This is a genomic window from Kingella oralis (assembly GCF_014054985.1).
In the GTDB taxonomy this organism is placed as follows: Bacteria; Pseudomonadota; Gammaproteobacteria; order Burkholderiales; family Neisseriaceae; genus Kingella_B; species Kingella_B oralis.
Genome location: NZ_CP059569.1, coordinates 1121511 through 1171330, shown reverse-complemented (window position 1 = coordinate 1171330; position 49820 = coordinate 1121511). Strand labels below are relative to the sequence as shown.

Genomic DNA, 49820 nt, shown 5'->3' with positions numbered 1-49820 from the left:
GCTAGGGTGTTAAAAAGCAGTTCGGCGGCTTGGGCGGTGGGCTCGGCGAGCACTTGGGCGGCTTGTTGTTTGGCTTGGATGCTTTGGGCGAAATGGTCGGCAACGCGTTGGGTTAGGGCGGTCATGGGGTTCTCCTGTTGGGTTAGGCGGTGATGTTTTGTATCCATTGGGGCGGTTGGTTGCCTTCGATGAGCAGGGCATCTAGGCGGCACGCGCCGTGGTGGGGGTGTTGTTGTAGATAAAGCTCGGCGGTGGTTTGCAGTTTGCGCAGTTTGCTGGGGGTGATGCTGTATGCGGCGCCGCCGTAGCGGTTGTTTTTGCGGTATTTTACTTCAATAAACAAGAGTAGGCAGCCTGAAAGCATAATCAGGTCTATTTCGCCGTGTGGGCAATGCCAGTTGCGGGCGATGAGTTGGCAGCCTTGTTGTTGCAAATAGGCTAGGGCTTGGTCTTCGGCGGCTTTACCTTGGGGATGGTTGAGTTTCATTTTCAGGCTGCCTATTGTGGACTTTGCTTGCGGGCGAGTTGCTCGGCGGCGGTTAGGGCGATTTTGTTGCGAACGTATAACAGCTCGGCGTGCTCGGGGGCGGTGGCGGGGTAGCGTTGTGTTTGCGCTAGGGCGAGATAGTCGGCGGCGGTGGGCATTTGGGCGGTGCCTGCAAAGGCGGGCGGATTGGGCAGGGCGTAGGCGTTGCCGATGCCGATGATTTGGCTGGCGGGGATGTTTTCAGGCTGCCTTATATCGCTGGGCTTGGCGACTTGGTAGTCGCTTAATCGTTGGTGGGTTTGGGTGTTGAAAAAGGCGTAGAACACTTCGCCCATGCGGGCATCGGTGGCGGCGAGTACGCAGGGATGGTTGGGGATTTGGTAGGCGACGGCATCTTGGCAGGGGATGCCGATGAGCGGGGTGCGGTAGGCGGTGGCGATACCTTGGGCGATGCCGATGCCGATGCGAAGCCCTGTGAACGCGCCTGCGCCTTGGGCATAGACGATGGCGGATAGGTCGGCAGCCTGAATTTGGGCTTGGGCAAGCAGGGCTTGGATTTGCGGCAGGATGTGTTGGGATTGGTGGTTGCCTGCTTCGGCGTGGTAGAGCTGGGTTTCGCCGTGGGCGTGCAGGGCGAGAGAGAGATATTGGGTGCTGGTGTCTATGGCTAGGATGGGCATGGTGGTTGGTTGTTTTGGGATGGATTGAGGCAGCCTGAAATCTTTGCAAAGGCTTTGAGGCAGCCTGAAAACTAAAATGGGGCGGATGATTTGTTGCTAAAGGTTGTATTCAACAGGGTTGCATGGGTTGGCAAGATGTCGGCGAGCCGCTGATGCTCCATTGGTTGCGGGTTTGGCAAAGGTTTCGGTTTACATGGCGAAGTGGCGTTGTGAAGCGGAAAGGGTTGTGCCGAAGCGCACTTTGTTTGTTTTCAGGCTGCCTATGGGGTGGGTTGGCTGATAGAGGCAGCCTGAAATGCTGTTTGGGAGTTGGGGGTTGGCTGCGCGGTGTTGGATTGTGCTGTTTCAGGCTGCCTTATTGTAGGCGTGGTATTTAGCCATCCAAACTTCTGCCAACCATAAAAAACACGCATCCCATCCCTGCAAATATAAAAATCAAATTCATCATATCGGCAATAAACGCTATTTTGGCATTTTTATCGCCTTTTTGAGTTAAGGCTTTTATCTCATCAAGTATCTCCACCATGGATACTTCCCCCCAACCCATAAATTCTTTTTCCGCCTTGGCGGCAAAATGATCACAAACTTTTCTGCACGTCCAAGCCAAAACAAAACATAAAAATAACAGCGATAACATTGGCGTTCCCTTTGCAAAATAGCGCAAGCATTGCGCTGCCTAATCCTTCACATAAACCACGTCCACATCGTAATCATCTTCGTTCCAATCATCATCGTCTTCGCTGGCGAATTTCTCCGCCCATTCTTGCTCGTGGCTGAGCGCGGAATCCATGCCGCTTTCAAGGCGCAGCACGGAAAGCAAGTGATACATATCATCGGGCATCGGCGCTTCAAACGACAGTGTTTCGTTCGTTTTGGGGTGAACAAAGCTCAGGCGATAAGCGTGCAAGGCTTGGCGGGCAAGGGCTTTGACTTCGGCTTTCACTTCGGGCGAGCAAGGATGGCGCGGGTTGCCGTACACAGGGTCGCCCGCTAGCGGATGGCGCGCTTCGCGCAGATGCACGCGGATTTGGTGGGTGCGCCCCGTTTCCAAGCTGCATTCAATGTAGCTATGCGCTTGATAACGCTCCAAAACTTTAACGTGAGTAATCGCTTCTTTGCCGCCAAATTTCACCACCGCCATTTTCAGACGATTATGCGGATCGCGCCCGATTTGGGTTTCAATCTTGCCATCAAACGGCACAATGCCATCGGCGATGGCGCGGTAAATGCGTTTCACGCTGCGGCTTTGCAACTGTTGCACCAGATGGTTTTGCGCGGGCAGCGTTTTGGCAACCACCATCAAGCCGCTGGTGTCTTTATCCAAGCGGTGCACGATGCCTGCGCGCGGCACTTGCGACAACTCGGACGCATGGGCGAGCAAGCCGTTGAGCAGCGTGCCCGTCCAGTTGCCTGCGGCGGGGTGCACCACCAAGCCTGCAGGTTTGTTGAGCACCAGCACGCTGTCGTCTTCGTACACAATATCCAGCGGCATGGCTTCGGGCGTGTAGGCTTGCGTTTCTTGGCTGGGCTGAATATTCACCGCCAACTGCTCGCCGCCGATGAGCTTGGTTTTGGGCGAGGCGGGCTGCCCGTTGCACAGCACTTCGCCGTCTTTTATCCAACCGGCGATGCGGCTGCGCGAATAATCGGGCAGCATTTTGGCGAGCGCGGCATCAAGGCGCAGCCCCGCCAAATCGATGGGAACGCTTAGGCGCAAGGTTTCGGCGGGTTGGCAGGCGGGGGAAAAGTCGTTGTCTTCGTCTAAATCGGTGTCTGGAATGGGATGGTTCATGGTGTTTTGCGGGCTTAAAAATGGCGCGCAGTATAGCACACGCAGGGTGGTTAAATTTTGTTAAAATCGCGTGGCTGTCGGCAGCCTGAAAAGGCGTGCGGCGCAAATCCGTGCGCGCTTCGCCGCCCCGCTTCGCTTTTCAGGCTGCCTTAATGCGCGGGCTTCGCTGCCTGCCGCGCCAATCTATCTGTTTACAAAGGAAAAAGTATGATTACTCCCCAGCAAGCCCTTGCCCGTTTGATTGACAACAACGAGCTGTTTTACGACGAGATGACCGATTTGATGCGCCAAATTATGCGCGGCGAGGTGTTGCCCGAGCAAATCGCCGCTATTTTGACGGGGCTGCGGATTAAGGTGGAAACGGTATCCGAAATCGCTGCCGCCGCCAGCGTGATGCGCGAGTTTTCCAGCAAGGTTGCCACGCCGCACGCCGGCGAATTGGTGGACATTGTGGGCACAGGCGGCGATGGCGCGAAAACGTTTAACATTTCCACCACCGCCATGTTTGTGGCGGCGGCGGCGGGCGCGAAAGTGGCGAAACACGGCGGGCGTTCGGTGTCGTCGTCCAGCGGCGCGGCGGATGTGCTGGAAGCGATGGGCGCGAATTTGCAGCAATCGCCCGAGCAAGTGGCGCAATCTATCGCCCAATGCGGCATTGGTTTTATGTTTGCGCCCAACCACCATGCGGCGATGCGCTATGTTGCGCCCGTGCGCAAGGCGTTGGGCTTTCGCACCATTTTCAATATCTTAGGCCCGCTCACCAACCCCGCAAGCGCGGCGAACCAGCTTTTGGGTGTGTTTCACATTGATTTGTGCGGCATTTTGTCGCGCGTGTTGCAGCAGCTGGGTTCGCGGCACGTTTTGGTGGTGCACGGCAGCGACGGCTTGGATGAAATCACCGTTTCAGGCTGCACCCGCATCGCCGAGCTGAAAGACGGCGCGGTGCGCGAATACGACATCCATCCCGAGGAATTCGGTTTGCCTGTTTACGCCGATTTGAGCAGCCTGAAAGTGGAAAACGCGGCGGATTCGCTGGCGATGATGAACGCGGTGTTGCGCGGCGAAGCGCGGGGGGCGGCGCGGGATATTGTGCTGCTGAACGCGGCGGCGTGTTTGTATGCCGGCAATGTGGCGGGCAGTTTGGCAGAGGGCTTGGCGCGCGCGCGCGAGGCGTTGGACAGCGGCAAAGCGGCAGAGAAACAGGCGGAGTTTGTGGCGCAGAGCCAAGCGGGGTAGTGGGGCGTTTTATGCTGGCTGGATGGTTTTCAGGCTGCCTTATTTGGTTGGGGATGAGGCAGCCTGAAAACCAAAATGAAGTGGCGACGGCTCGTCGCTAAATGCTTGGTTCAACAGGACTTGACTGATGGGAAAGATGTCGGCGAGCTGCCGACGTTCTATCGCTTGCAGGCTTTGCAAAGATTTCAGGCTGCCTATTCATTGCAAATGAGTCAGCCTGAAAATTATTTTGCTTACGGATTGGCTTGGGGTCTTTGGTTTGAAATGAGGCGCGTGGGCTTGAATGCTTATCGGCAGCCTGAAACGGAAAAATGCTTTTCAGGCTGCCTATTCTCTGGGGATAAGGCAGCCTGAAAACTAAAATGGAGCGGCAACGGCTCATCGCCAAATGTTTTGTTCAACAGGGCTTGACTGATTGGAAAAATGTCGGCGAGCCACCGACATTCTATCGCTTGCAGGTTTTGCAAAGATTTCAGGCTGCCTATTCATTACAAATGAGGCAGCCTGAAATCTATTTCGCGCTTATTTCAAAAAGTTTTGCATCACGATGCGAGCGATGTCGTCCAAACCAAAGCCGTTGGCATCGGCGGCGTTGCCGTTGGGCGTGATGGCGTTGATGATGTTGGGCAGATATTGCGCCAACAGGTTGCTTGCGCTGCTGGCATCCAAGCCCACTTTGGCGGCGGCTTCGGTTAGATTGCTGCCCAGCGCGTTTTGGATTTGCGATGCGTCCACGCTGGCGTTGCTGCCTGTGCCAATCCAGCTTTGCAGCGCGTCGCCCAAGCCGCCTTGTTGCAATTTGCCCAGCAGCTCGCCCACGTTGCCGCCGTTTTGTTGCACAAGCTGGCTAACCAGTTGCACGGCTTGATTTTGCTCGCCGTTGCCGCTGATGGCAGAAGTGGCGGCGTTGATAACGTTGTCTAGCAAACTCATGATTTTTCCTTAAATGTGTGGTTGAACAAGAGGCGCGATTGTAGCGGGTTGGGGGATTTTGTCTAGGGACATCGGCATCAATGGGCAGCCTGAAAAGCCCAATCTTGTTTTCAGGCTGCCTAAACAGAATTTGCCCATGCCAAAAATTCATTCGCCAAGCCTTTCGGATTGGCGTGTTTTGTCCAGCTGTTGGGCACGGCGTAGTATTCCAGCTTGTGAATAATCGCGGGGATGTCGCGCCCAAACGCGCCCGCAATCGTGCCATCGGCAAACAGTTGCCGCATGGTGTTTATCACCGTTTCTATAAATTCCGCGCAAAAGGCGGCGCCCAACGCTGCTTCGTGGTCGACATCGCTAAAATGATAGGGCGAGGCGGCGAACCATTGCGCCAGCGCGGCATCGTTTTCGCCGCCAAGGGTAACGCTGGCAGGGGCTTCGTCTTGCAGCCAAAAGGCGAAATTCCACCGCGCTTCGCTTGCGCCGGATGCGCGGGCGATTTGCCGGCGATAGTGCGTTTCGGTGTTGTAGCTGAACAGGATGCAAGGGTAGCGTTCGTCATCCTCCTCGCAGTAGAACCACAGCGATAGGGCGTAGATATCGCCGCGTTGGGCGGCGGGAATAGCGGCGATGGCTTGGCGCAGTCGGGCTGCGAAATCGGCGGCGTAGCGGGTTTGCGGGTTGGGCATGGTTTTCTCTGCGGTTTGACAATGGAAAGGCAGCCTGAAAAGCGGAAATGGGCTTTTCAGGCTGCCTGTTTAGCGGTTACTCGGTGGCGTTTTCAATTTTCTCGCCCACATGGGAGATGCCGCGCCCGACTGCGTTGCCGCCTTTTTTCACGGCGGATTGCGTTTTGTCCCAGCCGTGTTCAATGCCGTTGCCGACTTTTTCTACGGTGTTGGCGGTGTCGCTTTTTACGCCGTGCCAAGTGCCGGAACAGGCTGCCAGCAGGGTGGCGGTGAGGGTGAGTGCGAATGCTTTTTTCATAGTAGTTCCTTTCATTGGGATGGTTAAAACGCACGGCGAACCATGCGGTGGGGATTATAGCGGGAAACGGGGTGTTTGCCGAATGGGGGTGTTTTGGCTTCGTTGGTTTTGATTTCATTGAAGCCTTCGGTTTTCAGGCTGCCTGAACGCGGGTGCAACCGCCAAGGCAGCCTGAAAACTTTGCCTCGCGCTCCTACGGCTTGCTGGCAAGCCGTGCGCTGGCAAGGTAAACCGCTATTTCACTTTATCCTTCCACGCGCCATAGCCTTGCGCGTCCATTTGCTCCAACGGCACAAACCGCAGCGATGCGCCGTTGATGCAATAGCGCAAGCCGCCTTTGTCTTTCGGGCCGTCGTTGAACACGTGTCCCAGATGGGAATCGGCGTGGCTGCTGCGCACTTCGGTGCGTATCATGTTGAAAGACGTGTCTTCGCGCTCGGTTACGGCTTCGCGGGCGATGGGGCGGGTGAAGCTGGGCCAGCCGCAGCCTGATTGAAATTTGTCGGTGGAGGCAAACAGCGGCGTGCCGTCCACGATGTCCACGTAGATGCCTTTGGCAAACAGGTTGTCGTATTCGTGGCTGAATGCGCGCTCGGTGCCGGCTTGTTGGGTAACGCGGTATTGTTCGGCGGTGAGTTTTTGGCGCAGCTCGGCATCACTGGGCTTTTTCAGGCTGCCTGAAACGGCTTCTTTGCCTTCCAGCGGTTTGTCTGCCAATGAAACGTCAATGTGGCAGTAGCCGTTGGGGTTTTTGAGCAGATAATCCTGATGGTATTCTTCGGCGGGATAGAAGTTTTTGAGCGGCTGGTTTTCCACCACAACGGGCGCGGTGTATTTTTTCTGCTCGCGCGCGATGGCGGCGGCGGCGATTTTTTGCTCGGCGGGGTCGGTGGTGTAGATGCCTGTGCGGTATTGTTCGCCTCGGTCGTTGCCTTGTTTGTTCAGGCTGGTGGGGTCGATGACGCGGAAGTAATAGCGCAGGATGTCGTCTAAGCTGAGCTGGTCGGCATCGTAGCTCACTTTCACGGTTTCGGCGTGCCCTGTGTGGCGGTGGGATACGTCTTCGTAGCTGGGGTTGGCGGTTTTGCCGTTGGCATAGCCTGATACGGCATCGGTTACGCCCGGGATGCGTTGGAAATAGGCTTCCAAGCCCCAGAAGCAGCCGCCTGCCAGATAAATAGTTTTGATGTTCATCGGTTTTCCTTTCTGCGCGGAATCGGGTTTGTAGAATTTTTCGGTATAGGCGGAGAGTTCGGCTTGCGGGTTTGCCAGCAGGGCGAGGGCTTGGGCTTCGTTCAGGCTGCCTTTGACAACGCGCTGCACGTCGCCGTTTTCGCCCAGCAACACCCAAGAGGGATACACGCGCACGCCCAGCTCTTGCGCGATGGTGCCGCCCGCATCGGTGCGCACGGGGAGTTTTTTGTATTCCAAGCCGCGATACCATTGGGCGAAATCGGCGGCGGATTTTTCGTGCAGATAATCGGGCGAGGCGATGGCGACGAGGTTGGCGGCGGCAAAGCGTTTGTCTTGCGCCCATGCTTCGGTTTGCGCCAGCTCGCTCAGGCAGAGCGGGCACCAGCTCGCCCAGAATTTTACCAGCGTGGGGCGTTTGGGCAGCGGCGGGGCGGCTTTGCCTTGGTCGTCGGGCAGTTTGCCGATGCGCTCGGTCAAACTTTCGGCGTGCGCGGCGGCGGAATGCGGCATCAGCACAGCTTGCCCCGCCCAAAACACGGCGGCTGCGGCGGCGGGGAGCAGTAAAAATCGAGCGATGCGGTTCATGGCGATTTCTCCTGTGTAGTTGTTAGTAACGCGGGCAATCTTAACACAGGGAAACGGGGGCGCGAGGCGTGATTAGCGCGGCTTATTTGCGGGATAGGCAAACGCGGCGGGCGATGGTTGAGGCAGCCTGAAAGGGCTATAATGCGCGGTTGATTGTAGTGGCGGGCGATGTGGGGTAGATGAATTGATGTGATAAGGCAGCCTGAAAATGGGAAAAACCGTTTTCAGGCTGCCTTGTTATATGGCGATTATTCCAGCGTAACGCCGTCTTCCTGCATTTTTGCCAGCAGCGCGGCGAGTTTTTTCTGCGGGTCTAGCAGCGGGTCAAGAATATGCGCCGCCATGTTGTCGGTAGATTGCTGGATTGCCGCTTCGTTCGCACCGACTGCGCCGTGGAAAATAAACGGCGGCAAAAATTTGGTTTGGATGAGATTGGCGGTTTGTTGCAGCGGTTTCAAAAATTCGCTCATGGAATAGCTGTTGTAGCCGCCCGCCTGATACGAATCCGCCGGCCCTCCTGTGGAAATGGACGACACCCATTCTTTGCCCGCCAACGCTTTGCCCTGCGGGCCGTATGCCCAGTTGTAGGTCAGCACGTCGTCAAACCATTGTTTCATCAGAGGAGGCACGGAATACCAGAAAAACGGATGCTGGAACACCAAGCGGTCGTGCGCCAACAGCGTGGCTTGCTCGGCGGCAACGTCAATTTTGCCATCTGGATACAGGCTGTACACACGGCGCACGGTTACATCGGGCAGCCCTTCCAGCCGCTCTGCCCACAGGCGGTTTACGGTGGATTGTTCCAATTTGGGGTGGAAAACATTGACCAAAGTTTTCATGGCAGCGTCCTTTCTGCTGCGGTTAAAGATTTGGTTATTATAGACCTCGCATGGCAAATAGGCAGCCTGAAAATGGTTTTTCCCGTTTTCAGGCTGCCTTTTGCATAGCCATTATTCCACTTGAATGCCACACCCCGCTTTCGGCTTGTTGCCCAAGATGTTAATCACCTTGCGCGCGGGTTTTTCAGGCTGCCCGTCGTCTTCGTCGCGCGGGGCGGTAAAAGACACGGTTTCGCTGTCAAACGCCAAATCGCCGCCGTGTTTCAGCGCCTGCCCGCGCTGCAAACCCGCAAAGTCAAACAGTTCGGTGTCCGCCAGATGCGAGGGCACAACGTTTTGCAGCGCGGAAAACATGCTTTCAATGCGTCCTGGGAAGCGTTTGTCCCAATCTTTCAGCATATCGCCGATAACTTGGCGCTGCAGATTGGGCTGCGAGCCGCACAGGTTGCAGGGGATGATGGGGAACTGTTTTAACTCGGCGTATTTAATCAAATCTTTCTCTTTCACATATGCCAGCGGGCGGATAACGATGTGCTCGCCGTTGTCGGAAACTAGCTTGGGCGGCATGGCTTTGAGCTTGCCGCCGTAAAACATGTTTAAAAATAAGGTGGCGATGATGTCGTCGCGGTGGTGGCCGAGCGCGATTTTGGTGCAGCCCAGCTCTTTGGCCGTGCGGTAAAGAATGCCGCGGCGCAGGCGGCTGCACAGCGAGCAGGTGGTTTTGCCTTCGTCGAGCACGCGCTTAACAGTGGAATAGGTGTCTTCTTCCACGATTTTGTAGGGCACGCCGATGCTTTCTAGGTAGGTGGGCAGCACTTCTTCGGGGAAGCCGGGTTGCTTTTGGTCTAGGTTTACAGCAACCAGCTCAAACTCAATTGGCGCGGATGCTTGCAGTTGGCGCAGGATGTCCAACAGCGCGTAGCTATCCTTGCCGCCCGACAGGCACACCATAATCTTGTCGCCGTTTTCAATCATGTTGAAATCGTTAATCGCATCGCCCACGGCGTGGCGCAGGCGTTTTTGCAGCTTGTTGTTTTCTAATTCGTGTTTGGGTTTTTTAGACATGGTTGCGTGTTCCGAAAAATGAAAAGGCGCGATTATAGCGGGTTATAGTGTTTTCAGGCTGCCTCACCTATCTTTTCCAGCGCGTGAGGCAGCCTGAAAACCGCTTGCGGTGTTAAAATCGCCGCATCAATCTTGCCAACAAAGGACACGCCATGAAATACCGCATCGCCCCCAGCATTCTTTCCGCCGATTTTGCCCGCTTGGGCGAAGAAGTGCGCAATGTCATCGCCGCAGGCGCAGACATGATTCATTTTGACGTGATGGACAACCACTATGTGCCCAACCTCACCTTCGGGCCGATGATTTGCGCTGCGTTGCGTCCGCACACCAGCGCGCCGATAGATGTTCACCTGATGATTGAACCCGTGGACGACATGATTGGCGCGTTCATCAAAGCCGGCGCCGACATCATCACGTTCCACCCCGAAGCCAGCCGCCATGTGGACCGCAGCCTGTCGCTGATTAAAGACGCGGGCAAACAGGCGGGCTTGGTGTTAAACCCTGCCACGTCGATTGCGGTGTTGGAAAACGTGTTGGACAAGCTGGACATGGTGTTGCTGATGTCGGTGAACCCCGGTTTCGGCGGGCAAAAATTCATCCCGCACACGCTGGAAAAATTGCGCCAAACCCGCGCCCTGCTGGATGCCTACGAGCAGCAAAGCGGGCGGCGCATCCGCATAGAAGTGGACGGCGGCATCAAAGTGGACAACATCGCCGCCGCTGCCGCCGCAGGCGCGGATACTTTTGTGGCCGGCTCGGCGATTTTTGATGCGGATGATTATGCGGGCGTGATTGCCGCGATGCGGGCGGAGTTGGCGAAGGTATAGGGATGAGTTAAGGCATTAAGACAGCCTGAAAACGGTTGTGAATATGTTTTCAGGCTGCCTTTTCATGTTTACATTAGGCAGCCTGAAAACACTAAAAACAAAAACACCGTTATCCCAATCAACAAGGATAACGGTGTTTTGATTATTCTGATTTCAGGCTGCCGTTTAGCCTACCCAGCTTGCCACTTTGGCAATGCCCGCTTCGCTAAACAAATATTTCGCCAAGAAGAACCAGCCCGCCGAGCCCACCAGCGCGATGCCCATGTTCATCCCCATGCTTTCGGAAAAGCGGTCAATCGCTTCCAACACCACCACGGTAAACAAATACAAAATGCCCCAAGTGGTTAAAAGCTGTGCGTCCAAATCGGGCATCCCACTCCATTCCATTGTTGCTTTGATGACCATCGCCAACACGGTAAAGCCCAATGCTTCGCCCAATGAATTGACATCGCGGCTGGCAGACCAAATGCACCAAAAACCTAAAATAAACGCAATCAGCAAAAATGAACCGTACATGATGGTTTCCTTTTTTATATTTATTCAGAAATCGTTTGAATCAAAGTTTCAGGCTGCCGTTAAAGCATCGGCAAGCTGTTGAGCTTCGTTGAATTGGATGGTGCCTTCATAGATGGCACGTCCTGTAATCGCGCCTGCGATGCCTTCGTGTTGCACCGCGCAGAGTGCGCGAACGTCGTCCAGATTGGTTAAGCCGCCCGAGGCGATGATGGGAATATTGACCGCGCGGGCAAGATTGACGGTGGCTTCAATGTTTACGCCGCTCATCATGCCGTCTCTGCCGATGTCGGTGTAGATAATGCTGTTTACGCCGTCGTGTTCAAATTGCTGGCTCAAATCGGCGACGCGGTGTTCGGTTACGGTTGCCCAGCCATCAATGGCAACCATGCCGTCTTTGGCATCCAGCCCTACGATGATGTGCCCTGCAAATCCGCGGCAGGCTTCGCGCACAAATAGGGGATTTTTTACGGCGGCTGTGCCGATGATGACATCGGTCAAACCCAGATTGAGGTATTTTTCAATGGTGGCTAAATCGCGGATGCCGCCGCCCAGTTGCACGGGAATATGGGCGGATACGGCGGCGAGGATTTCGGCGATGGCGGGGAAATTTTTGGGCTCGCCCGCAAATGCGCCGTTTAAATCCACCAAATGCAAACGGCGCGCGCCTTGTTCCAGCCAGTGTTGCGCCATTTTGGCGGGGCTGTCTGAAAAGACGGTGGCTTGTTCCATTAAGCCTTGTTTGAGGCGTACGCATTGCCCGTTTTTGAGGTCAATGGCGGGGATAAGTTGCATGATTGGGTTAAGCTATGTAATTTATTTTGTATTTTAGCAAATTTACATAGTTGAGTGTTAAGTCTTTGTGGGTTTAGGGTTGCCAGTGTAGGAAATTTTGCAACAGTTGCAGCCCTGCTTCGTGGCTTTTTTCGGTGTGGAACTGGGTGGCGAACACGTTGTCTTTGCCCGCGATGCAGGCGAAATTTTGCGGGTAGGAGCTGGTGGCAAGGGTGATTTCGGGCTGCGTGGGGGCGAAATAATAGCTGTGGACAAAGTAAAAACGTTCATCTTGCGGGATATGGGCAAACAGGGGGTGGGCTTGGGTTTGGTGGACGTTGTTCCAGCCCATGTGGGGGACTTTGAGGCGGTTGCCGTGGGCATCGGTTTGCTGGGCATCAAAGCGTTTGACGCAGCCTGAAAACCAGCCCAAGCCTTGGGTGTCGCCTTCTTCGCTGTGTTCAAACAGGAGCTGCGCGCCCACGCAGATGCCGAAAAAGGGTTTGTTTTTCAGCGCATCGCGGATGGCTTCGGCAAGGTTGCTTTGGTGGAGGGCGGTCATGCAATCGGGCATTGCGCCTTGGCCGGGGAAGATGACGCGGTCGGCGGCGTAGATGTCTTGGGCGCGGGAAGTGAGTTGGATTTGGGTGGCGATGCCTGCGCGCGTTGCGGCGGCGTGGACAGATTTTTGCACGGAGTGGAGGTTGCCCATGCCGTAGTCGATGATGACGGTTTTCATGTGGATGTTCTTTGAAAGGGGTTAGGCGTTTTCAGGCTGCCTTTTTTTGGGAGGTGGGGTTGGGGCAGCCTGAAAACAGGATGGCAAGCGTTCGGGTGGGGCGTGCGGCTTTGCCGTGTACCGTTTGGCGATGTTTAATAAGATGGTGCGCGGTAGAGTCGCACATCCTGCTTATGCTGATGGGGCAGCCTGAAAACGGCATAACCGGCATTCCCTTGCATTGGGGTAAACATAAGACTAAGGCAGCCTGAAAATGCAATCTCGTTTTCAGGCTGCCTTGGCGCTTAGCTGTCGCGCAGTTCGCGGCGCAAGATTTTGCCCACGTTGGATTTGGGCAGTTCGTCGCGGAACTCTATGTCGCGGGGGACTTTGTAGCCGGTGAGCTGGGTGCGGCAGTAGGCGATGAGTTCGTCGGCGGTGAGGCTGCTGTCTTTTTTTACGATAAACAGCTTTAACGCTTCGCCTGTTTTGTCGCTTTTCACGCCCACGCAAGCGGCTTCCAGCACTTTGGGATGGGCGACCACAATGTCTTCAATCTCGTTGGGGTAAACGTTAAAGCCTGAAACCACAATCAGGTCTTTTTTTCTGTCCACAATTTTCAGCCAGCCCGCTTCGTTCATCACGGCGATGTCGCCCGTTTCCAGCCAGCCGTTTTGGTCTATGGCTTTGGCGGTTTCATCGGGGCGGTTCCAATAGCCGCGCATCACTTGCGGGCCGCGTATCCAAAGCTCGCCTGCTTCGCCGATGGGCACTTCGCCGCCGTGTCCATCGCGCAGTTGCACCTCGGTGCTGGGCAGCGGCAAGCCAATGCCGCCCGAGTATTCGGTGGCGTTAAGCGGGTTCACGCACACACCGGGGCTGGCTTCGGTTAGGCCGTAGGCATCCACAATGGGGATGTGCACCAGCTTAAACCATTGTTCGGCAACGGCTTGTTGGGTTGCCATGCCGCCGCCGAGGGCGAGTTTCCATGTGGAAAAATCTACGGTTTTAAATTCGGGGTTGTTCATCAAGCCGCGATACAGCGTATTTAAGCCGATGAACACGGTTACGAGGTGTTTTTTCAATTCTTTGATAAAGCCGTCTAAATCGCGCGGGTTGGCGATGAGAATGCTTTTTGCACCCGCCTTGAAAAACAGCAGCAAGTTCACGGTGAGCGCGAAGATGTGGTAAAGGGGCAGGGCGGCAATCACCACTTCTTTGCCTTCCACCAGCTTGGCTTTTATCCATTCGCCACCTTGCATCATGTTGGCGCAAATGTTGCCATGTGTGAGCATTGCGCCTTTGGCAACGCCTGTGGTGCCGCCCGTGTATTGCAAAAAAGCAAGGTCGTCGCGGGTGAGGGCAACGGGGGTGAACGGGTGCGCCGCGCCTTGCTTTAAGGCAGCCTGAAACGAGGTTGTGTCTGTTAATTGATAGCTGGGCACGGCTTTTTTGACGTGACGCAGCACAAAGTTCATCAACGTGCCTTTGATTGCGCCAAACATTTCGCCCACGCTGGCGATGATGATGTTTTTGATTTGCGTACGCGGCAACACGAGTTCCAGCGTGTTGGCAAAGTTTTCCAGCACGATGATGGTGCCGGCGCCGCTGTCGTTAAGCTGGTGTTCCAGCTCGCGCGGAGTGTAAAGCGGGTTGGTGTTTACCACCACCAAGCCTGCTTTCAAAATGCCAAACACGGCAATGGGGTATTGCAGCAAATTGGGCATCATCACGGCAACGCGCTCGCTGCGCGGCAGTTTGAGCACGTTTTGCAGATAGGAGGCAAAGTGGTCGGATAGCTCGCCGATTTGGCGGTAGCTGAGTTCTTTGCCCATACTGTAAAAGGCGGTTTGGTCGCCGAACTTGGCAACGCTTTGCTGCACTACGTCTATCATCGAGGTGTAGTGCGCGGGGTCGATTTCGGCGTTTACGCCTGCTTCGTAGCTGTTGAGCCAGATTTTTTCCATGTTGGGGGTCCTTGTGTAGGGGGTTAGGCAGCCTGCAAAGTGGGGCGAACCAGATTAAAGGTGGTTTTTGCCAACAATGTGGCAAAGGATTGTGGATTAAAACTGTTGCCTTTATACAAAACGGCATAGCGTTCCGCCTCTTCTACCCATTGATACGGGGCGATTTGAAAGCCGTTGCGCAGATAAAAATCCAAACGCTTTTGGCGTTGCAGCGCATCGGCAGCGGCGGCATCGGGGGCGCGAATGTCTAACACGATGGTATCGCTGGGATATTGCTGTTCCAGCGCGACTATGATGCGCGAACCATAGCCTTGCGAACGGCATTGCGCATCAACCGCAAAATAAAGCACAAACAACAAGCCTTCGCCGCGAATTAGGTAAACAAAGCCAATGGGTTGGTTGCCCTTATCGGCAATGGCATCAAAGCGAATAGCGGCGCGCAAGGAAAATAGCCGCAAGCTCCAAAAGGGGAAGCGATCTTCGGCGGCAAAGGCTTGTTGGTAAAGCTGTTGGGCGTATTGGCGCAGATGCGGCTGTTTGAACAGCGGGATGGGGATAAATTGCATACGGTTAAGTTGGGCGGATAAGGCAGCCTGAAAATAATGTTTAGCTCTGCCAAAACGCGCTTCGCTCGTTTTCAGGCTGCCTATGGCACAATAATCGGTTTATCGGTTTCGGTGATAATGCCGCCGCCAAGGCAGATGTCGCCATCGTATAGCACGGCGGATTGCCCGGGGGTAACCGCCCATTGCGGCGCGTCAAACACCAGCTCGGCGGTGTGGTCATCCAAATAGCGCAGTTCGCACGGCGCATCTGCCATGCGGTAGCGGGTTTTGCAGGTGTAGCGTCCTGCGGCGGGTTTTTCGGGCAGCGTCCACGATAGTTGGTTCATTTTCAGGCTGCCTGAATAGAGCAGGGGGTCGTCATGCCCTTGCACCACGATTAACTCGTTGCGGGCGAGGTTTTTGCCCGCCACAAACCACGGTTCGCCCGCGCCGCCAATGCCCAAGCCTTTGCGCTGCCCGATGGTGTAAAAGGTTAAGCCGATGTGTTCGCCAACTATTTTGCCATCGGGCGTTACCATGTTGCCGTTGTGGGTGGGTAGGTATTTTTGCAGAAATTCGCGAAATGGGCGCTCGCCAATAAAGCAAATGCCTGTGCTGTCTTTTTTGGCGGCAGTAGGCAGCCTGAAATCGCTGGCAAGGCGGCGCACTTCGGTTTTTTGCATACCGCCCAGCGGGAATAGGGCGCGTTCAAGCTGAAAGGGTTGCAAGCGGTAGAGGAAATAGCTTTGGTCTTTGCTGCCGTCCGCGCCTTTGAGCAGATAATGCACGCCATTGCGCACTTCTTTGCGGGCGTAATGCCCTGTGGCGATAGCTTCTGCGCCTTGCGCGATGGCGTGGTCTAAAAAGCATTTGAATTTGATTTCGGCGTTGCACAGCACATCGGGGTTGGGCGTTCTGCCCGCTTCGTATTCTTGCAGAAAATAGGCGAACACTTTGTCTTTGTATTGCGCCGCGAAATTGACGATGTCTATGTCTATGCCGATGATGTCGGCGACCGCCATCGCGTCGAGCGAGTCTTCCTTGATGCTGCAATATTGGTCGTTGTTGTCGTCTTCCCAGTTTTGCATGAAGATGCCGCGCACGTTGTGTCCTTGTTGGTGCAACAGCGCGGCGGTTACGGAGCTGTCCACCCCGCCCGATAAGCCGACGATGATGTTTTGGGATTGCATGATGAGTGTCCTTATGAAGCGGGCTATTTTAGCATGATGGCGATATTTCCAGGCTGCCTACGCGGGGGCGGATAGGCAGCATGAAAATGGGTGGGCGGGCAATGATATGCCGATGGTAAAGCCTAAGGCAGCCTGAAAACGGTTTGGCACCGCGCCAACTCGTTATCCCGTTTTCAGGCTGCCTTTGGGCTTATTTGATGATGGTGCCCACGCGGCTCATCTCGCCCGTGTTCAACCAAATCATAAACGCTTTGCCCACAATCAATTTGTCGTCCACAAAGCCCCAATAGCGGCTGTCTGCGCTGTTGTCGCGGTTGTCGCCCATGGCAAAATATTTGCCCGCAGGCACTTTGCATTTAAAGCCGCTGCCGTCTTCCGCGTATTCGCAATTTTGCTGCAAGCCGCTTTCAAAGCCCGTTTGCGCGAACATGGCTTGGTAATGATTCCATGTGGGCGCATCCACCGAAGGCGCGCCGTCCACTTTCAGCACATCAAACGTTTTGCCCTCAAAGGTGGACTGAAAACGCTCGGCTTGGCGCGGGATATTGCTGTTGCCATCATCGGGATAAGTGTAGCCGCCTTGTGGCACATCCACGCTGGCTTTGCCATTTACCGTTAAAATTTTGTCTTTATATTCAACCGTATCGCCGCCCACCGCCACAATGCGCTTGATGTAATTGTTTTGTGGCTCAACGGGATAGTTAAACACCACCACATCGCCGCGCTGGATGCTGCCTGTGGGAACGGCCACCGTGTTGAGCACAGGCACGCGAATGCCGTAGCTAAACTTGTTCACCAAAATAAAATCGCCTTTCACCAGCCCCGAACGCATGGAGCTAGACGGAATTTGAAACGGCTCAACAATAAACGTGCGCACCACAAACACCACCGCGATAATGGGGAAAAAGCCCGCCATGTAGTCGCGCAGATGGTTGTTATCAGGCTTGATTTTGTCTTTATGGCTGAGTTTTTGCCACAACCAAATCGCGCCTGTGAACGCGGTAAACAGCAGCAGCACGGCGGTGAAACTCCACGCCAAGCCTGCGGAGAGTATGCCGAATACGCCTATCATCATCAGCAAATAGCCCCATTGCAGGGTGTTGCTCCAATCGCCTGTTGCCAAGCGGTTTTTGTTGCTGGTTGCCAGCATGATGATGCCGACGATAAAGAGCGCGATGGCGCCGTAGAGAATGAAGTTGGTGTTCACTTGGGGGGATTCCTTTGTTGCGGGTGGTTTAGATTGGGTGGTTTTAGGCAGCCTGAAAATGGGTTGGGCGGCTATTTTTGCTTTTCAGGCAGCCTGAAAACTGCGTTTTATATGTTTCCGTAAACAGCCATCCAAAGCCACAGTAAAACGGTGAGAAGCAGGATGGTTTTCCAAGAATGGTCGCGTTTGCCGATTAGGGTTTTGACAAAAAACACCAGTGAAAAAACAGCGGCAAGAATGGTCCAAAAAATAACGACCATGCCGACCATCTGCATGATTTGCGACATGGGCTTGGGCGTGCGTGCCAAAGTATTCAAGCCGAAAACGGCGAGCCATGTGCCGACTAGGATGCCGATATTTTGCGCTTTTTCTGTTGCGGTGAGCTTGTTGCTTATGGTGGGTTTCCTTGCGGTGTGGGTGGGTTGGCGAATGGTTTTTCAGGCAGCCTGAAAACCTTATTTCTCCCCAATCTCCAAAATCGCCAAAAACGCGCTCTGCGGAATTTCCACATTGCCCACCTGTTTCATGCGTTTCTTACCTGCCTTTTGTTTTTCCAGCAGTTTTTTCTTACGCGTAATATCGCCGCCGTAACATTTGGCCAATACGTTTTTGCGCAGCGCCTTCACGTTTTCGCGGGCGATGATTTGCCCGCCGATGGCAGCCTGCACGGCAATATCGAACATTTGGCGCGGGATGAGTTCGCGCATTTTCGCTGCCAGTTCGCGGCCGCGCTGCACGGAGGTTTGGCGGTGCACAATCAGGCTCAGCGCGTCCACTTTGTCGCCGTTCACCATAATGTCCAGTTTCACGAGGTCGGACGGCATAAACTCTTTAAATTCATAGTCCAAAGAAGCGTAGCCGCGCGAGGTGGATTTGAGTTTATCGAAGAAATCCATCACCACTTCGTTCATCGGCAAATCGTAGGTGAGCATCACCTGCCGCCCGAGGTACTGCATATTGCGCTGCACGCCGCGTTTTTGGTTGCACAGGGTCATCACGTTGCCCACATAGTCCTGCGGCACGAGGATGGTGGCGGTGATAATCGGCTCCATAATGGTTTCGATGGTGCCGATGTCGGGCAGTTTGGACGGGTTTTCCACGTCTATTTTTTCGCCGTTTTTGAGCACGACTTCATACACCACGGTGGGCGCGGTGGTAATCAAATCCATGTCAAACTCGCGTTCCAGCCGCTCCTGCACGATTTCCAGATGCAGTAAGCCGAGAAAGCCGCAGCGGAAGCCGAAGCCGAGTGCCTGCGACACTTCGGGTTCAAATTTCAGCGAGGCATCATTGAGTTGCAGTTTTTCCAGTGCGTCGCGCAGGGCTTCGTAGTCGTGGCTTTCCACGGGGTACAGCCCGGCGAACACTTGGCTTTGCACTTCTTTAAAGCCTGCCAGCGGCTCGGCGGCGGGGTTGGCGGCAAGGGTTACGGTGTCGCCCACTTTCGCCTGCCCCAGCTCCTTCACACCCGTAATCAGAAAGCCGACTTCGCCTGCGGTGAGTTCCTGTTTTTGCACCGATTTTGGCGTGAACACGCCGAGCTGTTCCACCTGCGATTCGGCGCGGGTGGACATAAAGCGCACTTTGTCTTTGAGTTTCAGGCTGCCGTTTTTGATGCGGATAAGCATCACCACGCCCACATAGTTGTCAAACCACGAGTCGATAATCACGGCTTGCAGCGGCGCGGCGGCATCGCCCTGCGGCGCGGGGATTTTGGCGACGATTTCTTCCAGCACGTCTTCCACGCCCAGCCCGCTTTTGGCGGAACAGGTTACCGCGCCCACGGCATCAATGCCGATGATGTCTTCGATTTCCTGCGCCACGCGGTCGGGGTCGGCGGCGGGCAGGTCGATTTTGTTCAACACAGGTACGACTTCCACGCCCAAATCGATGGCGGTGTAGCAGTTGGCCACGGTTTGCGCTTCCACGCCCTGCGATGCATCGACAACGAGCAACGCGCCTTCGCAGGCAGACAGGCTGCGCGAGACTTCGTAGGAAAAGTCCACGTGCCCAGGGGTGTCGATGAGGTTGAGCAGATAGGTTTCGCCGTTTTTGGCTTTATAGTGGAGCGCGGCGGTTTGCGCTTTGATGGTGATGCCGCGTTCTTTTTCAATGTCCATACTGTCGAGCACTTGGGTGCTCATTTCGCGCTGTTCCAAGCCGCCGCAGTATTGGATAAAGCGGTCGGCAAGGGTGGATTTGCCGTGGTCGATGTGGGCGATGATGGAGAAATTGCGGATGTTTTTCATACAGTTGTCGAAGTGTCGGGATAAAGGTTTCAGGCTGCCTGAAAAGCGGATGGTATTTTCAGGCAGCCTGAAAGGATAAAAGGAAATAAAACGTGGATTTTAACAGAATTTAAAGATAAGGCAGCCTGAAAATCCCCACGGTTTTCAGGCTGCCTCGGCTAATACGAATTTACGGATGCGGCGGTTTAGTCGCCATTGTTTTCATATTCCGATTCCAGCGGGTCTTCGCCGTAATCGTTGTCGCCTTCCGTCCCTTTCATGGCGCACAGAACCAAAACAATAATAAGGCCCACATAAGGAATAATTCCGATTAGACTGAACCAACCGCTCCGGTTTGTGTCGTGCAGACGGCGTATTTGAACTGCCAACCCAGGCAGAAAGGTTGCCAAAAGATACAGACCGCAAATGGGCCCCAAACCTGTTTTTGGGTTGATCATGCCCAACAATCCATCAATAAAACCAAACACAAATGCCGCAATGACATGGAACAGCATAAACATCCAAAATTCTTTGAGGCGGGCCCGCCCGTTGAATCCCACATAATTTTTCAAAACGGCAAGATACCAATTCATTGTTAAATCCCTTTCAAAACAGTTAAAAAATGCAAATGAGCGCGCATTATAGCTGTTACTAGGGAGCTGTAAAGCAGAATTGCCTTTGTTCTTAACGGGTTTGGCGGATGTGCAACAATCCGGTATACGCCAAATGGAAGGACGGTATATTTTCAGGCTGCATCAGGCAAAAAGATTTGTGGCAGAGTAGCCAACCCGCCCCGCCGAAAATGCTAAAATCCGCCACCTTTTGATTGTGAATAGGCAGCCTGAAAATGCAAAACCCCCGCCCCAAGCGCACGCTATCCATTGCGCCGATGCTGGATTGTATAGATAGTAGATATTTTTAAAATAAAAACAATAAATTGATGTTTTAGTAATGAAAAATGGTGCAAATATGGTTCAATTAAAACTAATTGTCTAATTTATGCGGATTGTTGCGTGATTATGCCAATATTTGCCTAAATTTGAGTAATTTACAGCGTGCTAAAAATAGGGGCGAATGCCTGAATTCCAAAAGCGTTGAGCATATTTTTAGGCTGCATAAATTTTGCAAATTTTTTGAGTATCGCGGGCGCGGAGGGCAGCGCGACCAGCCAGCCAGTCAGCTCTACCTCGCAAAAATTTCCGCTCGCCTCCCTCCCCCGACCATCCGCGTCCAAACAAAGGCAGCCCGACCCCAAAAAACTTTGGTTTCAGGCTGCCTAAACTATTGACAAATTATTATAGAATACCTATAATACAACTATTGAGATTAAGGACTACCCAAAAGAAAACCCCGCATGGTGCGAGGTTAGGTTTAGAGAAAGGAGGTATCCATGATTAAGTTCTTAATCCTAGCGATTTTGTTACTCATCAGCTCCCCAGCTTGGTAACGTAGCAAAATCTGATTGATAAACCATCATACGGCGCGGACTAAGGAGACCGCGCCCCTTTCAACAAACGCAAATTTATCACAAGGACAACCCAATGGCAAATTCAAACACCGAACACAGTAAAAATCTGCGCCGCCAAACCGCCAACAAATTCTACAAGGAAAAAATCAAAACAGGCGAATATGCCCAAATGACCGTCAAAGGCAAAGCCGATGATATGGCAATCATCCGCGCCGCCATTGAGCGAGTAGGGGGCACCAATATCCAAGCCCTTAAACAAATCTGCGCCGAATGGCTAGCAGCTCAGTAAAACCAATATTCAGGCTGCCGCAATTTCAGGCAGCCTTCATTCATTCACGCGCTGCCACTCAAACAACGCCTGCTGCGCTTGGCTGTCCAAATAAGCCGCCACATCCGCAACATTGACCAGATAAGGCGACTTGCGCGAATTTTTATCTGCTCGGAAAACAGGGAATGGCAAGGATTGGCAGCTCGCCTTTTTTTTCATTTCACTTTCGCTCAAATGCGGCAACCATTGCCGTCGCACCTCTTCCAACGGAATACAGGTGGATTGATAACGCATGGTCAAAACAAAAGCAGTATTCAAATTAGACTGCATCTCAACACCTTTCAATCTCAAATCCAATATTTCTGTTCAATCTCAGCCAGCAAATCCGCCGCTTCCATCAACACACTTTGCACGCTGTCATATTGTTTCGGCGCAGCAAAACGGCGCAACTTCTCACGGCAAAGCTCAGGAGCTTTCGCCGAGTCAGGCAGCCTGAAACGCGGCTGCATCACATCAGCCAAATCATCCAACAACGCCGCATATTCGCGCACCACCCCACGACGCACCTCATCCTCCCGTTGCGCCCATGCCTCATCAACAGCGCGGGAAACCAAAGCCTCTCTTGCCTCAGGCGAAACCACAGGCCCTTGTCGCGTTTGCCATAACGCCTGCTCAATCAACGCCATTTCTTGCCCCTTAACAAATGGGTCAAGTTCCATATCGCGAGCCAATTCCCCCAACTGGCGTTTCAACTCATCGCGATAATCCCCGCCCAAAGCCGAAATATCCACCGCATCTTTACGTTTCTTAACGCAAACTTCCCCATCCACTCCACCAAATCGCAAATTCGTAGAGTTATTGACACAAGTCCAAGGGGCGGCTGCGCCGCCATTTTTAAACCCAACCGTCCACTCATGAATCCGAGAAATCCGAATTTCGCCCGATTTCGTATCCACCACCCCGCGCGTAAACTTGCCCACAGGCTCCCCATAGCGATTAGTCAAAGCAATCTGCGCTTCCTCCTTATATAGAGCAATCGGCAACGCATCACGGCAAACAAACGCACCGCCCATCAGGTGCACAAACTTACCCCAATCCCCCTTGTCCGCAGCCAAAGCCGCCCGCACGATCACATCATCCGCATCCCCCTCAGTCATACCCTCGCGGCGCAACTCGCGCCAAATGCCCACAGGCGCACCGCCAATCTGCTGAAACTGGCGAATGCCCCAAAGTGCCGCCCAAGCATCCACCCGCTCCGCAGTAACTACAACACTTTCCCCATCAACCGATTCCCAATCCTCGCCCACACCTTCGCCCGCATTATTTTTCCCATCAATATTCTTGGCGATATATTTAGCAATGTAGCCCGCCGCCGTCCCCTTATTCCAGTCAATCGCCTTAAACAATACCCGCGCCTGCACCTTCGCATTCCCAAACACTCGCCAATCCGCCTGCTCCCAAAAGGCCCCTTCCGTTTTCAGGCTGCCTAAAATCATAGCCAGCGGCTCCACTTTGCCGCCGCCCAATCGCTGTGCAGCCTGCAACGACCGCGCAAACTCTTTCGCCGCCTTTTGCGTCTCAAAATAAGTCAAGTCCAGCTCCTCGCGGTTCTCGCGGCAAGCATAACGCGCCACAATCCTGCGAAAAGCATCCACATGGCAAGCCTCCATAAAAAAAAGCCCATGCCAATGCGGACACCCATCATGATGCGGCTCAGCCACGCGAAAACCATAAATGCCAATTTCCGCCCGTTTCAAGGCAGCCTGAATTTTTGCCCACACCTTTTGCAAATAAGCCGCCGCATTACGCGGCGAGCTTCCGTCATATTTATCATTCACATCCCCCGAAATATGATGCGCCCGATGGAATCGGCTAGGGCAGGTCAGCGTCAAAAATTCCCCCACATGGTTCAAATCCCGCGCAATCGCCTCAAACCCCGCAATCCGCGTCATCAATTCCGCACGGCGCACCGCAGGATTGGCATTAGACTTTTCCACCAGCTCCGACAGCGCAAACTCCTGCCCCAGCTCATTAACCATACTCAGCGCCTGCAACAAAGCCGAATTACGCGCCTTTTGCGCACGCCTATCCTGCACCACGCGGTTAGAGCAAAAAAGCTGAGCGCGCTTATGCACCAAGTTGAACCCCGCACGGCGCACATGCTCGCGCGAACGGCGAATCAGTTTGCCCAACTGCCGATTCCAAAAAGCCCCATCCTGCAAACGCCCCAAAATGCCCGCTTCGCTTTTGCCCGCAAACACCTTGTCCCAATCCAAGCCCAAAGCCACAGCACGCTCGCGCAAATAATCCCAATCCCAGCCAAACTGATAAATCCCCTCGCGAAACAACTCCCCGGTCCGTTGCGCAAACTCACGAATCTCTGCATCGCTCGCTTCCACATCCAAAGGCAAAGCATCCGCGCAAGCAAGATAAGGCTCCGCCCACGAGCGCAGCGCATTATCCGCCTTCTCCACATCATAAAACTGGCGCTGCCAATCAGGCGTATCATCCCAACGCTTCTGCTTCACATTCGCCAATGCCAACCACTTTCTCGCGGCCAGTCTCTGCAAATCAGCCGGCAGTTTTGCAATTAACCCCTCGCTTTTGCCCACGACCTCAGTCAAAGGCGCACCAAAATTACTCATCACCAAACACCCAAACAAACAAAATCTAAGGTTCCAACACTACCCCCGCCATCACATCCCGCGCCCATTCTCGCTCATAAGCAGCCACTATTTCTTTATGCCGCATATCCTCTTGCCATTGCCGCCACGCCCCCTCATCCCAGCTTGCCCCATCCGCAATGCGTCGCTCCGTTACCACCGTCTCGCTACCCGTTTCACCCACATCACCGAGCGGCAACCACCACCCCAGCCCAAAGGCGCACAACCCAAATAAAATAATCCTAAACCAACTCATAATTTCCCTGCTCCTCAACGGGCAATGCTCGCGCATAATTCCGCATCTCATTCAAAGCATGGCGCAACAAATCATCATTGCCATCCAACTTCGCTGCCTTTGCCGTTTCCCGCCACTCAGTCGCTCTAACCCGATAAAACTCCAATTTCCAATCGTCCATTATCATGCTCACTCATCTGTGCTGTTTTGGATTGGCTCAGGCAACGGCTGCCAATGGGTAATATGGGCGTGTGAACCGTATGTATCCCATTCTATGGGTTCAAATTCATCCTTGATGTGTCGGGCAATCCCAACAGAACCATTTGACCATGCAACCAATACTTCTTTGTTTAATTCAGGCAGCCTGTCGTTTACGCTTATCCATTCGGATTGCGCGGCTTTGGCTTGCCAGCCTTCCCATTTGTACTGTGTACCAAGGCGGCTGTATTCGTCGCCCACTCGTCCCGTTTGCGGGTTGGTTGGATACAGTTCATCCATCCACGCCTCAAACGCGGCGCGTTCTTTCTCGATTTGTTCGGGTGTCATTCGTTTTCCTTTCTGTTTTCAAAAAAATCTTTAATCCGTTGCCCCATCCAACGCATCACCGGCACAGCCATACTGTTCCCGATTGCTTTGTATCTCGGCGCGTCGGGGCATTGTTCGGCACTTTTCCCGCGCCACGGATGCGGCTTCAATGCCGCTGCACAGGCTGGCGTAGCGGATGTTCATTTCAGGTAGCCTCCTTCATAAAGGTAAACCAATGCGTTTTGCCGTGGCGGCCGGTGGGATGCCCGAATAGGGGTTGGTTCGGGGTAAGTGCTAAAATCTGCGGAACTTTGATTTGGTCTTCGTTCCACTTAAAAATCAGCACGCCATTGGGTTTTAATACGCGGAAACATTCTGCGAAGCCTTTTCTGAGGTCGTCGCGCCAGTCTTGAGTAAGTTGACCGTACTTTTTGGCCAACCATGATTTTTTCCCTGCTCGTACAAGGTGCGGCGGGTCGAAAACCACCAAATTAAAACTGTCGTCGGCAAATGGCAGTGCGGTAAAGTCTAGCCGTATGTCTGGGTGGATTTCGAGGTGGCGCAGGTTGCCACGGTCTTTCAGGTAGTGGCTTTCGGTGCGCAGGTCGCCAAACAGGCAACGCTGGTCTTGCTTGTCAAACCACATCATGCGGCTGCCGCAGCAGGGGTCTAGAACACGCATTTCATTCCGCCTCCGCCCAGCTCGCGCCATCCAAGCGTTTCAACTCCCCCAAAATCCCACCAATAAACCCAGCAACTTCCAAATCACCCACTAAAAACGCAGCTTTCCGTACTCCCCTCAGTTTATGAAATGTCGCCGTAGCTCCCACATCATCACCATACCGCACCTTGTTCAAAATCGCCGCCTGCATATCACTCGCATACTTTTTCAGGCAGTCTTTTTGTTCTCGCTTTAAGCTCATCTCTAATCCTTTCCGATTGCAAAACCCGTTCAATAAAATCCCGATTCACCCTAGGCTGCGCAGGTTCAACCCCCAAACGCCGCGCCGCCGTTTTCGCCGCCCGAATCAATGTATCAATCCGCATCAAATAATCCGTCAGCTCATAAAAATAAAGCTGAGGCAACCGCAGCTCATGGCTACTGCGAATCGTATTAATTTGCGCCAACACCTTAACCACCACCGCGCACAGCTCCTGCAACAAAACCAAGTCATTCGCCTGGTCAAAACTCAACAGCAACCGCTCCAACACCCCCTCATCAATCGCCTCGTCAGGGTCATTCGCCACCCGCCGCACCGATAACAACGGCACATCCACCTCAGGTTTCTGCGCCATTTTCTGCGCCAACCGCCCCCGTATCGCCGCCAACGCCGCCCGTGATACCGCCGTATGCCTATCCGCTACACCATTCGCCATCATCATCCACACTCCTCATCAACAAACTTCAACGCTCATCTCGCCGCATCGCCTTGCCATCCTGATGCTTGCCCAGCTCCCCAATCCCCACCCCTGAAATCCCCACCAACTCCCGCCCCGTAACCGAGTCATAAATCACATACACCCCGCGCTGCCGCCCGTAAGCCAAATCATCCCGAAACACCGAAACCCGCTTCACCCGAAACCGCGCCGTCGTTTCCACCTCCAACTTGCTGCCCAAATTAAACACCCGCTGGTCAGCCTCATTATTCAAATTCAACTCACGCCGCTCACCGCAGCCCCCAAGCCACAACACCCAGCCCAAAATGCCCAACAAAGCCAAAAACCGCATCACATACCTCCAAAAACAAAACTAAAACAACCGCTCATCCGATTCCGCCCGCTCAAAATACTCAGCCTCCACCTCTGGCGGCAAAGTATTCAACGTGTTATGGCGTGGCGGCGGCGACAGCGTCCGAATAATCTCCATCGTCGCCACCCCCGTCCAGCCGCAGCGCATGTTCTGGCACTGCACCCGAAATTCCCGCGTTCGCGGGCTGATGCTATGGCTGCTCTCAATCAAACACCGCGTCCCACAATTCGGGCACACCACAACCGCCCGAAAATTTCCCGCCGTCCCCTTATTCCGATTTTTCAAAGCCATCGGCAAAATCTCCAAACACACGTTCCGTCAAAACCGCAATGCCCAACACCTCGCGCACCGAAGCATAAGCCGCCCGAAAAATCGCCGCGTTCTCCTCGCGCGACACCCGCCCGTCATCCGTAACCGCCTGCCATTGCTGCGACAACGTCCCCAATTTCTCCACCGCCCGCGCAAAGCACAGCAAAATATCCTCCCCTGCCAAAGCCGCCGCATCCAATTCAGGCAGCGGCACAAACACCCCGCCCGACTGCATCGCCACCGCTTCGGCAAAATCGCAACGCTCCGTCATCTTTTGCAGCAGCATTGCCTGCTCAATGCTCATCTGCTGCCCCTTAACCTCATATAACCGGTTCTCCAAAGCCGCCAGCGAAAGCCCCAACATCGCCGCACTCGTCGCATAGCCCCCGTTAGGCGACTTCGCCATTTCCCGCAAAGCATGGTTAATCACATTCCCGTTCATAACAAATCCGCTCCTATCTTGGTTTTCCAAATCCACAACAATCATTAAGATGCCAACCCAAGCCGCTCACGCGCTTTATTCACCGCCGCATCCCGAATAAACCCGCACACCGTCGCCCCATCCAGCTTCACCGCCTCGCGCACCAAATCCATATCCGCGCGCGGAATCCAAACCTGCGCCAAATAAGAATGCTCCAACCTTTTATCCCGACGCGCCTTGCAATAAGTCGTGCCCTTGCTTTTTTCACTAGCCATGTGTAATATTCCTGCCTTGTAATATTCGTTAAATTGCATTTGCCATGCCCCAAAATATTGATGACTTAATCCTCAACAACCAAGTAAACAATATTGCGCTCTCTGCCGCCCTCGCCGTGCTAAATAAATACCCCGACGGCTTATCAGCCTATCGTGGTTATCTGCTAGCCATTGCCGAGAAAGCATTAGCCAAAGGCGATATGCAAACCCATAACTTACTCACACTCACCCTTGCCGATGCCGATGATGCGATTGCCCTTTTGCAATCAACTGCGGCAAAGTAAGCCCCTTGCCTAAGGCATGGATTAGGCGGAGTGTTTGTAAAAGTGATTCGTTGCGCACATAAGGCAACGAGTTTTCTGCCATATTAAGCACCTCTCTTTAAGTTAGTTAGCGTTAAATAAAGTAATATTTGTTTTGACGGAGTGAATATTACAGTCTTTAAGATAGCACCGCAACCCTTTGGATAGTAAATTGTACTATCCAAAGAGTAATTGTTTTGTTTTTATTGGATTTTTTTATGTCTGAAAATAGCATTGACCGCGCAAAAATAGCAATCGGTGCTAAATCTGATTCAGATTTAGCACGATGGCTAGGCTTTGCAACGTCTGTTATTTCAGGATATAGACGCAGAGAGACTGTTCCGTTGGAACAGTGCATTAAGATTGCCGAGCAAACAGGCGTTTCCCTAGACTGGTTGATACTCGGCAAAGGCGACCCCAAACCTCAGCATCAGCCGCAGAGTGCCGTGCAAGATTACGACGACCAAGACGCTGTATGGGTGCCGTTGTATGATGTTTACGCCAGCGCAGGCGGCGGCGAGGATGTTTGGGGCGAAGAAATTGAGCAATACATCCCTTTCTCTCGCGTTTGGCTCAATCAAAAAAATCTCCACAGTAAAAACCTATCCTGTGTCAAAGTGCGTGGCGACAGCATGGAGCCCACGCTAAACAACGGCGATGTCATTCTCGTAAATACCGCCCGCCAAGTCGGCGATGGCGTGTTTGTGGTGCGCATCGGCAGCCTTTTGCGCGTCAAACGCCTGCAAACCCTGATCAATGGCAGCCTGAAAATCAGCAGCGACAACCCCATTTACGAATCCGAAACGCTTAACCCCAAAGAGGACAGCGATTTCGCCATCATCGGCGAATGCCATTCCAAAATCGCACGCGTCGCCTAGATAAATTTTCGGCAGCCCGTTTGTTTTCAGGCTGCCTTTATATTGCACGGTCATCATGGATACAGCTGCCCAACCTCAACAATATTCTGATTTAGCCGTTATTTTTGTCCTGCTCTACACCGTCATCTCGGTTGTGGCATTGTCTGTATTCTTTGCCAAAAAAAGTAAACGGCATCTCATTTGGACGCTCACGCTAGGCTGGTTATTGGCATTTGTCGCGGGTTTTTTGTTGGTTGATTTATTCAACGCAGGCTGGCTAGGCGCGATTGCCAGCATCATCCTAAGCCTATTGAGCTTTGGAGCTTGGCTAACTTGGTTCGGCTATCAAGCCCCCGATTCCCCTCGTTTGCGCAACCATACCCAGCAATCCCACACCCAATCAGAAATTGAGCGCCTGCGCCGCCTCGGTGCCCCGCATCGCCAAGCGGAATCCATCACACCCCCTCGCTTTCCTACCACCCCGCCGCCCCTATCGCCAGCCCAGCGCAAAAAAATCAAAAGACAACGCAACCGCCCCTCAACCACCACCCCAACACCGCCCACGCGCGACCCCTATGCGCACAAAGGCACGCAAGTTGCCTTTACCTACACCAACAACAAGGGCATCACCAAATCGCGCCGTGTCCAAATCACCAAAATAGACAGCATTTATCTGCGCGGCATAGATTTGGACATCCACCAAATGCGCACCTTTTCGCTCAGCAAAATCCACCACCGAGAAGTAACGGACATCAACACAGGCGAAATAATCAAAAATTTATAGCCGCCACAACAAAGGCAGCCTGAATTTCAGGCCGCCTTTTTTTTCACTCTCTATTTTTTCGCCGCCGCCTTGCCGCCCGCCTGCTCATCCTCCGCCTCAATCCGCGCCTCAAACTTCACGCTGCTACTCAGCCCGCTTTGGCTAAGCTGGTGGCTCAGCTCCACAATAAGCCATTGCTGGTTATCAATCTCAGGCTTAAACCCAACCACATCCACAGGTATCTCGGGAAACAAATCAGGTCGCCCCGTCGCCAGCGTCAGGCTAAATTCCGCCACACCGCGCGCCAGCTTTTTAAACGCCGCCGCCGCACCGTGCCATGCCGTTGCTTCGCTGGCATAAAGATGGCGCAGGGTTTTAATTTTCAAGCCGTCGGTGTTGATTTTGCGGTGCTCCATCGTGGTCTTGTGGGTGGTTTTGCTGCGCACCACCTTGCCCGTTTTTTTATCCTTGCGCGGGCGTTTATACACATGCGTCTTGCTGGTCGTGCGCTTTTCAGGCTTCAAATTCGTTTTGTCGATCACCACTTCCATGCGTTTGCCTGTTTTTTTGTCCGTGTAATACGCTCGAACCGCTGTATAAGCATTTGCTGCGTTGTAGCCAAAGCGGTGCTGGTCGCCCAGCTGCCGCGTAATGCGCAAGGTCGGTATCTTAATGCCGCTGGTGGTCAGGCTCTCGCCCATCGGCGCAAAAATCAGCTTGCCCTGCTTCACCGTCGCAATCGCATCATGCTGTTCCGCCAAGCGCGTTAAAAAGCTCGCGTCGCTCTCCTGCGTCTGGTCAATATGCTCAATCTTGATGTTTTTGTATTGTGCCGCAATCGCAGGCTCATATTTGTTTGCCAGCGCAATCGCGTGGGCAATCGCATACAGCGTGGTTTTGTGCCAGCTTTTTTCTTTCTGCTCCATCAGCGTGTCGGCAATATCCGCCGCCCGCGCGGTCAGGCTCAGCGTGTCGGGGCCGCCTTGGCAGGTGCATTCGGTCAGCGTGTATTCGCCTTTGTCAATCAGCCCCGTTTCCGCATAGCCCAGTTCTAGCGTAATTTTGCTGCCCGCTTCGGGAATCGCCAGCGCGCCATCATAATCGTTCAGCTCAATGGTTAGCTCGTCCGCTTCAAAGCCGCGTTTATCAATCAGGCTCAGGCTAATCAGGCGCGACATCGTTTGCGTGCCAAACACTTGCCCGTTCAGCGTCAGCTTGGCTTGCGGGGTCAAATGCTTGCCGTGGGTGTTCGCCGCGCCAAAGGTTTTCCATGTTTGGATGAGCCGCTGTTTCAAATCCATATCACACCCCGCTCAGCATGCGCACCAAGCCCACAGCCAAGCCCAATGCTTCGCCTTTCAGCCCAAAGCTGTGTTCGGCAACTTTTTTCAGCGTCATGCTAAAACTGATGCTGCGCGCCTTGCTGTCATACATCAGCTCGCTGCGGTTTTCGCTAATGCTTGTAATCACAAAGCTGCCCATCAGCTTGCCCGTGCCCAAAATCAGCGGGTAAGCCTGCCCCGTGTCCGCCATTTTGCGCAGCCATTCAATGCTGAAATCGCCGCCCGTAATCTCGGGGCGCAGCTCGCATTTCAGCGTCATTTCGTCAGGCTCTTTGCCCACATACTGCGATGGCGCAAAATCCTTGCCCACAATCGCCCCATGCGGATGCTTCCAAGATTGGTTGCGGTCTAAGCTCTGAAAAGGGATGGTGTAGGTGGTAAATACAAACATCCCCAAAGCGGCGAGAATAACCATGTTTTTTTCCTTTGTTTGCGTGTTTTCAGGCTGCCTTATGGCAGTTAATCCGCATCCAGCAAGCTGCTGTTGCGTCGGCGCTGCGCCATGCTGCCGATGCGCTCCAATTCGCGGCGCACCGCAGCCGCAATATCCTGCGCGCTTTGCTGCGCCGCAGCCTGAATGTTGATGGTAATGGATTGTGTCAGATTGTTTTCAGGCTGCCTGTTGTTGCCGGCGACAGATGAGCGCAAGGCTGGCGCGGGGCTGCTGTTGCCCGAAAAATAGCGGTTCGCCTTCTGCAATGCCGCGCCTGCCAAACCTGTTTTGCGCAGCCGCTCCAATGCGCGCCAGCCGCCAAACCGCGCCACATCCGCTTGGTTAAACACCACTTCGCCCTTGTGTACCACGCCCGCCACATCGTTCACGCCGCCATGCCCCGTGTAGCCCCCGCGCGAAAACCCCACCGCGCTTTTTACCTTGCCCCAAGTGTTGCTCGCCGCCTTGCCCATATCAAAATTTTGAATCGCTGCCTTGGCTTGCTGGATTTTGCCAATCAAATAATCAAATTTCGCGCCCAACGTGTTAATCAGCGCAATCGGCGCGCTTAATGCCGCAATAAACGGATTGTCGCGCAACACGCCTTTCAGCCATTCCCAGCCCGCAGCAATGCCCGCTTTCAGCCTATCCCAGTTGGCAATCATGGATAGGATTAAACCAATCGGACCCATAAGCGCGCCAATAAATGGGTTATCGCGCAACACACCGCGCAACCAGTTCCATCCCGCAGCAATGCCCGCTTTCACTCTGTCCCAATGCATCCACAGCGCAACAATCAAGCCGACCGCAATCAATGCCCAGCCAAAAGGATTGCTCACCATAAACGTTAAAGCCGCGCGCCCAAACGTCAGCAGCGCCGTGCCCAATCCGCCCAACAAACGCGTAATCATGGGCAGCACAAACGAGCCACGGCTCAGCAGGTTAAACGCCATCGCCCAGCTCGTCTGCATAGCGGCCAGCGGCAACATAACCCCCGCCACCACCAAAGAAACCCCCGCAATCGCCACTGCAACAATGCCTGCCGCCGCCGCAACTTTCATAATCGTATTCGCCGTTTTCGGGTTTTTCGCCGCCCAAGCGCTGAGTTTTTCGTTCACTTCGCCAATCCATGTCACCACGCTTTTCAGCTCGGGCGCAATCGCCTCGCCCATGCTGGCAAGAAAGTTGGTAAACGTCCCCGTTGCCGCGTCCCACAAATTGCTCAGCGTGCCCAGCTGCTCGTTCACGCGCTGGTTTAAGCTGGCTTGTGCTTCCATTTTGGCAGCAAATTCGTTATAGCCCTCTTGCCCCTTGCTTATCATGGTGTTCAAGGCTTGCAGCGTTTCCGCGTCGTCGCCAAAAATACCTTTCAGCACTTTCAGCCGCTGCTCGGTGTTGAGCTTTTGCAACTTGGCAAGCTCGGTGTACATCTTTTCAATACCGCCAAACTCACCCTTGCCATTGGTGAAATCCAAGCTGATGCCCGTGCCTTTGGTTACTTTGGCTATTTTTTTGCTATCCATTGCCAGCGTGAATACTTTGCGCAAAGCATTGCCCGCGCTCTCGCCGCTCAGCCCCGCTTGGTCTAGCATCCCAATCAAAGGGCTAAACGTTTTAATCGCCGCTTCGCCTTTCAGGCGGGTTACATCCAGCGCGGGCGAGAGCTTGGAGAATGCGCCCAAAATATTGTTGTCATCCACGCCCGCATAAAACAGCCGCTGCACGCTGTCCATTAAGCCCAGCATTTCTGTTTCTGTGGAGCGGGTGGCATCTTGCAGCTTGGCAGCCATTTCCGCCGCCGCTTCGGGCGTTTTTTTCAACTGTACCGCCAGCAAGGCAGCTGCTTCGCCTGTGCCACCGAGCACCGTCTCCGCCGAAACGCCTTGCCGCATCAGCATGGTCATCAGGTTTTTAAAATCGGCGGTCGTACCGGGCAGCTTGTCGCCCAAGCGCGTCGCCAATTCGTTTACCGCCTGATACTGCGCCGACACCTGCCCCGTTTTATCCATCATTGCCATGCGCAAATCGGTGCTGGCGGCTTCGGTTTCGGCATAGGCTTTTAACGGCACCATCAGCGTGCGCCCGATGCCCGCAGCAGCTAAACTGGATGCGGCGGAAGTGGCAAGGGCGCGCCTGCCTGCTTGGCTCATGCGCTGGCTGCGTTCACGGGCGCGGTCAAGTCGGTTCAATGCGGCGCGTTCGCGCTCCAATGCGTGTGCCGCTTCATCATGCTCACGGTTCAGGCGCGCTTGCGATTCGCGCAGGCGCGTTGTGCTGATGCCTTGTGTGCGCAATTCATTGCCCAAGGCGTGCGAAGATTGTTGCAAGCGTTGGTATTCTTGTTGGCTTTGCCGCATGCTGCGTTGGAGCTGCGTCCACTCGCGCTGTTGTTCGCGGGTCAGGCTGCCTTGTTGCCGTTGCGTTTGCGCCAGCGACTGGATGCGCTGTTGCGTATTCTGCATTTGCGCATCAAGTTGGCGCATGGCTTGGCGTTGGTTGATGTATTGCGTCAGGTTGTTGCGGTTGCGTGCGCTGCGGTCAAACGCTTGTTGCAGCCTGCCCAGCCGTCCGCTTAACCCTGATGCTGCGTCCCGCACGCGGTTCATCGCGTTGCTGGCGCGGTCGCTCGCATTCATAATAATTCGTAAAACAAGGTTGTTATCTGCCATAGCGTTTTTCCGTTTTGCTGATTAAAAAAGGCGGAAATATCCGCCTGTGTGGTTTAGCTCGCTTCGCTGCTTTGGTTGGCGATAATCGCGCGGTGCGTCCAGCGTAAAAGCTCGGACAAGGTGTATTCGCGATAGGGCGCGATGCCGCCGCCAAAGGTGAGGGCGCATTGGGCAAGGCAATCATCAATCGCGTTGTAGTATTGCAGCTCGTCCCGCGCGGCTTCGTCCCAAATATCCTCTGCCCGCGCAACTATTCGGGCAAAGTGCTCGGCGCGGATTCGGAGCCCGCAAGGTATCCCAGTTCGGCAAGCGCCGCCGTCATCTCGGCTTTGGCTGCCGGTGGCGCGGAAAAAAAATTTAGCGCGGCATTGAGCACATCGGCATCGGCAAGGCTCAATTTGCCGTATTCCACACGGGTCAGCGCGGGTGTGCTGATTTTTTGCAGCAGCTTTTGCACTTGGTCGGTGTGTTTGATTTTGATTAAGTCTTGGCTCAATCCGTCTAGGTCTTTGGCATAAGGCTCGCGCAGCTGATATTGCGCGCCGTTGGATAGCGTAACCGTCAGATTGCCGTTGGCTTGGATTTGAATACTTTGGGTCATAGGGTTTTCCTGTTAGGTAAAAGAATAGGGTAGGGGGGCGGCTTTCAGGCTGCCTCAGGCTTATAAGCCCAATGCTCGGCGCAAGCCCGTGCGCTCGTCTTTGCCGCCAAAAATGGCTTTGTTGCCCAGCACGTCAAATTCAAGGATAGGTTCGCCGTCCAGCGTTTCTTTCCAATAAACAAGGGCGATTTTGAATTTATGCTCGCCGCCTTCGTTTTGCTTGTCGTTGCCGGGGTCGGCTTCAATAATGCGTCCGCGCGCTTCGCCTTTAAGCTGTTGGTAGCTCTCGCCGTCCTCTTGTTGCAATGCGCCTTGATAGCGAATCAGCGTGCCGCCGATGGTGGACGACATGGATTTGAGCATATCGGCTTCGTAGCCTTTGGCGGTGATTTCCATTTCCAGCTTGTCGAATCCGTGCACGGTGGTCAGCTCGGTCATCACGCCGCCCGGTGTGTAGTCCTCGGTCTTGCGGCTGATTTTCGGGCGGCTGATGTCAATAAGAATGCCGTATTTGTCCTCTCCGTTGATAAAAGCAGTAAAGCCTTTGAGCTGGCGGGGTAATTGCATGGGGGTGTCCTTTGGGTTTGGGCAGCCTGAAAGCCGTCATGAAAACAGTTTCAGGCTGCCTTTGGGTTAGATGGTGGTGGCTTTCAGGCTGTTGGCAAAGCTCACAACTTTGTTGGTCAGGTTCACAAAGAAGGTGTCGGAAACATATTGCTCCAATACCAAGTTCTCCAACGGCGGCACGGCGGTGAATTCGTAGCCGAAAGTAAATTGCCCAGCCTGCACATTGGTTGCTTGGTTTTTGTTGGCATCCACAAACACGCGCGCACCCAGCAGCATTCCTTTGTAAACATATTCCGACAGCTTGGCGTTGATGCCCATAATGATGTCTTCCAACAAGCTCGGATGCATCGGTTTGTCCATCGCCCACAAAAACGAGCTGGCAATGGTTTCTTGGATAATTTGCGCGCTGCGCACCGTTGATTCAAACGCCATCATCGGGTCTTCCGAGCAGGTGCGGTTGCCCCATGTGCGAAAGCCGTTTTCGCGGATCAGCGTGGTTACATCGGCGTTGTTGAGCGTGTTGGCATCGCATTTATCGTCCAACAAATCAAAGCTGCGCGGCAGTTTGAGCTGGCTCACGCCGTTAATCACCGTATTGGAGATGGTTTTATGCCAGCCGATTTGCGTGTCCAGCTTGGCGCGTGCGCCCAAAATGCGGGCAATAGTGGCATCATCCTCGCCCTTGTCGTCGATAAACTGGTTATCAATCAACATGATTTCGCGTTGCCCGAAATTCTTACGATAATTCGCCACTGCGCTGATGTCGGGGTTGTTGCCCGCGCTGGCATAGATAAATGCGCGCGTCTCCTGCGCCACGCCTGCCAGCTCGGCAATCACCGATTGGCTGTCCAGCATCGGCACGCCAAGAATTTTAGGCGTGTAGCCCGTAACCGCCCGCGCGCGGCGCAAGGCTTTGATGCCCGTATAAACGCCGCCCGTTGCGCTGCCGATAATATGGTTGCGCTGCTCCTCCGCATCATCAGCATGCGGCACGCGCACCACAATAATCTGCGCATCCGCTTGGTCGCAAATGGCATCAAGCGATTTTGCCAGCGTGCCTTTTTCTCCTGCGCTGGCAAGGGCGCGATAAGCAGATGTGTGAAATACAGGGGTGTTCAGCGGAAATTGTTTGTCATCGGCATCATCAGCGGTGGCAACAATGCCGATAATGCTGCTGGCAATATCGCTAATGGCGCGTGCGCCTTTGGTAAATTCTTTGGTGGTTACGCCATGATGGCGGGCGGCTGTGGTCATAAATTCTCTCCTGTTGGCAATAGCAGGATTGTTGGGGATTGCTTATCGCTTGGGTAGCGTTTTAGGGATTAAGGGAGCGGTTTAGGTTGTTGCCCATAAAAAACCGCCCGATGTATAAAGCCCCGTTGCCAAACAATAAAAAAACCAGCTAGACATCTAGCTGGTTTAATCAATTTGCAGCGGCTGCCCTCCGATAATCTCCGCATCCCACCCTTTCCACTTTTTCTGCCGCCCGCGAACGATGATGCCAGTCGCAAAAAATCATACCCTATTTGCAGGATAAATCCACTACAAATTTGTTGCACAATGTGCAATAGTATTTCAAAACACCAAACCCGCCTTAATGGCGGGTTTAATCTTTGGCGGCCACCGGAATCAACCGAAGAACCACCAAATGGCAATCAGTTTGGCGATTATTGCAAATGTCCAGCCTGTGCCGTAGGCGAGCCGCCGTGCTTCCGCTCGGCCGTAGATTTGGGTGCATACAGCTAGGCAGGTCCTATAAATGACGGCATCAAGGATAAGGATAATGCCGATGGTAAAGACAAAATGTTGAAGATGGGTCAGTTGTGCTGTAAACGCAGGAGGAATTACGTGCATAGGTTATCCTTTCAAAATTGATAAATGGAGGCGCCTGCCGCCGTTGCCGCAACCGCTTGGCGTATGACACCTATATATAGATGTCAATCATTAAGGCAGTGATACCATAACACAAAACCGCCCTCCCGGGCGGTTTCTTAATCAGTTGCCAAACTCTTCATCGAGAGCGGCGTTGGCGGCCGCAGCGTAGTCTTCCAAGTCGCTGCTGTTGCTTGTTACTACATCCATTACACGGTCATATCCGTGTTCTGCCACCAGTTCGGCAATGCGGTTTTCTAGGGCTTGGTTGTCGGCAACCACTTTCGCCCACCAGTCATAATCGGCTTGGCTGATGGCAAAATCAGCGTTTTCATCGGTTTTTTCAAACTCGCGGTCAAACGCGCCGGTGTTGCCCACAAAATCAAAAATGTAATCGCAACCTGTTTTGGGGTCGATGATGGCCAAAGTTTCGATTGCGCCGGTTTCTTTGATGAACAGTTCCATTTTTGTCTCCTATCCGCCCGCAGGCGGTCAGTTGGTTAATCAGTTGTTTATCGCGCTGTGCTGCGATGTGTGTATTATATCCCATTGGGATATTTATGCAAGCACTTTTTGCACTTTTTTTGTCAAAATTATTTATTGCTTTGTTTTAATTGAACTTTAATTTGCTCTTTGACCCAACTGCCGAAGTTGGGCAGGGATTGGGCGAAGTCCAACAAATCCTGCTCGGTGTCGCGGTTGAACGAAACCGTCTTGTTGGTGCTTTTGGCCGCGTATTTGGCGCGGGCTTTTTGTAGTGGGGTTTTGTCGGCCACGGTCAATCCTCCAGCTCTCTTGTCGGGGTGTCCAGCTCGTCAATCACGTTATGCAGCGCGGTAAACTTGGGACGGTTCAGCCCGCCCAAATCGCCGAACAGCTCGGCAATGCGCTCTTCGTCCTGCGCCGCCACTGCGCGTTTGAGCCGCTCAATCAGTGTAATGTAGTCCTGCTCCCATTTGTCCGCCCACTCGTGGGCAAAGTCCAGCCGTGTTTGGCGGTTTTTGGATTTGCGCAGGCGCTCGTAAATACTGGTTCGGTTTTTTGACATCGGGTTATCCTTAAAAACAAAAACGCCCGAAAAATCAGGCGTTTTAACGTATAAATTTTAGTTTCAACACACGCCCTTGCGGGCGAAAATACGAACATAACTACTTTAGTTTCAACACACAGCCGCTTGCGGCGGCTGAAACAACGGGGCAGACTTTACGCCTTTTCGTCTGCCCCGTCAATATTATCGCGTTGTGATGATAATTTGCAGTCTATCTTTTTCCCAGTTGCCGTTAAAACCTTTAAGATGCTCGATGTAATATTTTGCATCGGTATGGGCAAAAAACGCATCAAATTGGCTTTGGAATTTGGCGGCCCAGCCGTCAAGGGCTGATTCGAGCCGGGCATCGGCAATATCCATGCCCTCCGGAAGTCTTAGGGCGTAAAGGTTATTTGCTTCAGCCCAAAAAGCCGCAACCGAATCCAAGATGTCATTAGCCCAAGCTATTTGTTTTTCAGACCCTGACAAGTATTCGGGGCGGTTAATGATAACTGGCAACATGGCAAAACGGTTTTTACCGCCAAAATCTCTAATTTCGTATTTCATTTTTTGTCTCCTACCCGCCCGCAGGCGGCCATTTAGTTAATCGGTTGTTTATCGCGCTGTGCTGCGATGTGTGTATTATATCCCATTGGGATATTTATGCAAGCACTTTTTGCATTTATTTTGCAAAAGATGATGATGCTATTGATTTTATTGTGAATTTATTTTGTTTAAAAAAGAACCGCCGCGCAAAAGCACTAGCATCAAGACTTTTGCGCGGCGGTTTTGCATTTTTACCGCTCAAAACGGTAAACCATATTGTCCTCGTAGCAACTGCCTTTGGACAGCGTGCCCCGTATCGTTACCTGCCCAAACCCCGCCCAGTTCGCCCATTCCTGCGGCTTGTATTGCCGCAGGAAGCCCAGATAATCCAAAAACTCGCTCCTCGTGCTGCTGAAAAACACAAACGGCGGGCGCACCATCTGCGCCAGCGTCAGAAACGGCACCATGCCGAAATAGGTTTGGTTGGCGTACATGCCCTGTTGGGTGCAGACATAGGGCGGGTCAAGTATCAGCAGGGTGTTGTCCTGCCCGGCGTATCGGGGCAGCAGGGTCTCAAAGGATTGGCTCGTAATGTCCAGCCCGTCCAAATAGTCCGCCGCCTCGGGGTAGGGGCTGAGGCGCAGGCGGTTGTACAGGGTCTCCCCATACAGACAATCCGGCGTTGCCGCCTCTTTGCCGCTGTACAGCAGCCACGAGCGCAGGCAGTTGAGGTCTTTGTAGCCGCCGAAGCCTCGGATGATAACGACCACGGCGGCTTTGGCATCTGCGTTTAACGCCTTGTCGCGCGGCTGCTTGTCCAATACCTCCGCCAGCCTGTCGCGCAGGCGGTTGGTGTCGGGGATGTTTTTGATGCGCTCGGCGTATCCGTCAAAGTCGTTGTAAATCACGCGCGCTTTGGGCAAGGTGCGTTTGGTGGTATGCGCTAGCAAGCCGCTGCCGCCGAATACATCCACAATTGTCCATCCTGCGCCATCATTTGGGATATTTTGCTGCAAGACAGGGATAAGGTGTTTTAAAAAATTGCGCTTTTGCCCAACAAACGGCAAAGGAGCTTTGCGGTAGGTTTGTTTGGGTTGAGATAGAGATTGAGCATCCATAGTGTCCTTTCAAATACAGACGCTCGGGGCGCTCAGCGAAAGGCATGCTATGGATGCTCAAAAAAGAAAAGGGATTTTCAGGCTGCCTGAAAGTGGTTGAATTGCTTGCAGCGCGGGCATTTGACCGCAAGGCGGTATGTGCCCGCGATTTCGCCTAGCTTGCGGTTGCAGGACTGACAGCGCAGTTCGGTGGATTGTGATGTAGATGTGTGTGTTGTCATGGTGCAGATACTCCTGTTTTGGTTTACAATCCGCCCGCCCTCGAGGGCTACGGCGGCTGATGCAGGACACCTCTGCTTTGGCAAGGGGGCGGAGGCGTGTTACAGCATGCCTTCGTCTCTGCCGTACTTTTCAGCATTCCCCCGTTGTTTTAACGGGGGATTTTTATATGTTTTTTGCTATTTTTTTGGCGACTCCTCCCCGGCGTATTCCGCCACGTTCAAAATGCTGCCTGCAACGCGTCGCGCCAAACGGCTCGGGCTATACTTTTCAGGCTGCCCTAGCCCCAACGCACGGGCGCACCACTCCGAGCAAAACCATCTCTGCTCAACCTGCCGCACAGGCAACACCACGCCCAACGCGCCGATGTAGTCATATCTCGCCCCACTCGTGGCTTGATACAGCGCCCAAACCTTGTCGTGCGCCTCCGCATCGCGGATAGGGATTAAATCCCACTTGTCGGCGGGCAGCGGCATGGTTTTGGCACGCACGCCGCCGTCTCGTAGGCTGGCGGAATAGCAGTGGTAATCCTCGGCAAAGCCATGCTTAACCGCAATCTCGCAATGGCTGTACTGCCCGCCCGTGGCGGTGCGCACCGCCCAATCCGTCAAGCGTTGCCACAGCTCGCGCGGCGACTTGCCGCGTTTGCGCCCTTTGTATAAAGCCAAATAAACCTGCGTCATGGTCTAGCCCTCCGTTTCAGGCAGCCTGAACGCAATCTCAACCGCCGCCAAATCATCCTGCGTTTTGGCGCGCTCAATCTGCACCTGCAACGCCTGCCGCTGCCCCGCCACGCACGCTGCCAGCATCTCGTACTGCTGCGTTTTGCGCAGCGCGGCGCGAATCAGCACGATGCGGTCAATGCCGCGATGCTTGGCGATGCCGTCCAACACCGGTGTCGGCGCGTTGTCGTCCTCCGCCCATGCTCGCGCCTCCGCGCCCTGCATCGCCCAAGTTTCCTGCTCAAAGGCAGGCACAATATCCGTTTTCGCGTGTTTATCCACAAATGCCTGCGCGGCGGTGGCAAGTTCCGCCAGTTTTGCTGCTTGGGCAGCCTGAAACTGCGCTTGCTCGGCGGCTTTTTGCTTGGTGCGGTTAAGCTGCCATGTTTGTTTTTCTGCGCTCCATTCGTGCAGTTCGGATGGCGGTGCAGCAGCGGTCAAATGAGCGGGCAGCTCGCCCACGGTTTGCACGGTTTCAGGCTGCCCATTGTCGGTGCGGTAAACCGTTTGCCCGCGATAGTCGGGCAGGTATGCCCATGTTTGGCTTTGGGGCTGCCATTGGGCAACAAAGCCCTGTTTACTTTCGGGTGGTTCAGCGTCCACACAGCCTGCTGGGATTAACCAGTTTTCAGGCTGCATGGGGTCGGCATCGGCAACGGTTTGATGCAGGTAAAAGCCATCTGCATCCAATTGGCATACAGGTTTGGTTTGGGGTAAATCGCTCATCGTTTTGTCCCTTCGTTAATATTTTATACATGCCAGCAGCGCGATATTGCGCGGGCGGTTTTCGTGAGCGGTGGGGACGACTTTGGACGCGTCCAGCCAAAAATCCATCACCACACCCGCATTGTTGTCGTTGCGCGACCATACCAGCCCGCGCTCGCCCTGCTTGCGGAAGCCGAACGCGCCCTGGCTGCTTGAGCCATCTTGGCCGTACAGGTACATCTGCGCGGTGATGTTGCGAATGGCATCGCCCTGCCAAGTCCCCAAACCGCGCCCCACATCCACCCCGCGTCCGTCATCCCAAAAGCGCGGGAATTCCCCGCGTGCGTCAGGCAGGTTATATGTAGAATGCCCATCGCCTGCACCATATCGCGTGCCAATTAACGCAAATAAATTCGCATAAAGTGTGCGTGAAATTGCCGCACCATTCATTTTTAACGAACCTGATGGTGCGGTTTCTCCTAAATAGAAAAAAACTGCTCCGGTTGGAAGTAGGCTGTATGACGAGTAACCCGTCAGTAGCTCGTTCAATTTTGTAATCGCATCGTTCAAGGCTTTGCCCTGCGCTGCGGTGAGTGCGGCATCGGTGACGGTGCTGTTGAGCGTGTTGATGAGCTTGACCAGCCCCGCTGTTTTGGCAGTGGCATTGCCGGGCAACGCTGCATTCAGCTCGGTAATTTGCTGTTTCAGGTAGCTCGTGCGGTTGGCAAGCTGGCGGTAGGCAATGTTTACCGCGCCGTCCGCTCCACCGAGCACGCGGTCGCCCGTATCTACTTGGCGGACGATGGCTTCCCATTGTGGGTTTTCTTGAATGGCTGTATCGGTCATGATGTGATGGCTCCAAAGGTATGAGTTCCGTCAAAAGCAATTTCGGCGTTCCAGTAAAGCGGGTTGCTGCGGTAGTCCAGATAAACCAGCTCGCAGCGCAGCGGCGTGATTTCAGCCAGAAACTGTTTGATGATTTCGGCTTGCGCAATGGAAACCACGCGCTTTAACACAATGGCATATTTCGCCCAGTCATCGCTGCCGCCGCCAAAAAAGAAGTTGCCGTCAAAAGTGGCGCTGCCGTCAAAGGTCAGGTTGTGCACGCGCTCCAAGATGTCTATTTCGCCCAGTTGCAAATCGCGGAATAGCTGGCGAATCATGGCGGGCGTGCCTTTGTGTTGATGTTTGGCAACATAGTTTTGGATTAGGTTGCGTTGCGCGGATTCGGTTTCGGCAAAGCCCCAGCCCTCCGCGTCGGCAATGCTGTTTTCCCAAGCCAGATACGGCAAAAAATGGGTTTGGCAGGTAGCCGCTTCGCGGTTGAGCAAAATCACGCGCCAATCCAGCGCGGCAATTTGCTGCTCGCTCAACTGGGCGAGCGCGTGCATCAGGGGGCTGTTGTTGCTGGGCAGAATGCTTTGCATGGCTAAACCAGTTCGCTGCTTTGTATGGCGTTGATATGGATAAATTCGCCCGCGCCGCATTCAATGTCGGCGGCAGGCTCGTGCAAAATCACTTTTTCCGCGCCCGCCACATCCAGCGCACCGATGATTTTGGATAGGGCAATATGCGCGCCCAAATGGGCGTGTTCGCTAAACAAAACATCAAGGGCTTTTTGCTGCTCGCTTTGCACCACTTCTTTGCCAAGCTGGCTTTGATAGCGCGTTTGGTAGCGGATGGTGATGTTTTTCAGGCTGCCTGATTCCACTTCCACCGTGTCGCACAAGGGGCGGCGCTCCTCTGCGGAGAGATACTCTTTCACGCGGGCGAGCAGGCTAGCATCGGCGATGCCGTTATCCGCATGGGCTTTGATGTACACGCGCACCGTGCCTGCTTTGGGGCGGATAGGGTTGGCATCGGCAACGCCATCTATATCCAGCGCGTGCGCTTTGTAGGCAGCTCGCGGGCCAGCCGCCGCAAATTTTTCAGGGTGCATTTGCACACGTTTGCGCAATGCCGTGTCGCTTTCTTTGATTTCGGGGATGGGCGGGCTGGCTTGCTCATCGGCGGTTTGGATGATTTTTCTGCTTAACCCGCGCGATGCGGCGATGTGGTCTAAATCGCTGCCTGTGGCAAAAGCGAGGAACGTGGCGCGTGCGGCTTCGTTGATGCGCGTGCGCAGCAGCATTTCGGCATAGGCGCGTTGCTGCAAATCAATGGTCAGCGGCTCGCTTTCCAGTTCCAGCGTGGCGGCGATGGCGGTGCGGATATGCTCGGGGCAAAGCGCAATCAGCTTTTGCTTTTCACGCTCAAAAATGCTTTCAAAGCTAATCTCTTCTATCGCTTGCGGCGCGGGCAGTTGGCTTAAATCAATTTCTTGCTGCATGGCTTAGGCTTCAATGATGTAGTTTTGCAAATTGCCATTCAGGCTGCCTGAAAGCTGGATTTGCACGGCAAGGCTGCCGTTTTGCGGGACAACTTGGGTTTGCGCGTGCTCTATCTGATAACGCGGCTCCCAGCGTGCGATGGCAAGGACAACGGCGGCATTGCAGCGCAACAGCGTGATGTCGTTGAGCGGCATGTCCAAAAGCTCGGGCAGCAGGCTGCCGTATTCCTCGCGCTCCACGCGCGTGCCGATGCGGGTAAACAAAATATTGCGGATGGATTGGTGCACATGGTCAATCAGGCTGATGTGCCGTCCGTTGCGCTCGTTCATCATTGCGGGCTTCCCGTTGTGCCGCCGCTGTCGCCTTTGTGGGTGTGCGTGTGCAGCGTGATGCCGTTGCTGGTCAGATTGCCTTGGGTGTGGTTCACATCGCCTGTTATGTTGGCAGCCGCACCGCCTTTGCTGTTGCTGCCCGCCATGCCTGCAAGGAAGGTGAGCAGGTTTTGCACAATCACTTCGCCTGTGAACGTGGCTTTGGGCGTGTCAAATGTGATGCTTTCGCTGGCTTCGATTGCAATGGTTTTTGTGCCGCTGATTTTCAGGCTGCCTGAGCTGTGGTTGTATCTGAACTGCGCGTTGTCGGGGAAGCGGATAACGGTTTCATCGGGCGACGTGCCGGGCTGCGGATGCTGGTTGGAAGCCAGCCCGCACAACACTAAGCCGTTGGCGATTTCGCCGCTGGGCGCAAGCACAAGGCAGTTTTCGCCCACGCTTGGCACACGATGCACGGAAACGCCGCCCGCAAACGGCACAAAATAGGGCAGCCAGTCGGTCAGCAAGTCGCCATGTTGCACGCGCACCACCCCCCGCGCGGCATCGGCTTGGGCGATGTTGCCTTGTTTCAGCAAGTTCGCAATCAAGCGGTTGTGGCTGGCGGTGGTGGGCGTGTTCATGGCATCTCTGTATTAAAAAGGGTTGCTGGGATTATGCGCGAGGTGCGAAGCAATGGCTTGCGCGGGCTGGGTTAAGGGGGTGTTCTAGGTATTTTCAGGCTGCCTTAATGGCTTGGGTTCAAATGTTCTTTGATGAGGTGCTGGATAAGCTGCAAATCGCTTTCGGAAAAACCCAGCAGCGTGCGCTCGGGGCGGGTTTCTGCGCCGTATTGGTGGGCGGCGGCGATGTAGCCTGTTAAACCGCTCAAAAAGCCAATCGCCGCTTCATGGCTTTGCGCTTTGAGTTTGAGAAATTTGTATTGGTGGATTTTGCGAAACATTTGTCGCCGCCGCCCGTCGCCCGTGGGCAGATGGATTTTGTCTTTATGGGCTTGGAAAGTGGCGTGGGTGTGGTAGTCGTAGCCGATGTAGTAATTGCCGTAGTCGTGCAGGGTGCGATAGCGGTGCAGCGTGCCTTTGTACAAAAAGGTTTGTTCCACGCCGATGCGGCGGGTTTTTCTGCCGTTGGCGTGCGCTTTGCTGGGGGTAAAGGCGTTGCCGTCAGGTTCGGTGTTGGCTTTGATGCGCTGCTTGTTGCTTTGCCGAATCTTGCTGCCAATCTTGCGCATCAAGTTGAGGCTTTGCGCGGGGCTAAGCTGTTGCACAAGGTGGTCAATTTGCAAGATGTATTGGTCTAGTTCGGTCATGGTTTAAGGAATGGGATGGGCGGTGCCCAGCGCGGTTAGCAGGTCGCTGTGATTGGCGTTGCGTGGGTGGCTGATGGTGATTTGGTTGTGTTCGTTCGCTTGCGCCAGCGTGCGCTCGGTGAGCGGCAGCTCAATCAGAATGTCGTAGCTTTGGTTGCTGAGTATGTCGGCTTCAAAATTAAACGTGCGCTGGTTGGGCGTGTTGCCCGCGCCGAGAATGTCGGGCTGGTAGGTTTGCGCCCAATGGATGATGGTGGTTTTTAGGATTTCTATGTCGCTGGTAAAGTCGGTTATCAAGATGTTCAGCGTATATTCGGTGGTGTGGCTCAGGCTGCCTTTATTGGCAATAATTCTGCCTTGCGTGATGTTCATGCTGAGCTTTTCGGGGTTCTGCGCCAGCTCAGGCAGTTGCTGTTCAATTTCAGCGCGTAGCGTATTGGGCTTTTGCATGCTCTATTCTTTCTTGGCATTCAATGCAATATTGGCAGCCGAGCGCAGCGCGGCGACGTGCTTCGGGGATGATGTCGCCGCAATCTTGGCAATGGCTGGCGCTGGGGCGTTGGGGGTAGTTTTGTTTGGCTTGGTAGTCTAATGCCGCTTGGCGGTAGCGTTCCTCTAATTCGCAGGCTTGGTCTATTTGTCGGGACATGGTTGGATTATGGTGATTTAGGTTGGTCGAGATGCAGGCAGGCGGCGAGCGTATCGCGGGCAATGCGGCATTGCTCAAAAGCAGCGAGCGTGTCTTGATAGGCTTGCACCAGTTCGCCTTGGGTGGTGATGGGGTTGCTGGGGCGCGTGCATTCAGGCACTTGCGGGCAAATCGGCGCGCTGGGCGCGGGGATGCTTTGGCAGGCACTCAAAATAAGCAGCGCGATAAGGGCAGGTGGTTTCATGGGTTGAGGGCTTTCTGAATATCAGCGGGCAGGGCTTGGGCTGCCCATTGCGGGTTGTTTTGCAAGGCGTGGTTGATTTGGCTTTGCTGCTGCGCGGCGCGTTGCTGGGCGATTTGCAGTTGTTGGTTTAGTTGGGCATTGGCGCGAATCAGGGCTTGGGTTTTGTTGCGCTCGCTGTTGAGCGTTTGGGCTAGGGTGTCGCGTTGCTGTTGCGTGGCTTTGAGCTGGCGGGTTTGGTGGAGTGTGCTGCTCATAGCGATAAGCCATGCAAGGCTAAATAGCAAAATGAGTTTGGTTTGCAGGGTCATTTTCAGGCTGCCTTTTGGTGGCGGTGTGATGGATAAGGCAGCTTGGTTTTCAGGCTGCCTTTTTTGTGCCGTTTATGCGTTATCGGGCGGGATGTAGCCCACTTGCGGGTCGGTGTTGTCTTGCGCGGCTTGGCGCAGGTTTTCGGCAACACGGTTTGTCCAGCCGCGCCCGAAGGTGGCAAAGGTGGATAGGCGGGTGTAAAAATTGGCGCGCTCGGCGTTAAACAGCAGCAGCAAATCGTTTTCGCTGCGTTGGGCAAGGGCGGCTAGGGTTTGTTTGCCGATTACCCCGTCATCAACAACATTCAGGGCGCGTTGCAGCATGCGGGCGGCGTTGCCGTAGCCGTGGTTGATGCAGGCATCAAGAAGCTGGTAGGCGAGTGCGCTGGGAAACTGCTCAATGTTGTAGCGTTGCCAAAAGGCGGTGTAGTAAATGGCTTTGGCTTGCTCGCGCGTGAGTTCGCGCATTGCACCGTTATAGCCGTTTTGCTGGGCAACGCGTTTGGTGATGCCCCAGTTGGTTTCGCCGCCCGGGTCTTTGGGGTGGTTGATGTAGCCGCCTTCGGTTTTGAGGATGCGTTCAATAAATTGGTTAAAGTTGCTGTTGTTCATGGGTTGCCTTTTTTGGGTGGTAGATACGGGAAACGTTGCCGCGTGCGTAAAGGATGCTGCCCGTTTGCAGGGCAAGGTTGGCGATGAGTAGCCAGTTGAGCAGGGCTTGGCTTTTAGCCAGCACGGCAAGGAAAATCGCGCTCATTTGGATAAACAGCAGCCATGCAATCAGCGCACTAATGGGCTTGTGGGTTTTATGGCGGCTGTCAAACAGCAACAGGCTGATGGCGGCGGCAAGGCTTAGGGCGATGATGGCGTTATTTTGTAGATTGGTCATGGTCGCGCTCCTTTGGGGTTAGGGTAGGGTTGAGGCGGTTGTCTAGCCATGCGTAGATTTTTTCAATCAGCACAACGGCAAAGGCAGCAGCCAGCAACGCGCCGATAAAGCTGTTGATGTGCAGCGGGAGCTGGTCGGGCAGGATGTAGTTAATAATCTCATCGGTGCTCTCGTAGCCAAACACGCCGCTGAAAAAGGAAATCATAAATAGCCATGCCTTGTGAAACACGGGATAGCTTTGTTTGCGTGCAATAAACAGGCTGGCACCAATCAGCGCACCGCTGGCAACGGAAAGGGGCAGGTGGTAGCTGCCGATGACAATCACGGCAATGTTGATGAGTGTGGTTTTGGTATCGTTGGCTTGGTGCATGGTTAATCCCAAAGGTTAAGGGTAGGGGGCAGGGTGGTTTGTGTGCTGGCAGGTTCACTGTCGGGCAAAACGATGATGATGCCCGCTGGCAAAATGGGGGGCTGCTGGCACAGTTTGGGGTTGGCTTCAAGGATGCGCTCCACTTGCCCTGTGCTGCTGCCGTAGTATTCGTAGGCGATTTTGCTCAGCGTGTCGCCCTGCCTGCTGGTATAGGTGTTGGTCGGCTTGGTCATTTTCAGGCTGCCTTTTGCGGCTAAATCAGCTCGGCATCGGTGCGTTGTTTGCCTGTGATGTCGGCAATGGCGGCGTGGGCGCTGCGGCGATATTGGTCGGCGTTGTGCTGCTTGGTTTCGCTGCGGGCGGTGGCTTTGCCGCTGGCATCGTAGTCGGCGTATTGGTCGTTTAAGGTGGCAAGCGTGTAGTTGTAAACAGCTTGCTGATAGCGGTGTTCCCAAATGCTGATGCCGTTGATTTGCTGCTGCGGCGCGTGTTCGGCAAGGGTGGCTTTGCCTGTGAGCTGGCAATGCTGTTTGAGCGTGGCAAGCTGACGATTGACATGGATGGTGGCTTCAATGGCAGCCTGAAAAAGCCGCTCGCTGGTGATGGTGTTGTCAATGCGCATGGCTTGGCGCAGGTGGTCAAGGTTGATGCTGGGGAAAAAGGGGTCGGAGCTAATGCTTTGGTGTTCAGGCTGCTGGGTAGCGGCTGGCGTGCTGGTAAAGCTGATGGGCGTATTCATGGCGGTTTGGGATTAGGGTATCGTGGGGCGATAAGACAGGCTTGTCGGTATCTGCGGCAAGACGGCTTATCGCTCACGATACGGCGGGGGGAGCTTAATGTTGGGCTTTGCGCAGGGCTTCGATTTGTTTTTTCACGCCGACTTTTTCGTTGTAGCCCAATGCTTGCTGGTATAGCACGAGGGCGGTTTGCGGGTCGCTGTCTTCCAGTTGCTCGCCTGCGGTTTTGAGCAGCTTGGCGCGCACAGCATCGGGGATGTTATGGGTGTGTTGGTTGTTTTGTTTTTCGGTCGCCCATTGCACTAGGGTGTTGAGATGCTCGAGGTCAATGGCTGCGCCTCGGCTGATTTGCTCGGCGTATTGCTCAATGATGATGGTGGGCAGGTTGCGCTGGTATTCGTCGCTGCTTTGCAGGTTGTGCTCAATGGCAAACTGTGCGAGCGGCATCGCTTCGTTGAGCTGTCCGCAGTCAATTTGCCAAATCAGCAAATTGGGCGTGAGCGTGTCGCTGGGGTGGGCTTGCCCGCTCTGCAATACGCTGTTCAGCCAGTCTTGGTATTTGGGCAAGGCTTGGGCTTTGTAGGCGATTTTGTCTTGCATGCTGGCAAGGTTGCTTAGCAGGGTTTTATCGGCGATGTATTGCTGTTGCAGTTGTTGGTAGGCGGTCAGATCGCTGGGGTCGCTTTGGTGTTGCGCGGCGGCAAGTGCTTCATGGGCGAGGCGGTGGCGTTGGGCTGGGCTTGCCATGATGGATGTCCTTTGCTCGGTGGTTTCAGGCAGCCTGAAAGTAGGCGATGCACGTTTTAGGCTGCCTTTTGGGTTTAGGCGTTGGTTTCGGCTAAGTTCTCAATCAACACCGCCGCACCGTACTCTTCCACGATGTAGTCGATGTTTTTAGATTGGTAGCTTTCCAGTTGGTCTTTTTTCGGGTTGTCCACGATGTAGCGGCGTTCGCCCGTTGTCTGATAGTAGATAGACAGGTTTTTCAGCGGCGTGATGAGCAGCGTGTTGGCGGGCATGTTGGGGACATACATCACAGGGTAGCCGCCCAGCGTGCGCGATTGGTTGAGCCGCCCGCTTGCTTCAATTTCGGTGGCTTTGCTGCCCGATGCGTTGATGATGCTGAGATATTTGTCGGACACCGTGCGGCGGCTGGACAACACAACAAAATCGTTGCGGTCGGCGAAACGCTCGTCAATCAGGCTGTCGATGGCATCTTTAACCACAGCATCC

The 49820-nt window shown here is 54.1% G+C and carries 75 protein-coding genes (2 of these 75 cut by a window edge); 9 read left to right on the top strand and 66 right to left on the bottom strand.

The window, feature by feature from the left end; genetic code table 11:
- The 5 genes from H3L93_RS06235 to rluD all read right to left on the bottom strand — a co-directional run.
- Window positions 1–125: the beginning of a phosphoheptose isomerase gene (locus tag H3L93_RS06235; protein ID WP_003795232.1), read on the bottom strand. Its footprint begins 472 nt before the window's first position; only the first 125 of its 597 coding nucleotides appear in the window; it begins with the start codon at window positions 123–125; its stop codon lies off the left edge, out of view.
- Window positions 126–142: 17 nt separating this feature from the next.
- A complete protein-coding gene (locus H3L93_RS06230; protein ID WP_003795234.1) occupies window positions 143–487 on the bottom strand; it encodes a YraN family protein in 345 nt (114 codons plus the stop codon).
- 11 nt (window positions 488–498) lie between these two features.
- Window positions 499–1167 (bottom strand): tRNA (adenosine(37)-N6)-threonylcarbamoyltransferase complex dimerization subunit type 1 TsaB, encoded by a 669-nt coding sequence (gene tsaB, locus H3L93_RS06225; protein WP_003795236.1) that lies wholly within the window; start codon window positions 1165–1167, stop codon window positions 499–501.
- A 373-nt stretch (window positions 1168–1540) separates the two neighbouring features.
- Window positions 1541–1831, bottom strand: a complete 291-nt coding sequence (locus H3L93_RS06220) for a hypothetical protein (RefSeq protein WP_155803050.1) — start codon at window positions 1829–1831, stop codon at window positions 1541–1543.
- Window positions 1832–1843: 12 nt separating this feature from the next.
- Complete coding sequence (gene rluD, locus H3L93_RS06215) at window positions 1844–2959, bottom strand: 23S rRNA pseudouridine(1911/1915/1917) synthase RluD (protein WP_003795241.1); 1116 nt, start codon at window positions 2957–2959, stop codon at window positions 1844–1846.
- A 207-nt stretch (window positions 2960–3166) separates the two neighbouring features.
- Between rluD and trpD the strand changes: the two genes are divergently transcribed.
- Together trpD and H3L93_RS06205 are read left to right on the top strand one after the other, a co-directional pair.
- Window positions 3167–4195 (top strand): anthranilate phosphoribosyltransferase, encoded by a 1029-nt coding sequence (gene trpD / locus H3L93_RS06210; protein WP_003795245.1) that lies wholly within the window; start codon window positions 3167–3169, stop codon window positions 4193–4195.
- Window positions 4196–4270: 75 nt separating this feature from the next.
- Entirely contained in the window at window positions 4271–4549 is a 279-nt protein-coding gene (locus tag H3L93_RS06205; protein WP_003795248.1) for a hypothetical protein, read from the top strand.
- A gap of 168 nt (window positions 4550–4717) precedes the next feature.
- Here H3L93_RS06205 and H3L93_RS06195 read toward each other — a convergent pair whose 3' ends face one another.
- The 7 genes from H3L93_RS06195 to ttcA form a co-directional block, all read right to left on the bottom strand.
- The gene (locus H3L93_RS06195; protein ID WP_003795253.1) at window positions 4718–5128 is read right to left on the bottom strand and encodes a YidB family protein; all 411 of its coding nucleotides are present in this window, start codon (window positions 5126–5128) and stop codon (window positions 4718–4720) included.
- Window positions 5129–5247: 119 nt separating this feature from the next.
- Window positions 5248–5814 carry a hypothetical protein gene (locus H3L93_RS06190; protein ID WP_003795257.1) on the bottom strand — a complete coding sequence of 189 codons (567 nt, stop codon included), beginning with the start codon at window positions 5812–5814 and terminating at the stop codon, window positions 5248–5250.
- A gap of 76 nt (window positions 5815–5890) precedes the next feature.
- Window positions 5891–6112, bottom strand: coding sequence for a hypothetical protein (locus H3L93_RS06185; protein WP_040558185.1), 222 nt, complete (start codon window positions 6110–6112; stop codon window positions 5891–5893).
- Between the two features lie 23 nt (window positions 6113–6135).
- On the bottom strand, window positions 6136–6270 hold the full coding sequence (locus tag H3L93_RS13325; RefSeq protein WP_003795261.1) for a hypothetical protein: 135 nt from the start codon (window positions 6268–6270) through the stop codon (window positions 6136–6138).
- 76 nt (window positions 6271–6346) lie between these two features.
- Window positions 6347–7891 (bottom strand): bifunctional peptide-methionine (S)-S-oxide reductase MsrA/peptide-methionine (R)-S-oxide reductase MsrB, encoded by a 1545-nt coding sequence (gene msrAB, locus H3L93_RS06180; RefSeq protein WP_003795263.1) that lies wholly within the window; start codon window positions 7889–7891, stop codon window positions 6347–6349.
- Between the two features lie 248 nt (window positions 7892–8139).
- Window positions 8140–8730, bottom strand: a complete 591-nt coding sequence (locus tag H3L93_RS06175; protein WP_040558186.1) for an NAD(P)H-dependent oxidoreductase — start codon at window positions 8728–8730, stop codon at window positions 8140–8142.
- Between the two features lie 111 nt (window positions 8731–8841).
- A complete protein-coding gene (gene ttcA, locus H3L93_RS06170) occupies window positions 8842–9795 on the bottom strand; it encodes a tRNA 2-thiocytidine(32) synthetase TtcA (RefSeq protein ID WP_003795269.1) in 954 nt (317 codons plus the stop codon).
- Between the two features lie 152 nt (window positions 9796–9947).
- On the opposite strand from ttcA, the gene rpe reads away from it, so the two are divergent.
- The gene (rpe, locus tag H3L93_RS06165) at window positions 9948–10622 is read left to right on the top strand and encodes a ribulose-phosphate 3-epimerase (RefSeq protein ID WP_003795271.1); all 675 of its coding nucleotides are present in this window, start codon (window positions 9948–9950) and stop codon (window positions 10620–10622) included.
- Window positions 10623–10787: 165 nt separating this feature from the next.
- Here the strand turns inward: rpe and H3L93_RS06160 are convergent, their stop codons facing one another.
- From H3L93_RS06160 to lepB, 8 genes are all read right to left on the bottom strand, one after another.
- The gene (locus H3L93_RS06160; RefSeq protein WP_003795273.1) at window positions 10788–11138 is read right to left on the bottom strand and encodes a hypothetical protein; all 351 of its coding nucleotides are present in this window, start codon (window positions 11136–11138) and stop codon (window positions 10788–10790) included.
- A 48-nt stretch (window positions 11139–11186) separates the two neighbouring features.
- A complete protein-coding gene (gene hisA / locus H3L93_RS06155; protein WP_003795274.1) occupies window positions 11187–11930 on the bottom strand; it encodes a 1-(5-phosphoribosyl)-5-[(5-phosphoribosylamino)methylideneamino]imidazole-4-carboxamide isomerase in 744 nt (247 codons plus the stop codon).
- Window positions 11931–12003: 73 nt separating this feature from the next.
- The gene (gene hisH / locus H3L93_RS06150) at window positions 12004–12648 is read right to left on the bottom strand and encodes an imidazole glycerol phosphate synthase subunit HisH (RefSeq protein WP_003795277.1); all 645 of its coding nucleotides are present in this window, start codon (window positions 12646–12648) and stop codon (window positions 12004–12006) included.
- Between the two features lie 31 nt (window positions 12649–12679).
- Entirely contained in the window at window positions 12680–12814 is a 135-nt protein-coding gene (locus H3L93_RS13320) for a hypothetical protein (RefSeq protein ID WP_281365072.1), read from the bottom strand.
- A gap of 118 nt (window positions 12815–12932) precedes the next feature.
- Window positions 12933–14594 (bottom strand): AMP-binding protein, encoded by a 1662-nt coding sequence (locus tag H3L93_RS06145; RefSeq protein ID WP_003795283.1) that lies wholly within the window; start codon window positions 14592–14594, stop codon window positions 12933–12935.
- A gap of 23 nt (window positions 14595–14617) precedes the next feature.
- Window positions 14618–15160 carry a GNAT family N-acetyltransferase gene (locus tag H3L93_RS06140; RefSeq protein WP_003795286.1) on the bottom strand — a complete coding sequence of 181 codons (543 nt, stop codon included), beginning with the start codon at window positions 15158–15160 and terminating at the stop codon, window positions 14618–14620.
- Window positions 15161–15240: 80 nt separating this feature from the next.
- A complete protein-coding gene (gene mnmA, locus H3L93_RS06135; RefSeq protein WP_003795287.1) occupies window positions 15241–16329 on the bottom strand; it encodes a tRNA 2-thiouridine(34) synthase MnmA in 1089 nt (362 codons plus the stop codon).
- A gap of 190 nt (window positions 16330–16519) precedes the next feature.
- Window positions 16520–17536 carry a signal peptidase I gene (gene lepB, locus H3L93_RS06130; protein ID WP_003795289.1) on the bottom strand — a complete coding sequence of 339 codons (1017 nt, stop codon included), beginning with the start codon at window positions 17534–17536 and terminating at the stop codon, window positions 16520–16522.
- A 162-nt stretch (window positions 17537–17698) separates the two neighbouring features.
- On the opposite strand from lepB, the gene H3L93_RS06125 reads away from it, so the two are divergent.
- A complete protein-coding gene (locus H3L93_RS06125; RefSeq protein WP_182077715.1) occupies window positions 17699–17986 on the top strand; it encodes a hypothetical protein in 288 nt (95 codons plus the stop codon).
- Between the two features lie 5 nt (window positions 17987–17991).
- Here the strand turns inward: H3L93_RS06125 and lepA are convergent, their stop codons facing one another.
- Both lepA and H3L93_RS06115 read right to left on the bottom strand, forming a co-directional pair.
- Window positions 17992–19785, bottom strand: a complete 1794-nt coding sequence (gene lepA, locus H3L93_RS06120) for a translation elongation factor 4 (protein ID WP_003795299.1) — start codon at window positions 19783–19785, stop codon at window positions 17992–17994.
- A gap of 185 nt (window positions 19786–19970) precedes the next feature.
- Window positions 19971–20357, bottom strand: coding sequence for a DUF805 domain-containing protein (locus H3L93_RS06115; RefSeq protein WP_003795301.1), 387 nt, complete (start codon window positions 20355–20357; stop codon window positions 19971–19973).
- 540 nt (window positions 20358–20897) lie between these two features.
- Here H3L93_RS06115 and H3L93_RS06110 point away from each other — a divergent pair.
- Together H3L93_RS06110 and H3L93_RS06105 are read left to right on the top strand one after the other, a co-directional pair.
- On the top strand, window positions 20898–21044 hold the full coding sequence (locus H3L93_RS06110; RefSeq protein ID WP_155803052.1) for a hypothetical protein: 147 nt from the start codon (window positions 20898–20900) through the stop codon (window positions 21042–21044).
- Between the two features lie 261 nt (window positions 21045–21305).
- A complete protein-coding gene (locus H3L93_RS06105) occupies window positions 21306–21521 on the top strand; it encodes a hypothetical protein (protein ID WP_003795309.1) in 216 nt (71 codons plus the stop codon).
- A 36-nt stretch (window positions 21522–21557) separates the two neighbouring features.
- On the opposite strand, the gene H3L93_RS06100 is transcribed toward H3L93_RS06105, so the two are convergent.
- The 13 genes from H3L93_RS06100 to H3L93_RS06040 all read right to left on the bottom strand — a co-directional run bounded on the left by H3L93_RS06100 (window position 21558) and on the right by H3L93_RS06040 (window position 27678).
- Window positions 21558–21830: a pyocin activator PrtN family protein gene (locus H3L93_RS06100; protein ID WP_003795311.1), complete on the bottom strand. Its 273-nt coding sequence runs from the start codon at window positions 21828–21830 to the stop codon at window positions 21558–21560.
- Window positions 21831–21847: 17 nt separating this feature from the next.
- Window positions 21848–24043, bottom strand: coding sequence for a replication endonuclease (locus tag H3L93_RS06095; protein ID WP_182077714.1), 2196 nt, complete (start codon window positions 24041–24043; stop codon window positions 21848–21850).
- 127 nt (window positions 24044–24170) lie between these two features.
- On the bottom strand, window positions 24171–24419 hold the full coding sequence (locus H3L93_RS06090) for a hypothetical protein (protein WP_003795315.1): 249 nt from the start codon (window positions 24417–24419) through the stop codon (window positions 24171–24173).
- A complete protein-coding gene (locus H3L93_RS06085; protein ID WP_182077713.1) occupies window positions 24406–24579 on the bottom strand; it encodes a hypothetical protein in 174 nt (57 codons plus the stop codon). The genes H3L93_RS06090 and H3L93_RS06085 overlap by 14 nt, the downstream gene beginning before the upstream one ends.
- An 8-nt stretch (window positions 24580–24587) precedes the next feature.
- Window positions 24588–24944 (bottom strand): DUF551 domain-containing protein, encoded by a 357-nt coding sequence (locus tag H3L93_RS06080; RefSeq protein WP_003795319.1) that lies wholly within the window; start codon window positions 24942–24944, stop codon window positions 24588–24590.
- A 30-nt stretch (window positions 24945–24974) separates the two neighbouring features.
- The gene (locus tag H3L93_RS06075) at window positions 24975–25127 is read right to left on the bottom strand and encodes a hypothetical protein (RefSeq protein ID WP_155803055.1); all 153 of its coding nucleotides are present in this window, start codon (window positions 25125–25127) and stop codon (window positions 24975–24977) included.
- A gap of 1 nt (window position 25128) precedes the next feature.
- A complete protein-coding gene (locus H3L93_RS06070) occupies window positions 25129–25605 on the bottom strand; it encodes a class I SAM-dependent methyltransferase (protein WP_040558189.1) in 477 nt (158 codons plus the stop codon).
- Between the two features lies 1 nt (window position 25606).
- Window positions 25607–25846, bottom strand: a complete 240-nt coding sequence (locus H3L93_RS06065) for a hypothetical protein (protein ID WP_155803058.1) — start codon at window positions 25844–25846, stop codon at window positions 25607–25609.
- Window positions 25797–26306 carry a hypothetical protein gene (locus tag H3L93_RS06060; protein ID WP_003795326.1) on the bottom strand — a complete coding sequence of 170 codons (510 nt, stop codon included), beginning with the start codon at window positions 26304–26306 and terminating at the stop codon, window positions 25797–25799. Before H3L93_RS06060 ends, H3L93_RS06065 begins: the two co-directional genes overlap by 50 nt.
- A gap of 22 nt (window positions 26307–26328) precedes the next feature.
- Window positions 26329–26652: a hypothetical protein gene (locus tag H3L93_RS06055; RefSeq protein ID WP_003795328.1), complete on the bottom strand. Its 324-nt coding sequence runs from the start codon at window positions 26650–26652 to the stop codon at window positions 26329–26331.
- Between the two features lie 21 nt (window positions 26653–26673).
- Complete coding sequence (locus H3L93_RS13490) at window positions 26674–26964, bottom strand: ogr/Delta-like zinc finger family protein (protein WP_081446090.1); 291 nt, start codon at window positions 26962–26964, stop codon at window positions 26674–26676.
- Window positions 26942–27469: a YmfL family putative regulatory protein gene (locus tag H3L93_RS06045; protein WP_003795331.1), complete on the bottom strand. Its 528-nt coding sequence runs from the start codon at window positions 27467–27469 to the stop codon at window positions 26942–26944. The genes H3L93_RS13490 and H3L93_RS06045 overlap by 23 nt, the downstream gene beginning before the upstream one ends.
- A complete protein-coding gene (locus H3L93_RS06040) occupies window positions 27469–27678 on the bottom strand; it encodes a hypothetical protein (RefSeq protein ID WP_155803067.1) in 210 nt (69 codons plus the stop codon). Before H3L93_RS06040 ends, H3L93_RS06045 begins: the two co-directional genes overlap by 1 nt.
- Before the next feature lie 44 nt (window positions 27679–27722).
- Between H3L93_RS06040 and H3L93_RS06035 the strand changes: the two genes are divergently transcribed.
- From H3L93_RS06035 to H3L93_RS06025, 3 genes are all read left to right on the top strand, one after another.
- Window positions 27723–27962, top strand: coding sequence for a hypothetical protein (locus H3L93_RS06035; protein ID WP_003795335.1), 240 nt, complete (start codon window positions 27723–27725; stop codon window positions 27960–27962).
- Between the two features lie 236 nt (window positions 27963–28198).
- Window positions 28199–28858: a LexA family transcriptional regulator gene (locus H3L93_RS06030; protein WP_040558433.1), complete on the top strand. Its 660-nt coding sequence runs from the start codon at window positions 28199–28201 to the stop codon at window positions 28856–28858.
- A 55-nt stretch (window positions 28859–28913) separates the two neighbouring features.
- Window positions 28914–29621 (top strand): hypothetical protein, encoded by a 708-nt coding sequence (locus H3L93_RS06025; RefSeq protein ID WP_003795338.1) that lies wholly within the window; start codon window positions 28914–28916, stop codon window positions 29619–29621.
- A gap of 50 nt (window positions 29622–29671) precedes the next feature.
- Here H3L93_RS06025 and H3L93_RS06020 read toward each other — a convergent pair whose 3' ends face one another.
- The 31 genes from H3L93_RS06020 to H3L93_RS05870 form a co-directional block, all read right to left on the bottom strand.
- Window positions 29672–30901: a contractile injection system protein, VgrG/Pvc8 family gene (locus H3L93_RS06020; protein WP_003795340.1), complete on the bottom strand. Its 1230-nt coding sequence runs from the start codon at window positions 30899–30901 to the stop codon at window positions 29672–29674.
- A gap of 1 nt (window position 30902) precedes the next feature.
- Entirely contained in the window at window positions 30903–31358 is a 456-nt protein-coding gene (locus H3L93_RS06015; protein ID WP_003795342.1) for a phage tail protein, read from the bottom strand.
- 44 nt (window positions 31359–31402) lie between these two features.
- Window positions 31403–34045, bottom strand: coding sequence for a phage tail tape measure protein (locus H3L93_RS06010; RefSeq protein ID WP_003795343.1), 2643 nt, complete (start codon window positions 34043–34045; stop codon window positions 31403–31405).
- 250 nt (window positions 34046–34295) lie between these two features.
- Complete coding sequence (locus H3L93_RS06005; RefSeq protein ID WP_003795348.1) at window positions 34296–34646, bottom strand: hypothetical protein; 351 nt, start codon at window positions 34644–34646, stop codon at window positions 34296–34298.
- A 60-nt stretch (window positions 34647–34706) separates the two neighbouring features.
- Window positions 34707–35213: a phage major tail tube protein gene (locus tag H3L93_RS06000; protein ID WP_003795350.1), complete on the bottom strand. Its 507-nt coding sequence runs from the start codon at window positions 35211–35213 to the stop codon at window positions 34707–34709.
- A gap of 66 nt (window positions 35214–35279) precedes the next feature.
- Window positions 35280–36467: a phage tail sheath subtilisin-like domain-containing protein gene (locus H3L93_RS05995; protein WP_003795352.1), complete on the bottom strand. Its 1188-nt coding sequence runs from the start codon at window positions 36465–36467 to the stop codon at window positions 35280–35282.
- Between the two features lie 741 nt (window positions 36468–37208).
- Window positions 37209–37550, bottom strand: coding sequence for a hypothetical protein (locus H3L93_RS05990; RefSeq protein WP_003795356.1), 342 nt, complete (start codon window positions 37548–37550; stop codon window positions 37209–37211).
- Between the two features lie 128 nt (window positions 37551–37678).
- Window positions 37679–37861 carry a hypothetical protein gene (locus H3L93_RS05985; protein ID WP_040558190.1) on the bottom strand — a complete coding sequence of 61 codons (183 nt, stop codon included), beginning with the start codon at window positions 37859–37861 and terminating at the stop codon, window positions 37679–37681.
- 2 nt (window positions 37862–37863) lie between these two features.
- Window positions 37864–38133, bottom strand: coding sequence for a hypothetical protein (locus H3L93_RS05980; RefSeq protein WP_003795361.1), 270 nt, complete (start codon window positions 38131–38133; stop codon window positions 37864–37866).
- A gap of 183 nt (window positions 38134–38316) precedes the next feature.
- The gene (locus H3L93_RS05975; protein ID WP_003795363.1) at window positions 38317–38679 is read right to left on the bottom strand and encodes a hypothetical protein; all 363 of its coding nucleotides are present in this window, start codon (window positions 38677–38679) and stop codon (window positions 38317–38319) included.
- A gap of 230 nt (window positions 38680–38909) precedes the next feature.
- Window positions 38910–39776: a DNA adenine methylase gene (locus H3L93_RS05970; RefSeq protein ID WP_003795365.1), complete on the bottom strand. Its 867-nt coding sequence runs from the start codon at window positions 39774–39776 to the stop codon at window positions 38910–38912.
- A 77-nt stretch (window positions 39777–39853) separates the two neighbouring features.
- On the bottom strand, window positions 39854–39997 hold the full coding sequence (locus H3L93_RS05965; protein WP_081446091.1) for a Com family DNA-binding transcriptional regulator: 144 nt from the start codon (window positions 39995–39997) through the stop codon (window positions 39854–39856).
- A 177-nt stretch (window positions 39998–40174) separates the two neighbouring features.
- The gene (locus H3L93_RS05960; protein ID WP_003795366.1) at window positions 40175–40678 is read right to left on the bottom strand and encodes a hypothetical protein; all 504 of its coding nucleotides are present in this window, start codon (window positions 40676–40678) and stop codon (window positions 40175–40177) included.
- Between the two features lie 3 nt (window positions 40679–40681).
- On the bottom strand, window positions 40682–41443 hold the full coding sequence (locus H3L93_RS05955; RefSeq protein WP_003795368.1) for a hypothetical protein: 762 nt from the start codon (window positions 41441–41443) through the stop codon (window positions 40682–40684).
- 15 nt (window positions 41444–41458) lie between these two features.
- On the bottom strand, window positions 41459–42268 hold the full coding sequence (locus H3L93_RS05950; RefSeq protein ID WP_003795370.1) for a phage tail protein: 810 nt from the start codon (window positions 42266–42268) through the stop codon (window positions 41459–41461).
- The gene (locus H3L93_RS05945; protein WP_003795372.1) at window positions 42265–42849 is read right to left on the bottom strand and encodes a phage tail protein I; all 585 of its coding nucleotides are present in this window, start codon (window positions 42847–42849) and stop codon (window positions 42265–42267) included. The genes H3L93_RS05950 and H3L93_RS05945 overlap by 4 nt, the downstream gene beginning before the upstream one ends.
- Window positions 42850–42851: 2 nt before the next feature.
- Window positions 42852–43751 (bottom strand): baseplate assembly protein, encoded by a 900-nt coding sequence (locus H3L93_RS05940; protein WP_003795374.1) that lies wholly within the window; start codon window positions 43749–43751, stop codon window positions 42852–42854.
- A 3-nt stretch (window positions 43752–43754) separates the two neighbouring features.
- Window positions 43755–44084: a GPW/gp25 family protein gene (locus H3L93_RS05935; RefSeq protein ID WP_003795376.1), complete on the bottom strand. Its 330-nt coding sequence runs from the start codon at window positions 44082–44084 to the stop codon at window positions 43755–43757.
- Window positions 44081–44704 carry a phage baseplate assembly protein V gene (locus H3L93_RS05930; RefSeq protein ID WP_003795377.1) on the bottom strand — a complete coding sequence of 208 codons (624 nt, stop codon included), beginning with the start codon at window positions 44702–44704 and terminating at the stop codon, window positions 44081–44083. The genes H3L93_RS05935 and H3L93_RS05930 overlap by 4 nt, the downstream gene beginning before the upstream one ends.
- A gap of 104 nt (window positions 44705–44808) precedes the next feature.
- A complete protein-coding gene (locus H3L93_RS05925; protein WP_003795378.1) occupies window positions 44809–45390 on the bottom strand; it encodes a phage virion morphogenesis family protein in 582 nt (193 codons plus the stop codon).
- A gap of 3 nt (window positions 45391–45393) precedes the next feature.
- Window positions 45394–45840 (bottom strand): phage tail protein, encoded by a 447-nt coding sequence (locus H3L93_RS05920; RefSeq protein WP_003795380.1) that lies wholly within the window; start codon window positions 45838–45840, stop codon window positions 45394–45396.
- Window positions 45812–46039 (bottom strand): TraR/DksA C4-type zinc finger protein, encoded by a 228-nt coding sequence (locus tag H3L93_RS05915; protein ID WP_003795382.1) that lies wholly within the window; start codon window positions 46037–46039, stop codon window positions 45812–45814. Before H3L93_RS05915 ends, H3L93_RS05920 begins: the two co-directional genes overlap by 29 nt.
- 7 nt (window positions 46040–46046) lie before the next feature.
- Entirely contained in the window at window positions 46047–46283 is a 237-nt protein-coding gene (gene lysC / locus H3L93_RS05910; RefSeq protein ID WP_003795384.1) for an Rz1-like lysis system protein LysC, read from the bottom strand.
- Window positions 46280–46591 (bottom strand): hypothetical protein, encoded by a 312-nt coding sequence (locus H3L93_RS05905; protein WP_003795386.1) that lies wholly within the window; start codon window positions 46589–46591, stop codon window positions 46280–46282. Before H3L93_RS05905 ends, lysC begins: the two co-directional genes overlap by 4 nt.
- A 72-nt stretch (window positions 46592–46663) precedes the next feature.
- Window positions 46664–47203, bottom strand: coding sequence for a glycoside hydrolase family 108 protein (locus H3L93_RS05900; RefSeq protein ID WP_003795390.1), 540 nt, complete (start codon window positions 47201–47203; stop codon window positions 46664–46666).
- Window positions 47184–47480 (bottom strand): phage holin family protein, encoded by a 297-nt coding sequence (locus tag H3L93_RS05895; protein ID WP_003795391.1) that lies wholly within the window; start codon window positions 47478–47480, stop codon window positions 47184–47186. The genes H3L93_RS05900 and H3L93_RS05895 overlap by 20 nt, the downstream gene beginning before the upstream one ends.
- On the bottom strand, window positions 47461–47850 hold the full coding sequence (locus H3L93_RS05890; RefSeq protein ID WP_003795393.1) for a putative holin: 390 nt from the start codon (window positions 47848–47850) through the stop codon (window positions 47461–47463). Before H3L93_RS05890 ends, H3L93_RS05895 begins: the two co-directional genes overlap by 20 nt.
- 2 nt (window positions 47851–47852) lie before the next feature.
- On the bottom strand, window positions 47853–48083 hold the full coding sequence (locus H3L93_RS05885) for a tail protein X (protein WP_003795396.1): 231 nt from the start codon (window positions 48081–48083) through the stop codon (window positions 47853–47855).
- Between the two features lie 20 nt (window positions 48084–48103).
- The gene (locus tag H3L93_RS05880) at window positions 48104–48589 is read right to left on the bottom strand and encodes a head completion/stabilization protein (protein ID WP_003795397.1); all 486 of its coding nucleotides are present in this window, start codon (window positions 48587–48589) and stop codon (window positions 48104–48106) included.
- Between the two features lie 94 nt (window positions 48590–48683).
- Window positions 48684–49334: a phage terminase small subunit gene (gpM, locus tag H3L93_RS05875; RefSeq protein ID WP_003795400.1), complete on the bottom strand. Its 651-nt coding sequence runs from the start codon at window positions 49332–49334 to the stop codon at window positions 48684–48686.
- Between the two features lie 74 nt (window positions 49335–49408).
- Window positions 49409–49820: the 3' end of a phage major capsid protein, P2 family gene (locus H3L93_RS05870; RefSeq protein ID WP_003795401.1), read on the bottom strand. The gene runs 635 nt beyond the window's last position; the window shows 412 of its 1047 coding nt (coding positions 636–1047); its start codon lies beyond the right edge, outside the window; its stop codon occupies window positions 49409–49411.

What these genes read in the sequence shown, in the direction of transcription:
- H3L93_RS05960 (WP_003795366.1), bottom strand. Translation starts at nt 40,678, where the DNA reads ATGACGCAGGTTTATTTGGCTTTATACAAAGGGCGCAAACGCGGCAAG.
- H3L93_RS06105 (WP_003795309.1), top strand. Translation starts at nt 21,306, where the DNA reads ATGGCAAATTCAAACACCGAACACAGTAAAAATCTGCGCCGCCAAACC.
- H3L93_RS06090 (WP_003795315.1), bottom strand. Translation starts at nt 24,419, where the DNA reads ATGAGTTGGTTTAGGATTATTTTATTTGGGTTGTGCGCCTTTGGGCTG.
- H3L93_RS06000 (WP_003795350.1), bottom strand. Translation starts at nt 35,213, where the DNA reads ATGCAATTACCCCGCCAGCTCAAAGGCTTTACTGCTTTTATCAACGGA.
- rluD (WP_003795241.1), bottom strand. Translation starts at nt 2,959, where the DNA reads ATGAACCATCCCATTCCAGACACCGATTTAGACGAAGACAACGACTTT.
- H3L93_RS06115 (WP_003795301.1), bottom strand. Translation starts at nt 20,357, where the DNA reads ATGAATTGGTATCTTGCCGTTTTGAAAAATTATGTGGGATTCAACGGG.
- H3L93_RS05990 (WP_003795356.1), bottom strand. Translation starts at nt 37,550, where the DNA reads ATGGAACTGTTCATCAAAGAAACCGGCGCAATCGAAACTTTGGCCATC.
- H3L93_RS06230 (WP_003795234.1), bottom strand. Translation starts at nt 487, where the DNA reads ATGAAACTCAACCATCCCCAAGGTAAAGCCGCCGAAGACCAAGCCCTA.
- H3L93_RS05995 (WP_003795352.1), bottom strand. Translation starts at nt 36,467, where the DNA reads ATGACCACAGCCGCCCGCCATCATGGCGTAACCACCAAAGAATTTACC.
- H3L93_RS06060 (WP_003795326.1), bottom strand. Translation starts at nt 26,306, where the DNA reads ATGATGATGGCGAATGGTGTAGCGGATAGGCATACGGCGGTATCACGG.
- H3L93_RS06025 (WP_003795338.1), top strand. Translation starts at nt 28,914, where the DNA reads ATGGATACAGCTGCCCAACCTCAACAATATTCTGATTTAGCCGTTATT.
- H3L93_RS05890 (WP_003795393.1), bottom strand. Translation starts at nt 47,850, where the DNA reads ATGCACCAAGCCAACGATACCAAAACCACACTCATCAACATTGCCGTG.
- H3L93_RS05975 (WP_003795363.1), bottom strand. Translation starts at nt 38,679, where the DNA reads ATGAAATACGAAATTAGAGATTTTGGCGGTAAAAACCGTTTTGCCATG.
- H3L93_RS06145 (WP_003795283.1), bottom strand. Translation starts at nt 14,594, where the DNA reads ATGGAAAAAATCTGGCTCAACAGCTACGAAGCAGGCGTAAACGCCGAA.
- H3L93_RS05905 (WP_003795386.1), bottom strand. Translation starts at nt 46,591, where the DNA reads ATGACCCTGCAAACCAAACTCATTTTGCTATTTAGCCTTGCATGGCTT.
- H3L93_RS06010 (WP_003795343.1), bottom strand. Translation starts at nt 34,045, where the DNA reads ATGGCAGATAACAACCTTGTTTTACGAATTATTATGAATGCGAGCGAC.
- H3L93_RS05955 (WP_003795368.1), bottom strand. Translation starts at nt 41,443, where the DNA reads ATGAGCGATTTACCCCAAACCAAACCTGTATGCCAATTGGATGCAGAT.
- H3L93_RS06040 (WP_155803067.1), bottom strand. Translation starts at nt 27,678, where the DNA reads ATGGCTAGTGAAAAAAGCAAGGGCACGACTTATTGCAAGGCGCGTCGG.
- H3L93_RS05880 (WP_003795397.1), bottom strand. Translation starts at nt 48,589, where the DNA reads ATGAATACGCCCATCAGCTTTACCAGCACGCCAGCCGCTACCCAGCAG.
- gpM (WP_003795400.1), bottom strand. Translation starts at nt 49,334, where the DNA reads ATGGCAAGCCCAGCCCAACGCCACCGCCTCGCCCATGAAGCACTTGCC.
- H3L93_RS06065 (WP_155803058.1), bottom strand. Translation starts at nt 25,846, where the DNA reads ATGAGCTTAAAGCGAGAACAAAAAGACTGCCTGAAAAAGTATGCGAGT.
- H3L93_RS05885 (WP_003795396.1), bottom strand. Translation starts at nt 48,083, where the DNA reads ATGACCAAGCCGACCAACACCTATACCAGCAGGCAGGGCGACACGCTG.
- H3L93_RS05920 (WP_003795380.1), bottom strand. Translation starts at nt 45,840, where the DNA reads ATGCAAAAGCCCAATACGCTACGCGCTGAAATTGAACAGCAACTGCCT.
- H3L93_RS05970 (WP_003795365.1), bottom strand. Translation starts at nt 39,776, where the DNA reads ATGGATGCTCAATCTCTATCTCAACCCAAACAAACCTACCGCAAAGCT.
- H3L93_RS06055 (WP_003795328.1), bottom strand. Translation starts at nt 26,652, where the DNA reads ATGCGGTTTTTGGCTTTGTTGGGCATTTTGGGCTGGGTGTTGTGGCTT.
- hisH (WP_003795277.1), bottom strand. Translation starts at nt 12,648, where the DNA reads ATGAAAACCGTCATCATCGACTACGGCATGGGCAACCTCCACTCCGTG.
- lysC (WP_003795384.1), bottom strand. Translation starts at nt 46,283, where the DNA reads ATGAAACCACCTGCCCTTATCGCGCTGCTTATTTTGAGTGCCTGCCAA.
- H3L93_RS06020 (WP_003795340.1), bottom strand. Translation starts at nt 30,901, where the DNA reads ATGGATTTGAAACAGCGGCTCATCCAAACATGGAAAACCTTTGGCGCG.
- H3L93_RS06175 (WP_040558186.1), bottom strand. Translation starts at nt 8,730, where the DNA reads ATGAAAACTTTGGTCAATGTTTTCCACCCCAAATTGGAACAATCCACC.
- H3L93_RS06005 (WP_003795348.1), bottom strand. Translation starts at nt 34,646, where the DNA reads ATGACCCAAAGTATTCAAATCCAAGCCAACGGCAATCTGACGGTTACG.
- H3L93_RS06160 (WP_003795273.1), bottom strand. Translation starts at nt 11,138, where the DNA reads ATGTACGGTTCATTTTTGCTGATTGCGTTTATTTTAGGTTTTTGGTGC.
- H3L93_RS06030 (WP_040558433.1), top strand. Translation starts at nt 28,199, where the DNA reads ATGTCTGAAAATAGCATTGACCGCGCAAAAATAGCAATCGGTGCTAAA.
- H3L93_RS06080 (WP_003795319.1), bottom strand. Translation starts at nt 24,944, where the DNA reads ATGACACCCGAACAAATCGAGAAAGAACGCGCCGCGTTTGAGGCGTGG.
- mnmA (WP_003795287.1), bottom strand. Translation starts at nt 16,329, where the DNA reads ATGCAATCCCAAAACATCATCGTCGGCTTATCGGGCGGGGTGGACAGC.
- H3L93_RS05925 (WP_003795378.1), bottom strand. Translation starts at nt 45,390, where the DNA reads ATGACCGAACTAGACCAATACATCTTGCAAATTGACCACCTTGTGCAA.
- lepA (WP_003795299.1), bottom strand. Translation starts at nt 19,785, where the DNA reads ATGAAAAACATCCGCAATTTCTCCATCATCGCCCACATCGACCACGGC.
- trpD (WP_003795245.1), top strand. Translation starts at nt 3,167, where the DNA reads ATGATTACTCCCCAGCAAGCCCTTGCCCGTTTGATTGACAACAACGAG.
- H3L93_RS05900 (WP_003795390.1), bottom strand. Translation starts at nt 47,203, where the DNA reads ATGAACAACAGCAACTTTAACCAATTTATTGAACGCATCCTCAAAACC.
- H3L93_RS13490 (WP_081446090.1), bottom strand. Translation starts at nt 26,964, where the DNA reads ATGGCTTTGAAAAATCGGAATAAGGGGACGGCGGGAAATTTTCGGGCG.
- H3L93_RS05950 (WP_003795370.1), bottom strand. Translation starts at nt 42,268, where the DNA reads ATGACCGATACAGCCATTCAAGAAAACCCACAATGGGAAGCCATCGTC.
- H3L93_RS05980 (WP_003795361.1), bottom strand. Translation starts at nt 38,133, where the DNA reads ATGTCAAAAAACCGAACCAGTATTTACGAGCGCCTGCGCAAATCCAAA.
- H3L93_RS06075 (WP_155803055.1), bottom strand. Translation starts at nt 25,127, where the DNA reads ATGAACATCCGCTACGCCAGCCTGTGCAGCGGCATTGAAGCCGCATCC.
- H3L93_RS05965 (WP_081446091.1), bottom strand. Translation starts at nt 39,997, where the DNA reads ATGACAACACACACATCTACATCACAATCCACCGAACTGCGCTGTCAG.
- H3L93_RS06045 (WP_003795331.1), bottom strand. Translation starts at nt 27,469, where the DNA reads ATGATTGTTGTGGATTTGGAAAACCAAGATAGGAGCGGATTTGTTATG.
- H3L93_RS05915 (WP_003795382.1), bottom strand. Translation starts at nt 46,039, where the DNA reads ATGTCCCGACAAATAGACCAAGCCTGCGAATTAGAGGAACGCTACCGC.
- H3L93_RS05945 (WP_003795372.1), bottom strand. Translation starts at nt 42,849, where the DNA reads ATGCAAAGCATTCTGCCCAGCAACAACAGCCCCCTGATGCACGCGCTC.
- hisA (WP_003795274.1), bottom strand. Translation starts at nt 11,930, where the DNA reads ATGCAACTTATCCCCGCCATTGACCTCAAAAACGGGCAATGCGTACGC.
- H3L93_RS06125 (WP_182077715.1), top strand. Translation starts at nt 17,699, where the DNA reads ATGGTTTTCCAAGAATGGTCGCGTTTGCCGATTAGGGTTTTGACAAAA.
- msrAB (WP_003795263.1), bottom strand. Translation starts at nt 7,891, where the DNA reads ATGAACCGCATCGCTCGATTTTTACTGCTCCCCGCCGCCGCAGCCGCC.
- H3L93_RS06195 (WP_003795253.1), bottom strand. Translation starts at nt 5,128, where the DNA reads ATGAGTTTGCTAGACAACGTTATCAACGCCGCCACTTCTGCCATCAGC.
- H3L93_RS05940 (WP_003795374.1), bottom strand. Translation starts at nt 43,751, where the DNA reads ATGCAGCAAGAAATTGATTTAAGCCAACTGCCCGCGCCGCAAGCGATA.
- H3L93_RS06085 (WP_182077713.1), bottom strand. Translation starts at nt 24,579, where the DNA reads ATGGACGATTGGAAATTGGAGTTTTATCGGGTTAGAGCGACTGAGTGG.
- H3L93_RS06015 (WP_003795342.1), bottom strand. Translation starts at nt 31,358, where the DNA reads ATGGTTATTCTCGCCGCTTTGGGGATGTTTGTATTTACCACCTACACC.
- H3L93_RS06190 (WP_003795257.1), bottom strand. Translation starts at nt 5,814, where the DNA reads ATGCCCAACCCGCAAACCCGCTACGCCGCCGATTTCGCAGCCCGACTG.
- ttcA (WP_003795269.1), bottom strand. Translation starts at nt 9,795, where the DNA reads ATGTCTAAAAAACCCAAACACGAATTAGAAAACAACAAGCTGCAAAAA.
- H3L93_RS06070 (WP_040558189.1), bottom strand. Translation starts at nt 25,605, where the DNA reads ATGCGTGTTCTAGACCCCTGCTGCGGCAGCCGCATGATGTGGTTTGAC.
- H3L93_RS05930 (WP_003795377.1), bottom strand. Translation starts at nt 44,704, where the DNA reads ATGAACACGCCCACCACCGCCAGCCACAACCGCTTGATTGCGAACTTG.
- H3L93_RS06100 (WP_003795311.1), bottom strand. Translation starts at nt 21,830, where the DNA reads ATGCAGTCTAATTTGAATACTGCTTTTGTTTTGACCATGCGTTATCAA.
- H3L93_RS05935 (WP_003795376.1), bottom strand. Translation starts at nt 44,084, where the DNA reads ATGATGAACGAGCGCAACGGACGGCACATCAGCCTGATTGACCATGTG.
- tsaB (WP_003795236.1), bottom strand. Translation starts at nt 1,167, where the DNA reads ATGCCCATCCTAGCCATAGACACCAGCACCCAATATCTCTCTCTCGCC.
- H3L93_RS06140 (WP_003795286.1), bottom strand. Translation starts at nt 15,160, where the DNA reads ATGCAATTTATCCCCATCCCGCTGTTCAAACAGCCGCATCTGCGCCAA.
- H3L93_RS13320 (WP_281365072.1), bottom strand. Translation starts at nt 12,814, where the DNA reads ATGTGCGACTCTACCGCGCACCATCTTATTAAACATCGCCAAACGGTA.
- H3L93_RS06185 (WP_040558185.1), bottom strand. Translation starts at nt 6,112, where the DNA reads ATGAAAAAAGCATTCGCACTCACCCTCACCGCCACCCTGCTGGCAGCC.
- H3L93_RS05895 (WP_003795391.1), bottom strand. Translation starts at nt 47,480, where the DNA reads ATGACCAATCTACAAAATAACGCCATCATCGCCCTAAGCCTTGCCGCC.
- rpe (WP_003795271.1), top strand. Translation starts at nt 9,948, where the DNA reads ATGAAATACCGCATCGCCCCCAGCATTCTTTCCGCCGATTTTGCCCGC.
- H3L93_RS06035 (WP_003795335.1), top strand. Translation starts at nt 27,723, where the DNA reads ATGCCCCAAAATATTGATGACTTAATCCTCAACAACCAAGTAAACAAT.
- H3L93_RS06205 (WP_003795248.1), top strand. Translation starts at nt 4,271, where the DNA reads ATGAAGTGGCGACGGCTCGTCGCTAAATGCTTGGTTCAACAGGACTTG.